Consider the following 48,735-nt stretch of genomic DNA (forward strand, 5'->3'; position numbering starts at 1 on the left):
CCGGGCCAATCAACGCCCGGACTCCGAGCAGCAACCGATCCACGCTAAAGGGTTTTTCCAACGTGCCATGCGCGCCGAAGATCGCCGCAATTTTGAGGATGTCGTAGCCCTGCACCGCCTGCCCGGATATGGCCAGGACCTTCACGGGTATCTGTTGGCTGTGCACGCGGAGAATGGTTTCCAACCCATCCTGGACCGGCAAGTAGACGTCGAGAATGACGAGATCGGGAGACTGGCTCTGAATGGTCCGAAGTGCCTGCCGTCCATCCGCGGCCTCGATGACCTGATACCCTTCCATTTCGAGTACGGTCCGCAGCCACCGACACACTTTCTCATCATCGTCCGCAACTAGAATCAGCGCCACCAACACCTCGCTTCCGCGTCAGGCACAGTCTTCGGCTGAAATCCCCCCGCTCGGCAATGTTCTCGCATAGAGCGTTGCCACCTGCGAACGTCGCGTGATGCCTAACTTGGAATACATGTTGGAGATGTAATTCTTCACCGTCTTATCGGAGAGCGACAGGGCAACGGCGATCTCTTTGTTCGTCTTGCCTTCCGCCACCAGAGGGAACAGACGTCGCTCTTGCGGTGACAGTTCGGCCATGCAGGCTGTCGACAGCCCGCTGGCCATATCCCGCACTTCCATCATGACGGTACCGAGCAACTGCGGCCCCAGCGCCGTCCGGCCACCGGCCACCCGTCGCATCGTCTCCCGCCACATCGCCACCGGCGTATCCTTCAACACGTACCCTTGAGCGCCGGCTGCGACCGCTTCGCGAATGACGGTGGGGTCGTCGTAGACGCTGAGGATGAGCACCCGTGTATCCGGATTCCCAGCCAACAGCCTCCGGCATGCGTGCACCCCCGAGCCATCGGGCAAACTAATATCCAGCAACACCAGATCAGGCGTCAGTTTCTCCACCAATGCGAGGCCCTCTGCCATCAAGCCGGCCTCGCCAACGAGCCGGAACTCCGCCGTACGATTCAGCTGCTCCCTCAGCCCAAGGCGGGCCATGCGGCTATCATCAATCAAAACAATGCGGTACAGGTGCTGCGCGTCCATCACCCTCTCTCCGATCGCCAATCGTTCGGCAATTTTTTCGGATATAGTCTCGGCGGATGACGCGCGTAGGAATATCGGCAGAAGATGGATTCGCCTGTCAGCATTCGGCTGACAGGCAAGAGACAGGCCCCTCAGCCAGACTGAAGGGAGGTGTCGAGACTAGTCGATCAGTCGGGCTTCAATCGCGTAGCGGATCAGCTCACCGGTGCTTTCACACGACAGTTTTTGCAGAATCCTGGCCCGATAGGTACTAATGGTTTTCACGCTGAGGCGAAGCTCCTCCGCGATCATGGAGACCGATTTGCCCTGCCCCAGCAATCGAAGCACCTGCAGTTCACGATCCGACAAGCTGGCGTGTAAGGATTCATCCGCGCCGGTTTCGATCGCGCTCGCCATCTGTTCGGCCAAGGCCGCCGTAATGTACCGACCTCCTTGTAACACCCGCAGAACGGCCGCCAGCAGCTCGGAGGGCGCACTCTGCTTCGTCAAATACCCCGAGGCTCCTGCTTTGATCGCACGCATCGCGAATTCTTTTTCCGGATAGAGACTTAACATGAGCACCGGGAGGCGAGGCTGCAGAAGCTTGGCCTCCTTCAACACCTCCAGCCCGTGCTTGTCAGGAAGAGCGATGTCCAGAATCATCAGATCCCAGGGCAGACGCCGAACGGCATCCAAGGCCTCCTCGCCGGTGCGTACTTCACAGATCTCTGAGCACAGTTGCTCCTCCTCCAACAATTCTCGCACTCCCCTGCGTACGATCGGATGATCATCCGCAATCAGGCATCGACAGCTATTCATGAACCGGTTTCCTCCGTCGTGGAGCCGGAGCTGACGTCACGTCGCTTCCGGCAGATTCGTCGGGCACGGCACCGACTGGAATACACACTTCGACCGTCGTGCCGGAATCCATTCGCGAGTGAATCTCAACCCGGCCCGCAAGAATCTCCACGCGCTCCCGTATGCCCCGTAGCCCGAATCCGGCCATCGGAGACAGACCCTCAACATCAAATCCGACACCATCGTCTGTGACGGTCAACCGCCATTCCCGCCGACTCCGCTGAACCAGGATGGACACGGTCGTGGCATGTGCATGGCGAGTCACATTGGTCAGTAGTTCCTGAACAATCCGATAGAAGGCCGTCTCCAGTGTGGGCAGGCGCCCTGCACGACGGTGCGCCTGCTCAAACACCAGCGAACAGCGCAGGCCGGTCCGCGCCTGCACGTCCGCGATCATCGCTTCCAGACCGGCCTTGAGCCCCAGTTCTTCTAGGACCGGAGGGCGAAGGACCCGAACAATCTGGCGCAGGCGCGCAAACAAAAGATCTGTCGTCTCCAGCGCGCGAGCCAAGCGATCTTGGCCACGCCCGGCCGCCGCAGTCGATCGACCCGCGACGCTGCGCTTGACCGACGCCAGATCGAACTTGAGCGAGGTCAGCAATTGACCGACTTCATCGTGCAATTCGCGTGACAATCGTCGGCGTTCGTTGGACTCCACCATATGCAATTCCTGAGACATGGCCTGGAATCGTCGATACGCCTCTTCCAGGGAGGCATAGGCTCGCCGAGGGGCCGTGACATCGATCATCGCTCCGATCATACGTACGCCGACGCCAGCCTCGTTCCGTACGATATGGGCCCGATCCAGGAAGTTTCCATACGTGCCGTCGGCCAGGAGAAAACGGTATTCAGCAACGAACGTTCTGACATCTGTTTGGATGGCCTGACTCACCATGCCGAGAATCCGTTCTTTGTCTTCCGGGTGCAACCGGTTGCTCCACGCGTCGATGCTTGTCTCCGTTCGCGGATCATACCCGAACTTGTCGCAGGCGTTGGGACTCCACCAATGACCACCCGTGAGCAAATCCCAATCCCACAAGATGTCGTTGGTAGCCTCAGCGACCAGACGGAACCGCTCCTCACTGGACCGGAGCAGGGCTTCGGTCTGCTTTCGGTCGGTGATGTCCCGACCAACCCCGGTAATCCCGACCACCCGGCCGTGTAAATCCGTGAAGGGGGCGCCATTCCAGTGATACAAAATCGCACGGCCGTCTTTGGTGAGCAGATGGCCCTCCAACTCCGCATAGCCGGCCTCGAACGCCTGTTGAATGGCCGCGCTGGTCGGTTCCGCCTCCGACGTGGGCACCATCTCCAATGCCGATTTTCCCAACAACTCCTCATGCGTATACCCGGTGACCGTTTCCAATCGACGGTTCCATTTGCTGAGACGGCCTTCCAGATCCAGCACAAAAATCACATCGGGAACGGTTTCCATAATGGTCTGCAAATTACTCAAGGCTTCCGCCAGTTCCCGCTCCGCCTGTTTGCGCTCAGTGATATCGGCAATGGTACCGACCATGCGCAAGGGCTGCCCGTCAATGTCTCTGGCGACAACTTTGCCTCGGTCGAGATACCATCGATATTCCCCGGACTTGTGGCGTAATCGAACTTCGAGTTCCTTCACGGGCGTGCGGCCATCCAGATGCGCCTGGAGCACCTCTGTCATGCGTGGGGTGTCCTCCGGATGCAGAATCTCGTAGAAGAAAGCCGTCGACCCGGTAACCTCCTCGGGTCGATACCCGAGCAGGCGGATCCACTGAGGACTGAAGTAGACGGCATTGGTCTTGACGTTCCAGTCCCACAGCCCCTCATTGGTCGCCTCGATGGCGAAGTGGAATCGCTCTTCACTGGTGCGTAGTGCACCTTCGGCCCGCTTCCGCTCAGTCACATCACGAACGAAGGCGCAATGGCATTCCCGTCCGTTGTAGTACATGAAATTCACATCGACTTCGATCGGAATGAGCCGGCCGTCCTTGGTGCGATGACGACTCTCAAACGACACGTTCCCCTGAGCCCTGGTTTCTTCCCAATAGCTCGGCCAGGCCTCGGTTGGGAAGTCTGAGTTCAGGTCATGCACCGTCATCCCGAGAAGTTCCTCCCGCGAATACCCCAGCATCACCGTCGCGGCATCGTTGACATCCAACAGCTCAGCGTTTGACCCGACCCAGTAGATCGCCTCCGTCGCATGATCGACAGTGTACTTGGCTAACTGCAGGGCCTCCTCGGTCCGCTTTCGTTCTGTGATGTCCTGCACCATCGCCAATACGTGCAGCGCATGCCCCGCCTCGTCCCGGATGACCGAGAGTCCCACGTGGGCCCAAATGATGCGCCCGTCTTTTCGGATGTACCGTTTTTCAAATACATCACAGGCCAGTTCTCCCGACAAAAGATTCCGCACCCGTTCGAGATTCTGGCCCAAGTCATCCGGATGCGTCAGGGACTGATAGGTACGCGTGAGGAGTTCCTCCTCGGAATAACCGAGAATTGTGCAGAGGGTTTGATTGACCTCCCATAACCGTCCGGTGACATCCGCGATCGACATCCCAATCGTCGCATTCCGATAGGCGGCGCGAAAGCGTTCCTCGCTACGACGGAGCGCATTTTCCACCCGCTTCCGCTCCGTAATATTCAATAAGACGCCGATGGCACGAGTGACCCGCCCCTGGCGGTCCGGAAGCCCTCGCCCCTTCGCCAACACCCATCGTTCCTCCCCCGTGGGAAGCCTGAGCCGATACTCCGCCTCGTAGTCGCGATGCATCCTGAGGCAATCCTCGAATCGTTGTGCCACCCATTCACGGTCTTCCGGGTGAATACGCTCGAGACAGGCCGCATACGACGTAAGATCACCTGGGCGGAAGCCGACAATCTCCATCCCCCTGGGAGAAAAGATGGTGCGATCCTCTGCCACATTCCAATCAAAGGTACCTTCTCCTGCCGCGGCCAGCGCGAGACTGAGGTGCGTCTCCCCTTCCTGCCGCTTCGCCTCCACCTGTTTCAGCTCGGTGAGGTCCTTCACATAGGCGACACGCGAATGGGGCCGTCCATGCGCATCCCTGATGAGCATGGCCTCGACCAAGACCGGAAACACCGAGCCGTCCTTGCGCTGTTGAACGGACTCGAAGAGGAGATGCCCCTCCTGGCCGATGAGCGTGCAATGCTCCTGAACCGCCGCGCGTGCCTCGGGAGCGTAGACTGACAGAACGGGCCGACCGATCAGTTCCTCCACCGTGTATCCGGATTGCCGGGCAAACGCTCGATTGACCGCCAGGAAGGTCTCCGAAACCAAATCGGCATGGGCGAGCCCGAACTCCGCCTGTTCAAACACCTGTTGCCAGCGTCGCGCATCTTCCTCGGCTTGTTTCCGTTCGGTAATGTCGGTCGTCGCCCCGACCATGCGATAGGGACGGCCCTGTTCATCCCACAGCGCCTGCGCACGCGATTGAAGCCATCGATAACTTCCATCCTTGTGACGCACCCGGCATTGCACATCAAAGGGCACCCGACGTTCGAAATGGTTCTGGGTCTCGGTCCGCACGCGCGCCAGGTCATCCGGATGCACCCGATCGAAGAATGAAGACGCGAGATCCGGCAATTCATCCTCAGCAAACCCCAACAAGGCTTTCCAACGGGCGGAATGCACCGCCTCTCCGGTGAGCACATTCCAATCCCAGATCCCGTCGGAGGTGCCTCGCACGGCCAGGGCATAGCGCTCTTCGCTCGCTTTGAGTTGCTGCTCGGCGAGGAATCGCCCCAACTCACTGCCGGCGCGGCCGGCAGCCATGCGCAACAGCGATTCCGCCCAGACGGGATCCTTCAACGGTTTGCTGGCGAGCACGGCAAGCCACCCGATGGGCTCGTCGCTCGGTGAGGGAAGCATCAAGGCCATATAGGACTCGATGGAGAGATGACGAAGCAGATCATCCTGAGGGAATGTGGCTTGCACGTCGGCCGGATAGTGACAGAATCCTTCGGTCAGGACGTGCTCGCACGGTGTCCCCGCCAAGTCATACTCTACCTGTTCCAGCGGCCCATCCGGCCCACGACCGGCAACGGTCCTGGCGCGATCCCGACCGGGAAGGGGTCGAATACAGAACGCATAGTCCGCCTCAATCGCATGCGCCAGCGTTTCCACGAGCTGCCGCAGGAATGCCACGCCTGTCGAGCGGATGGTCCCGGCCATCACGCCCAAGGCTTCTTCACTGCGCTTCTGCGCCGTGAGATCCCGTACCGAAACGATGCCGCCGATCCACTCTCCGTCACGAATGAGCGGCGCCACGGTCCACCTGACCCGCAAGGCTGAGCCATCGCATCCGACAAACACGTCATCCGGACTCTGGCTCTTCACCGGCAGAACACACGCACGCGCGAGCCGACAGGGTTCATCCGAACACGATGCAGCGCTCTGCTCATGACGATGGACACAGTCGTGCAGCAACCGGCCGGCAAGTTCGGAGGAAGTCTGGTTGAGAAGCACTTCCGTCTCATGATTGACGTGTCGCACACGCCCGCTGCAGTCCGTGACGAAGACCGCGTCTGCCATACTCGCGATCATCTCGCTCAGTACATGCTCATCGAGGATCGAACGATCGACTCTCAGCCTTCGCAATTCCAACTGCGCCCCGGCCTGTCGAGCCACTCGCCGCAACGCTTCACCTTGCTCGTCGGTCGTCCTGCGAGGCACCACGTCCATGACGGCGATCGTGCCCACTGCGTATCCGTCGGGGGTCAGAATCGGGGCTCCACAGTAAAATCTGACTCGCGGTTCCGCCATGACCAACGGATGGGTGGAAAAGCGCGGATCGGCCTGTGCATCCTCAATCGTCACCAACTCCGTCTGTTGGATGGTGAACGCACACAGACCGGCGTCACGGACGGTCTCGGTTATAGCCAGGCCGACCGTGGCTTTGAACCACTGCCGGTCCCGGTCGATGAACGTGACGACCGCGATCGGCGCACGGCACAACGCCGCAGCCAGATGCGCCAAGTCATCGAAGGCGGTGTCCGGGGGAGAGTCGAGAATCCGGTAGCGCAACAAGGCAGCTACACGGGCCATGTCGTCGGAAGGCGGGGCGTGCGTCGCCATACGTGCAGTCCCACGCGCAAATACCCGAAGGATTGGTGTACGCTGATTTCGCCCAGAGTCTTACCACAAATACCCCGCATCGAATAGGGCCATCCGGGACAAGGGGAGCCATCTGGCTCTCTCAGTGACCTGTGCGGGGGCAGCGCTATGACCAGGCAGGGAGTGACGTGCCATCGGTCATGCGCCAATGAGGAACCCAAACCAGTGCCACGAGTTTGACGGCGATATTGGATTTGCTGGGCTTGAGCATGATGCGGTCGAGTGTTTCCGTCAGCGGATCAGTCGCAGCCGCCAACGCGGAGGTTTCGGCGTTGAACTGCGATTCAAGATCAGACAACTGTTGTTGCAGGGCCGCGACATTGTCTTCGGCATGGCTCACATCCTTCGATTCCTTCATGGCCCGGCCCGCACCACGGATCGCGGTCGTCGCCTTGCCGATCGTGGTCGCGCTGATCGTCTTCCGTCCCAGGAACGCCCCCAAGATCGTCGCACCGACGGAAATCGCTGCTTGCAACTGACTGCTTCGGGATTCCGCCTGTTGCCGCTCGACCATCTGCTCCGCGCGCCGGATACGATCTTGGAGGGCTGCAATCTTGGGCGAATACTTTTTCCGCAGGGCGTCGCTTTGCTGATCACGTTGCTCACGCCCGGCCTGCTGGAGTCGCACCCGGAAATCGCGTTCCGATTCACCAGGCCGCGACAAGGCATTCGCACTCGGGCTGCGAAAGAGTTCGAGCGTGTGCGTACGATAGATCCAACCTGAGAGCGCACTCTTCCAGACCTCATATTGTTTGGCCTGACTCGCGATACCGGGGAGCGGCTCGAACTTGGTACGGTCGACCGGTTCGCGCTCCAGATCGGCCAAGGCGATCTCCGCGAGGTGCGACTGTTCCCATTCCAGCGGAATCGCGCCGGTCCCGATCGCCGCCAGGCGCGTCAGCTCGTTCGTCGTATCAACCGCCGCTTTAGTATCCACAAACCGCACCTGAACCGCCCCGAGCACCATGGGCTGATAGACGAGTGCGGCCGTGTCAGGCTGCGCGCTCCGCAAGGGTACAAAATATTGCGGCACATCGGGCGGCACGATCGGACGGGCCGCCGCCGCGTGCGTCCCCTCCTGTGCCGATCGCGACACTCCCGCTACCTGCGCGGCGCGACCCGACAGACCGGCAGATGGGTGCGCGCTTCGCATCGGCGCCATCAATTGCTTGATTTGTGTCCGCGTCAGCGGGCCGCGCAGGTACGACAAGGTCCAGCGAGTTTGGAAGACTTCCGGCGCATCCTCGTGGACATTGTTCAGGAGAAACACCCGGTTCCCGAGCCCCGCCAGCGTTTGCTCCATCTGTTGGCGATCAAACCTTTTCCCGCTACTGGCTGCCGCACCCTCCAGCCCCTCGATCACCCGCGCCTTGTCGCGCTCCGTTTGCAGCCGACCAATGAACCAGGTGCCGGTATTGGCCAATCCCTTGTAATCGAGATCGACCGGATTTTGCGTCGCCAATACGACACCCAGCCCGAACGCCCGTGCCTGCTTGAGCAGGGTCAACAGCGGCGCCTTGGAGGGAGGATTGGCCACAGGCGGGAAGTAGCCGAAAATTTCGTCCATGTAGAGAATCGCCCGCAGGCTGGTCGTGCCGGATTGCGAACGAACCCAGCCCAACGTTTGATTCAGCAACAGTGAGACAAAAAACATCCGTTCTGCATCATTCAAATGCGCAATCGAAAAAATGGCGATCCGTGGCTTCCCGGACGCCCCGTACAGCATCTGTCCGACGTCCAGTGGTTCCCCTTCCATCCAAGCGGCAAATCCCGGCGCAGCCAACAAATTGTTCAGTTGCATGGCCAGCGCGAACCGCTCCTTCGACGGAAAGAACGATTCCAGATCCAACACCCCGACCTTCACCAGCGGCGGCGCTTGAATCTGATGAATCAGCGCGGCCAGATCCAAATCTCGCCCCGCCCGCCAGGCGCTGTCGAGAATCGACGACAGGAGAATATGTTCACGGCTCTTGATCGGGTCAGCTTGCAAACCGATCAAACCCAGGAGACTGGTCACCGTCGTGCCGATCCGTTCGCGCAGGAGTTCCGCATCATCCAGCATCTCGGGCGGCGGCGCGGCAAACGACTTCAGAATCGACACCGGCAATCCCGCATTGCTCCCCGGCGTGTAGATGGCGAAGTCGGCGGCATCTCTCAATGTTTGGATACGCGCGGCGCTTTGTCCCCATTCACCCAACCCTTTCTCCCACAGCGCCGCCTGCTGTGCCGCGTAGTCGGCAGGCGCAAGTCCCTTCTTGCGTGCATCGTCTTCATTGATCCAGAGGGCAAAGTCCTCACCTCGAAGTTGCGGAAACGTGAGCAGCAGGTTCGCGAGGTCTCCCTTGGGGTCGATGACAATAGCGGGAATCCCGTCGATCGCGGCTTCTTCCAGCAGCCCGACGCACAGCCCCGTCTTGCCGCTTCCCGTCATGCCGACGCAGACCGCATGAGTCACCAGATCCTTGGAGTCATACAGCAGCCATCCCGGCTTGGCTTTCTTCGCGGCCAGATCGTACGGTCGACCGAGATAGAACACCCCGAGCTTCTCGAAATCAGCGGCCCCTGCGCTCGACGGATCTGGCGCGGACGCACCGAGGATGCTGTCGGTCGTGGCCACGGCTTTGGCCTTCGTCTCTGTCTTTTTCGGCGGCATAGATGATCCCCCAGTGGAGCCAGCAGGAATCGCAGAACGCTGCGGAATGTCGACCGGCATTCTAGTAAGCAGGGGCACGGACTGCAAGCCGTTCACGCATCGGTTTCCGCACGGCAACCGGTCCTCACGTTCACCCCTCGCGTACTAATTCAATTGCGAAATCGGTTGGCTCACTGGCAGGATGCAGCTGACATGCATCGTCACTGGATCATCTCGCTCGCGCTGGCCCTCTTTGGGCTTCCTGGTCTCGCCCTGGCCGAGGCTCCGCCCCAAAGCGTGCACTGGGGCGCCATCGCCTTTCCGGACCATGACCCAACCTTGACCCTGAGCACGGCTGTGCTGGATCGCTTCACGGAATTCGACGGCGCCGGCAAACGCTACAACGATATGCATCAGACGATGGGCTTCAACTTTTTTACGGTGAGTTGGACGAAGCCCCTCTCGCAGTTACCCGGCTGGAATCTCAATCTCACGGCGGGTGGCGGGCCGACCAGGGATGGCCCCAGCCGGTTCCTACAGAATGATGTCGTCCACAAATTACGCGGCTTTGACCCGGTCCCGGTCGGCGAGAAGCGTGACGCCAATGACTTCATGCTGAGCGGCACGATGACGCGCTGGTTCGGCATCCTGGGAACCAGTGACGTCTTCTTTGCCGGAGTGGGCGGCGCCGGCGGCTCACTGTACTACGAACCCTACGTACAAGCCGGCTTTCGACGTCTGGCCATCTTGGGCGTGATCCCGTTCCTCGGCGACTATCTTCGCGTGTCCGCACTGGGGCGCTACGGCCGCCCCTTCAGCGGCGCGGCGTTTCACCAGGTCGCCCCGCAATCCTATCTCGCGCAGGCATCAGTGGGATTGGGCAACTATCAGCACTGGAAGGATTCGACGCCCTGGGAAATCGAACTCGCCGTGACCGTCGATTCCGGACTGTTCGTGGACCATCGAGGAGATGCGCTGGAAGAACGATTCGTCTCACTGGCGCTGCGTTATTCTGCCTTCACCTTCGAAACGTGGAACGATCTCATCAATCAAAAAGACTATGGTCCGACCTTCGGCGCCCGCCTGACACTCGATCTGTTCTATCTGTACGATCGCTGGTTTCACTGAAGGTCAGTGGCGTTCACGCTGACAGGCTCACGTAACCACCTCAGCCTGAACCTACCGCAAAACACCCACGAACCAGAGCAGCACGAGAATGCTGGCCGGGACGCCCAACAACCAGAGGATGAACCCTTTGCCCATCGGTCCCATGGACCCCTCCTTGTGAGCTGTAGCTCACGGTAAGAACGCCGCCGCCGTAAGCTCGCGATTCAAAGCCGCGACCATGTTCAGATGTGCGCGGTAATCTTGTTCAAGATCCGCCACAAATAGGTCGGCATGCTTCCGTTGCAGGACCTGTCCGAATTCGGCTTGCCTACTGACTGGGATGTCATACAGAGCCGCCAAGGCGCTCACATATTGCCCGCCACCTGCTGCCGCTTCCTGCCTGAGATTTTCGTATGCCACCCCTGCAAATAGATTGATCTTCTGTTCCTTCACGATCATGCCATCGGACGTAAAGAGTTCATTCGGGCTCGTGCTGGAGAAAAAATTGACGGTCGTATCGACCGTGGCTTTGGTGGTGTTACAGGCCCCAACCGACAAGCCGACGGCCAGGACCCACAGAGTCACACCCAGGTGGCGCATGGATTGTGTTGATGCCATACGAACCTCCTTCCCGCTCACTCCCGGCAAGTTGAACAGCGCTTCCTGTTCACTTATAGCGGGCGAGCAGGAACAGTGCCCCTGGTGATTACCCTGGAGGAACCGGGAATACGCTCCTGGCGAGAACGCTGTGGGTGAAACACGTCTGGTCTTGAGAGGAAGCTGGAGTGCGAACTATTCAGAAACCGCAAGGGAACGGCCGGTCACAAAATGCCCGACACCGTCACCATTCTTTAAACACGACAAAGACGGCGCCGATCATCATGCCGAACCCAACCAGATAATTCCATTTCAGCTCTTCCTTGAGATAGACGACCGAGAAGACGCAGAACACGATAAGCGTAATCACTTCCTGTATCGTTTTGAGCTGCGCCGCGGTGAATTCATAATGGCCGATACGATTGGCGGGAACCTGGAAGCAGTACTCCACGAACGCGATGCCCCAACTCGCCAGAATCGCCATCCACAACGGCGACTCTTTGTATTTCAGATGCCCATACCAGGCGAAGGTCATGAAGATGTTGGAGATGGTCAGTAAAAGAATGGTGTGCATGGGCCTCCTCTGGGATATGGGGAAACAGCAGCGGGGAAAGAAGTACTTCCTTGGAGACTGAACATCATTGGCGTCTCCTGCCTCCCCACATCTCTCCATTCATAGCGGGGTGGAAGGGTAGAGTCTTCGGAGTCGGCATGGCGGGCGTGGAGAGATGCAGCGGATAAACTTGCCGTTGTGCGACGGCATGCGACCTTCGGTCGCGCCTCACAGTCGCACACGGCAACAGGTAGCGGGTCGTGAGCAGTCCGCGCTCATCGCATCATGCCTATCCCTAACGCGCCACCCCTCAGACCCCCGCTTCTCTTAACACCTGTCCCGTAAACGACCGCTTGGATTTGGCGATCTCCTTCGGCGGTCCTTCGGCCACGATCTCGCCGCCGCGGTCGCCGCCCTCAGGCCCCAGGTCGATCACCCAGTCTGCGTTGCGAATCATGTCGAGATTGTGCTCGATCACCAGGACGGTATTACCGCTTTCAACCAGGCGGTCGAGCACGTCCAGCAGACGTTGCGTATCGGCGAAGTGAAGGCCGGTCGTCGGCTCATCGAGGATGTACATGGTGCGGCCAGTGGGTCGCTTGGAGAGCTCGCGCGAGAGCTTCACCCGCTGGGCTTCGCCGCCGGAGAGCGTGGTGGCCGACTGCCCGAGTTTCACATAGTGGAGCCCGACGTCGTGCAGCGTTTGGAGTTTCGCCTTGATGTAGGGAATGTTCTCGAAAAATTCCAGTGCATCATCGACCGTCATATTCAAAACATCGGCGATGCTGCGCCCCTTGTACTGAATGTCCAAGGTTTCCCGGTTGTAGCGCTGCCCCTTGCACACCTCACAAGTGACATAGACGTCTGGCAAAAAATGCATCTCGATTTTGATGAGCCCATCGCCCTGACAGGCTTCACATCGGCCGCCTTTCACATTGAAGCTGTAGCGGCCTGGCTTGTACCCGCGCACCCGCGACTCCGGCAGGTTCGAAAAGAGATCGCGAATGAAGGTGAACAGTCCGGTGTAGGTGGCCGGATTGGAGCGGGGCGTGCGCCCAATGGGCGACTGGTCGATGTCGATGATCTTATCCAGCGCCTCAACCCCCTTCAGTTCCTTACACCCATCGATCTTCGGCTTCTTCTGATACAGCAGTTGCGAGAGCGAGTGGAACAACACTTCGAGCACGAGCGTGCTCTTTCCCGACCCCGACACACCGGTCACGCAGGTGAGCAAGCCCAACGGCACGTTGAGGGTCACCCCTTTCAAATTGTGTTTCTTGGCGCCGACGACCGTCAGGAACCCTTTGGGCTTTCGCGTGCGCGCCGGCAACGAGACCATCTGCGCGCCGAGCAGATACTGCCCCGTGAGGGAGTCGGGGTTGGCCATCACCTGTTTGGGTGTGCCTTGAGCAATGATTTTTCCGCCATGCGTGCCGGCGCCGGGCCCGAGATCGAGAATGTAATCGGCCGCCTGCATGGTCTCCGCATCGTGCTCGACGACGATGACGGTATTGCCGAGATCGCGAAGACGCAGCAGTGTCTGCAACAGACGCCGATTGTCGCGCTGATGCAGACCGATCGACGGTTCATCCAGGATGTACAACACGCCCACCAGCCCCGAACCGATCTGCGTGGCAAGCCGAATCCGTTGCCCCTCGCCGCCGGACAAGGTGGCCGCCGGACGGTCCAAGGTCAGATAGTCCAGACCGACATTGACGAGAAATCCCAGCCGCTCGCGGATTTCTTTTAAGATCCGATGCGCGATCACCAGTTCGCGTTCGGTGAACGTGAGTCCGGCAAAAAAATCCGCCGCCGCCCGCACCGACAGCTCGGTCACTTCGGCGATGGAGCGCTTGGCGATCTTCACCGCCAGACTCTCCGGCTTGAGACGCGCGCCGTGGCAACGTTCACACCGTTCCAGCAACGTGAAATCTTCGTCTTCAGATGCGCCCGGCGCCATCGCGTAGCCGATACCATCGCAAGCGGGGCATGCCCCATGCGGGCTGTTGAAGGAGAAGACCCGGGGCGTAATCTCGGGATAACTCACTCCACACTTGATACACGCCAGCTTGTCACTATAGACGTGCACTTTGCCCGGCTCCGTGAGCACCCCGACCAATCCCCCAGCCAGCTTCACCGACGTTTCGACGGAATCCGCGATCCGTCGCATCAACGCATCGCCTGGCTTCATCACCAGCCGATCGACGACGATCTCGATGTTGTGCTTTTTCTGCTTGTCGAGGACGATGTCGTCGCCGAGATCAACGATCTCGCCGTTGATTCTCGCCCTGACATACCCGGCCTTCCGCATCTCCAGTAATTCTTTTCGATACTCGCCTTTCCGGCCACGAACGATGGGCGAGAGGATCTGAAACTTCGAGCCTTCCGGCAGTTCACAGATCGCATCCACCATTTGCTGCACCGTCTGCGCGGTAATCTCCTGGCCACATTGAAAACAACAGGGATGGCCGACACGGGCGTACAGCAGGCGGAGATAGTCGTAAATTTCCGTGACCGTCCCAACGGTCGAGCGGGGATTGTGGCTGGTGCTTTTCTGTTCGATGGAAATAGCGGGCGACAACCCCTCGATGGAATCCACATCGGGCTTGCCCATCTGTTCGAGGAACTGCCTGGCATAAGCCGAGAGCGACTCCACGTACCGCCGCTGGCCTTCGGCATAGATGGTATCAAACGCCAGGGAGGACTTCCCCGACCCGCTCAGCCCGGTGATGACGACGAGTTTGTCTCGCGGAATCTCGACATCGAGATTCTTCAGATTGTGCTCACGCGCACCTTTCACGACAATGGTATTGCTCATAAGGGCGGGATTATAACACGCCGCTCCCACACGCTCGTTCGCCTCATCCTCATTGTCCCCACCCCAGGCCGGATCATCCCGGCCTCGATCGGGCCTCGGCCGTGTCGGAAAACGGGCAGTTTAGTTTTTTCCCCGACCTGCCGATAGGGAGGTGTGGGCACTTCCGTATCCCAACCATAACCATCTACGATAGTTCAGCCACTATGCATGACGTGCTGAGCCTCTTTAAGCGCAACATCAATCAACTCTTTGGAATTACGGTCGATATCCTCAACGTCGGCCGCTCCCTCCAACAGCTGTCGCTGTCCATGCAAATTCTTGCGAACAACGGCGTGGTCCAAGCCGCCAAGATTCCCGGCGGAAAAGGCCGGCCCATGCTGGCCCTGGTCGAGATCCTGAACAACACCCCTAAGGAAATCCGCCCGGAGGTGGCCGCGTTAGAGCACCTCTGTGCCGGGTTGGCCAAGGTCACCGCGAGCAGCTCGAACATCATCTGGCGGTATCATCAGTTGATTGCCAGCCTCCTGTCGGCGATGGCGCATGGGGAACGCTCCTCGGCCTCCAACGGTCTGGACTCGTTGTCACATTTGCGCTTCACCACGGCGGCGGATCTCACTCAACTGACTCAGCATCCAGCGTTTATCTCCGCGGAAGCGCTTGAGCGCGAAAATCGTCAATTTGTGGTCAACCTTTGCCAGGCCAATCTCACCGAGTTGCATGAGCGGCTCAAAGAGGCGCTGCGCTGTTTGGGAGAGACCCAACAGGCCCTGGGCGGGCTTAAATCGATCGGACTCACCGCTCGCTACATGGCATTTTGCATCGCTTCCGAAGCGGCCGGGCTGGCGGAGGCAGAGGCCAACTTCAAGAACCTGGCGACCGAAATCACCCGTGTCGTGGATGACCTGGACGGAAAGACGCTTGCCATGAAAAAGGCCATCGAACATGGGCAGGAGCTGTTAGACCTGCTGTTGAAGGGATATACCTATGCAAAGTAAAGTCTTGTTCCACAAAGACGACCATCAGTGGGTCGTGATCGGCCGGGACCCGGAAAAGGACGATCATGTCATCGACACCAATGAATATGTGATCATCCATCGCGGCCACGCCATGCTGTTGGACCCAGGAGGCATTCAGATTTTCCCCCAGGTGCTGGCTGAACTGGCGAAATATGTCCGCATGCAGGATATCAAGGTGATCTTCGCCAGCCACCAGGACCCGGACATTTGCTCGTCGCTTGCCATGTGGCTCGACTTGAACCCATCAATCAAGACTTACTGCTCTTGGCTCTGGACCGGCTTTGTCAGCCATTTCAGCACCGGCGCCGTTATCATGTTAAACCCGATCCCCGACGACGGCATGCGCATCAAAATCGGCGAGGAAGGCCCGGAAGTGGAAGCTGTTCCAGCCCATTACTGCCACTCTTCGGGAAACTTTTCCTTGTACGACCCGACGGCGGGAATCCTCTTTTCCGGCGACATCGGGTCGGCCCTGGTGCCCAATCACGAGGCCAGTCTCGTGGTCACCGACTTTGATCAACATATCCAGTACATGCGCGGCTTTCATCTCCGTTGGATGCCGTCGACCACCGCGCTCCGCGGATGGGTCCAACGGGTTCGTGCGATCAAGCCGAAGATGATCTGCCCGCAGCACGGGTCGATTTTCCAGGGGGAGCACGTCGGCAAACTGCTCGATTGGCTGGAAAGCCTCGAAGTCGGTCAGTGGAAAGGGGCTACGCCCAAGTCCGACACCCGCGCCGCCGCCTGAGTTCATTGCCCGGCAACCAACATCGGCCCGCCACCAGCGTTTCACCAGCCCCCCCGCGATCTTGACAACAGGCAAAAGCGGGTGCTACCACCCTCCCATGGTGCGGGCAGAACAATCTCCGATAACCGAACCAACAGAAGGGGCGGCGAAAGCCGTCTCGACGTGGTCCGGTCAGGCTCGTGAACAGGCCGTTCAGCGCATGTTCACCGCGATCGCAGGCGTCTACGATCTCAACAATACCCTGCTCAGCTTCGGCCTCCATCACCATTGGAAACGCCTCACGGCCTCCTACGTGCCCACCGTGACGAACGGCCGCGCGCTCGACATCGGCGCCGGAACAGCGGACCTCGCACTGTTGATCGAACCGAAAATGGGCGAAGAGGGCCATGTCGTGGCGTCCGATTTGAATCATGCCATGTTGGCTGAAGGACTTCGCAAAGTTGCGGGTCGCGGACTCCTCGACCGAATCACCTGCCTGCAAGCGAATGCCGAACATCTGGGATTTCCCGATGACACGTTCCACGCCGTCACAACAGGATTCTGCATGCGGAATGTCGGCAACCTGACGCAGGCGTTCACGGAAATCCGGCGGGTATTACGGCCGGGCGGCCGCTTCGTCTGCCTGGAATTCTCCCGACCGGCCTATGGCTGGTTACGTGCACTCTATGATTGGTATTCCTTCCGTCTGCTGCCATGGATTGGCACGAAGGTCGCGCGGGACCGAACCGGGGTGTACGAATATCTTCCGGCGTCGATCCGCACGTTTCCCGACCAGGAACGCCTGGCAGCACTCTTGCGCGACGCGGGATTCCGCCAGGTCGAGTACCGCAACCTTACCGGCGGCATCGTCGCGATCCATGTGGCCACTAAATAACAACACGCGATCAGCTTTCAGCTCTCAGCGCAGGCTGATGGCTATGAGCTGACGGCTGATGGCTGATGAATTCCATCCTCTACATTTTTCTGCCCTGTAAGAAGGTCTATCCGATCGGCGTGACCTACCTGGCGGACTTCATCCATCGCCGGAAGCCGGAGGTACGGCAGCGCATTCTCGACCTGTCCTTGTTTCCTGAGTCGCAGCGCACACAGGCGATCCGGGATGTTGCGCTCGACTTCAAGCCGGACCTGGTCTGTTTTTCGTGGCGGGATATTCAGATTTTTTCCCCTCACGAAGGTGATGCGTCACTGGAGCACGCCTTCAATTTTTACTTCGCCAGCAATCCGATCAAACGGGTCGCCGCGTCATTCGCCGGCTTGAAGCAGCTGTATCGGTATTACAGCCACATTCGCGCGAACCTCTCGTACCCCTGGTTGATCCGAAAGGAATTCCCCAAGAGCCAGATCATGATCGGCGGCGGCGCGTTTACGGCGTTTGCCGATCAACTGATCGAAAAACTTCCGGAAGGCACCATTGGAATTCTGGGTGAGGGGGAAGACGCGATTCTCAAGGTGGTCAACGGTGAATCGCTGGAACACGAACGCTATATCATTCGAGAAGGAAACCAGACGCGCAAAGGCCAGCAGGGCTCACCGGCACTACTCGACGCGTTGACCGTCGATTTGCCCTATCTCACCTCCATTTTCCCTCAGCATGCCTCGTATATGGATGAGTCGATCGGCGTCCAGACGAAACGCGGGTGCCCCTACGATTGCGCGTTCTGCCTCTATCCCTACATTGAAGGCAAACGGGTACGGTATCGGCCGCCTGAAATGGTCGTCAAAGACATCTCTCAGCACTATCATCAGTGGGGTGCGCGCAGATTCTGGTTTACCGATGCCCAGTTCATCACAGGGAAGGAAGCCTATCCGCAGTGCACGGAGATTCTCGAACGAATCCTGAGTGAGAAGCTGGAGATTGAGTGGTCGGGCTATATTCGCACCTCGTTGATCACACCGGAGCTGGCCAAGCTGATGGTGCGATCGGGTGTGGGAGATTTGGAAGTCGCCATTACGTCCGGATCGCAGGAGGTGCTGAACAACCTGCACATGGGCTTCAAGCTCGAACGCCTGTACGATGGATGTCGTTACCTGGCCGAAGCCGGGTTCAAGGGGAAGGTCATCCTCAATTATTCACTAAACTCCCCGAAGGAGACCGAAGACAGCCTGCTTCAAAGCGTCGAGTCCTACAAGAAGGTCGCGGCGATCCTGGGAGAGGAGCGTGTCTTCCCCTTGATGTTCTTTCTTGGAATCCAACCGAATACGGACTTGGAACATCGATTGCTGGAGGAAGGGTACCTGTCTGCAGGATACAATCCGCTCATGCTCACGCCGACGAGCATTCGCAAACTGCTGTATAACCCGGCCCCCCTCAACAAGCTCATCGCGAAAGCCTGCCTCACGGCCTGGCAACAGAAAGAAGGCAGCCGCGACCCACGAGCCTGGTCCGGCTCGCTCTCACAAACCGCGCCGACTGAGGGGAAACCGGACCACACGCACTATGCCGACGCGAATCTGATTCGAGGAGTGCACAACAACTCCGGACGGGACGCACTCCTGACCTTGGAAGAGATCCTCCGGTCTCGCCGCCCCACTCACCCGACTGCGGCTCAGGCGGAAAAGACTGCTGTGAGTCCAACGAGTTAGCTGTTATCCACAGGCCATGCGCTTGCCGTGGGTTTGCTTGCATTCCCCGAGAGCACGGTGCTATCATGCCGCTTCTTTTGGGGTAAAGTTCCATTCAACCGTTTGAATTCTTGGCGGTTCTCTGATCTCTTCCCCCTATAGAGTGTTTGCCTAGGAGGCGTTTCGATGTACAAGACCATCTATATCCCGGTCGACAATTCCGACCATTCTAATACAGCCGTTGATGTCGGAGTTGAACTGGCGAAAACCTACGGCTCCAAGATTGTGGGCAGCCACGTCTATGCCGCCAAGATGCACGATAAACGATTCAAGCAGATGGAGGCCGGGCTTCCGGAGGAATATCACGACGAGAAGGAACTCGACCGGCAGCGCCAGATCCACGACTCGCTGATCACGCGCGGACTCCAGATCATCACCGACTCCTACCTTGATTACGTCGATAAAAAATGTAACGAAGCCAACCTACCGGTGGAGCGTCGCTCGTTGGAGGGCCGGAACTGGAAGGTCTTGGCTGAGGATATCAACACCAACGCCTACGATCTTGTCATCATGGGCGCCTTGGGAGTCGGTGCCGTCAAGGACAGCGTGATCGGCAGCAACACTGAACGAGTACTTCGGCGTGTGCGGAACTCCGACATGCTGATCATCAAGCAACCTCAACCGATGGGCACGGGCAAAATCGTCGTCGCCGTCGACGGCAGTCCCTATTCATTCGGCGGACTCATGACCGGCTTGGCACTCGGCAAGGCGTTCAACGTCCCGGTCGAAGTCATTTCCGCCTTTGACCCCTACTTCCACTATGCCGCATTCCACAGCATCTCCGGCGTGTTGAACGAAGAAGCCGGCAAGGTGTTCCGCTTCAAGGAGCAGGAAAAGCTGCACGAAGAGGTCATCGACAGCGGGTTGGCGAAGATCTACCAGTCACATCTCGACATTTCCCGTGAAATCGCCCAAGCCGAGCAGACCGACGTCAAAACGACGTTGCTGGACGGCAAGGCCTTCGAGAAGATCATTCAATATGTGCGTAAAGAGAACCCGTGGCTGCTCATCGTCGGCCGAATCGGCGTCCACAGCGACGAAGACATGGACATCGGCAGCAACACGGAAAACCTACTGCGCTCCGCCGCCTGCAATATTCTGGTGTCGAATCGTAAGTATGTTCCACCCATCGATACGCAGGCAGAGTACACCATCGCCTGGACGGAAGAAGCGTTGCGACGCATGGAGCGGATTCCTGTATTTGCCCGAGGGGTCGCCAAGACCGCCATCCACCGCTATGCCATCGAGAAGGGACACACGATCATCAGCAACACGGTCGTCGACGCAGCGGTCGGACACATCCTTCCGAAAGGCGCGATGGACGCGATGCGGGCGCTCGGCGGAAACCTCGATGCCGCCGGGATTGATCGCGACAAGATGCAAGCCGACGATTCGGTCGCGCAGGATCTGATGGGCTCGACGCTGAGCGGCATGATGACCCAGGTCGTCGAAGAAAAGCCGGTTCACAGCCCCGGGACACAGGCGTATCTGGATCGTATGAGCCAGAACTACTTTGTCTGCGACGGTTGCGGATACATCGGCAAGGGCGATACCCCCGTGAAGTGCCCCGTATGCAGCGCCGATGGCGATCGATTCAAGCAGGTCGACAAGTCGATCTTCGAAGCGGCGGCCAAGGCAGAGGGTGGACTCGAAACCGATGTCGCCTATGACGATATTCCGATGCAATGGACGAAGGATGCCAAAGAGGCCATTCGCGCCGTGCCGGCTGGATTCCAGCGTCGTCGGGCAAAGGCCAAGATTGAAAAGAGCGCCCGCAAGCTCGGCATGACGACCATTACGCTCGAATACGCCGCTCCCATGATTCAGGAAGCAGCGGCCGAAGATTACACCCCGATTTTCGCCAACAAAGGGACCGGAACCGCACCCGAGCCGGCAGTCGCGGAAACCAACGGAACCAGTGCCCCTACGCCCAACGGCAATGGAACATCGGAGCCCGAAACGGCTGCTTCTCCCTACACCTGGACGCCTGATGCTCAGGGCCGTCTGGACCGTGCACCGGAAGGGTTCATGCGGGAATGCACCAAGGCCTTGATCGAGAAACACGCCGATAAAATCGGAACCACCGTCATTACATTAGAAGTTGCAACCGAGGGAATTGAACAGGCGAAGGGTTACATGGCCGACGCCATGAAAACCGGCAATCTCAAAGACATGATTGCCAACCTGACTGGCTCCTCCAAGACCGGGGCAAACCGGTGATGGGTAAGTCGTTGCCGGTTATCAATATTCCCTTTCTCGGCGATAAGCTGGAATCGCTTCAGCAGCAGATCTCCAAGTTCATCTCCCCGACGTCTCCATTGCCGGGACCGAACGATGGTCGCACCGTTGACGATTTCAAGCCGTACCTCGTGGCACTGAATCTCACCAAGCGATGCAACCTCAAATGCGATCACTGCTACCTTGACGCCACCACCAAAGCCGGTGGAGGATCCGACGAACTCAGCACGGAAGAGTGCTTCCGCCTCATCGATCAAATTGCCGAAGTGAACAAGGGATGCCTGTTGGTGATCACCGGCGGCGAGCCGCTCGTACGGCCGGACATTCTGGACATTGCCCGCCATGCGGTTGGACTCGGCTTTATCGTCGTGTTCGGCACCAATGGCATGTTGATCAACGATCGCATGGCCAAAACATTGGTGGAAATCGGCGTCATGGGCGTCGGTATCAGCATCGATTCCCTTGATCCAGCCAAACACGATCAATTTCGAGGCGTCCCCGGTGCCTTCGCGAGCGCACTGGCCGGTATCGAGGCGTGCAAACGCAACGGCCTTCAATTCCAAGTGCACTTTAGCGCCCAACCCATGAACTACCAGGAGTTGCCGCAGGTGGTGGAATGGGCCCATACGCTCGGGGCGCGGGTCTTGAATGTGTTCTTTATGGTCTGCACGGGGCGCGGAGAAGAACTGACCGATATCAGCCCGCAGCAATACGAAGAAGTGCTGGGCTACTTAGTGGATTGCCAAGATCAATACAAAGACATGCTGGTCCGGGCCCGTTGTGCCCCGCATTTCAAACGGCTGGCCTATGAAAAAGATCCCAATTCTCCACTCACCAAGGCGACGGGCTACATGGGCGGCGGTTGCCTGGCCGGAACCAATTATGCGCGCGTCACGCCGAACGGAGAGCTGACTCCCTGTCCGTATATGCCGCTGTCGGCCGGCAATGTGCGCGAGGCAAGCTTCGTCGATCTGTGGGAACGCTCCGACGTCTTCAATTCCTTCCGCTACCCGCAGCTGAAGGGGAAGTGCGGAGATTGCGAATACACCGATATTTGCGGAGGCTGCCGCGCCCGTCCCTATGTCGACCACGGCGACTGGCTAGATGAGGATCAGTGGTGCCTCTACACCCCCAAGGGTGGCGAAAAAATTAAGGTCGCCTTTAATACTCCCGAAGAGACTGCCGTCGCATGGGACGAAGCGTCCGAACTTCGTCTGAGCCGGATTCCCTACTTCCTCCGCGCCATGGTCAAGAAAGGCGTCGAACGGCATGCCCGGGAAAATGGCATTGCTCTGATCACCATTGAACTCATGGAAGAGCTGCGCAAGAAGCGGTTCGGAAACGACGCCCCGGTCTTCAACTTTGACATGCGAGGGAAGGAGTAGGGACCGGCCTGCGCAGCGACTGTAGCCACCTGACTGCCATCGTCGCCCGCTCCCCTCCAATTGACCATGGATTCCGTACAAAGCATTTTCCTTGATCTCAATCAGCTCATTCCCATCGTCAATCATTGGTTTCATCTGCTCTCTGCCGTCATTTGGATCGGCGGCCTCGCATTTCTTGTGATGGCCGTGGCTCCGGGGCTGCGTGAGGGCGGGCTCCCGAAAGAATACATCCGTCCAATCACCGACGCATTCTATCGCCACTACAAACGGGTGGCAGGTATTCTCCTGGTCGTCCTGCTGTTTACCGGCGGCATCAACTTACACTACGTCAACCAGATCTTCGTCTCGCAGACCGGCCAAGGGTTGCAGAACCATCCGAAGTACCTCTGGATCTTCTGCATCAAGCTGATCCTGGTCCTGTGCCTCCTGACGCTGTTCCTGTATACCGTCATCTTCAAGTCCGATGAGGATGAAGAGGAGGAGGGTGAAACCTACGAATCGATTCCCTTTCAACGTGCCGCCCTCTGGATGGGCTTCTTTATCATCCTCTGCGCTGCTGCAATGAAGCACTTGCATCAGTAGGCACGCGCGCAATCCCTCATCCCCTTTCCCCGACATCGACTCTCGCCCCCTAAGAACCCCCTGTTGCTCGGCCAGCTGGCTCAGCGACATCCCCGACCCCATTTCATGCTTCCTTCCACCATCGGCTCAAAATCTGTTGGCATTCGTAGGCCGATCCAGGTACCCTGCGACCGCGCACATGGCATGTGTGTTGCTTACTATGGCTGAGACCGCGCGATTCATCGCTCCACACTCGCGGTCCCTTGCTGATTGATCCAGACTGGCGCCGCCTCGGTTGCCCGAAAACCGGACCGACCATGCATGCACTATTTCCCTAATCTCGCCCAGCATGAGGAGATACGCCATGCCTATCCGCCTACACCGTGCCTTGCTCCTGACCGCCCTCTTCCTCATCTTTTCGCCCTTGCACTGTCGGGCAATCGATCCCGTCCCATCCCAGAATCCAGCCACCCCTCTTAACCACGGGCTGTCGGATCTGGAACTGCAGCAGTGGTACCACTTGTCAGCCGGAACTCAGCTGATTCCGTATGATTGGCTGGTGGCGCTAGTGGATGACTCCCTCACGAAAATATTCGCGGTGACGGGGCTCGTCGCAGACCCAGGGCACTCCGACAAACTCCCGGTCGGATTTGCCAAGACCGAAGGGCCGAATATCCCTGTGCCACAAGCCGGTTTCACCTGTTCGTTTTGTCACACGACTCAGTTCAGCTATAAAGGTCACGCGATCAAGATCGACGGCGGCCCCTCACTCCAATACAATTCGCGCTTCCTCAACGCCCTCATCCAACGACTGGGTATGCTGCTTCCTCCGGATCAGCCCGCATTCCTCAAGAGCCTAAAAGAACAGACTCCCCCCGAGCCCTTCAAGACCTTTGCCACTCGTGTCCTCGCCAGTCGTGGAGAAGCCGTGACCGCCTACACACTCACCAAACTGGCGCAGGATGTGAGAATGCACACCCAGGGATTGATTTCCCGCAGCGGGAGAGATCTTTCTCCTGAGCAGTGGGGGCCAGGCCGGTTTGATGCGCTCGGCCGCGGCGGGAATATGGTGTTTACCGCGCTCAATCCTGACAATCTCCGGCCCGCAAACGCCCCGGTCAGCATTCCTCCCCTGTGGGGCGTATGGGAGTATGATTGGGTCCAGTGGGCCGGGTCGATTCAACATCCGCTGGCAAGGAATATCGGCCAGGTGATTGGCGTCAACGCCGGACTCTTCAATTGGGTACAGCCCGGTGTCGACATTCCATCGGAGAAAGACAAGGTCTTCCGCTCGTCTGTCGATATTGAATCGCTCAAAACCCTCGAAAACCTGGCACGCCGCCTGAGTCCACCGCAGTGGCCGTCCGTCTTCCCGCCCATCAATCGAGAATTGGCGGCCCGCGGCAAAGACCTCTACCACGGCAATAAAGCCAAAGGGATTCAGAACCTCTGTGCCCATTGTCACGTTCCTGCAAAAATCTCCAACGCGTCCGACAACGCCCCAAGTCTCCAGATCACGATGGTGCCCCTCCAAGAAATTGGAACCGATTCTCTCTATCTGGAGAATTTTTCCCGACGCACCGTGGACACGAGTTTCTTAGGCCGCGGACGGATTTCTGCAAGAGAAGCTTCGGAATATGTCACAACCGAATTACTGGCCGTGAACAATGCCTCGAACGAACCTGAGTATCAAGGCCGGCCAAATATCTGGCGAGACAAGGCGCAATATATCGCTCGTCCTCATGTAGCCGTGTGGGCCACCGCTCCGTACCTCCACAATGGATCGATCCCAAACCTCTATGAACTGCTCTCGCCGACCAGAGAACGGAGCACCTGTTTCGCCCTCAACCCGAACATGGAGTTTGACCCTGTGAAGGTGGGTTTCGTCACGGAAGACTGCACCGGACTCCCCCCGTCGCCGACACAACCCGCACGCTTCGAATTCAAAACGATGTTGCCGGGCAACAGCAACCGAGGCCACGAATTTGCCGACACAACCGATTGTGACAATGCACGAAGCAATGGGATCTTGGGATGTGCACTGCCGGTAGACGACCGCTGGGCCATCATCGAATACTTAAAGACCTGTGATATTGCGAGGCAACTCCTGCCGATGGCTCTGGTCTGCCGAGATCCCGACTAGCAGGGATGTCCAAACCCTCAGGTGCCGCTCGTGCACACCAGGGAAGCATCACACAAGGCCGCTCACGCATGACCGATCTCCTCTCCAAAGAACATTCGATCCTTGAACGCCCGTTCATGGAATTCCGCCCCTTCGGCCTAAACGCCCAGGGAGAGAAAATCTGCGACATCAGTGGGGTCGTCGTCCAGTCGAACGTGGACTACATGTGCGACTACCTCTCGCGCACCGCCGGCGAGGAAGTGGCCACACACGCGCTGGATGAACTCTGTCGCCTCCTGAATGCGCGCCTCCCCGATCGGTCCTATCACGTCACCCCAGACTTTCTCCGCAACATTTGGAATAGTTATTCGTATGAGTTCGTCTGCTACCTGCGGGAATTCTGCGAACAGCTCTCCGGCGATCCAGACTTCCACGTCAATGTGGGCACGCACCGCAAGGTTCCACCACTGATCCAAATCCTCTGCCGTCCGTTTTCAACGCCACAGCTCTACAAGATGTGGCCTCACCTCGGCAGGAAATATGTCCGCAACGTACTGGAGTTTGAGGTCGGTCGAGTGACTCGACGCTCAGCCGTCCTGCGCATGACGTTTACCGATCAGGCGCTGGCCCAATTCGGTCCCTACCGCAAGCGTTGCGTCGACGTGATCTGCCTCTCCTGCAAGACCAGCATTGCTCGGGTACAAACCCAATTACACGGCATACCACCGGCCACGGTCCGGGATCTTTCCTGTACCGCCAACGGCGATCCCTATTGCGAATGGGAATTCACCTGGACGCCGCAGGTCCGCAGCTCCATGCCGCTGGCCGTGTGGCTGCTCGTGGCAGGAGGAATGTTTGCGTACCTGCACCTGCGCTGGCCGACCGTGCCGACCATCGAGTCCCTAGGGCTTGCGGCGATTCCCGCATCGCTGTTGTGGTGGATGATGACCAGTCAGATGCGACGGGCCGCCAAACCGTTGCAGCGACTCATCCAGGATCAGGAGCAGGTCGTCGATGCTCGCCATGAAGAATTGCGCGAAGCCTATCTGGAGCAACAGAGCACGGCCGTCACCTTGCGTCGGAAGGTCAATGAGCTCACCACCTTGCATCGTGCAGGGCTACTGTTCAGTTCGACCTTTGATCGGGACGAGCTGCTGACCAAGGTCTTGGATACCATTGTCCACGACCTACACTACGACCGCGCCCTCATCGCCCAATTCGATCGCGAGCGGCGGGTCCTGCACAATTTTCGCGTGCGAGGGCTGCCGCCGGAGGTCGCGGAGTTCCTGCGCACCCAAGAAGTGGCCGTCACCGACCCCAATGGCATTGAGGCCGCCATCCTCCTGCGCGGCGAACCGGTCCTGACCAACAACGTCCAAGACATTTGGGACCGCCTGAACCCGTTCGATCAGCAATTGATCAAGATGATCAATGTGCAATCCTTCATGACCGTCCCGCTCAAGACACATCATGCCGTCTTGGGGGCACTCTCCGTCGATCGCACGCACCAACACGCGTTGACCCAGGACGACCTTGACATGCTGATGACCCTCGCCAGCCAAGTCGCCATTGCCCTGGATAATGCCCACGCCTATCGACAGATCGAATCGCTCAATGCCGGTCTGGAAGCCCGCGTACGGGAGCGCACCGCGGAGTTGGAAGCCGTCAACGCGCAGCTCAAGCAAATGGATCGACTGAAATCCAAATTCCTCGCCCACGTCTCCCATGAGCTGCGTACGCCCCTTACCAGTATCGTCGGATTTGCAGACAACATGCTCGAAGGATTGGTCGGCTCCCTGAACGTGAAGCAGGAGCAATATCTCGCCCGTATCAAAGCCAATGGCACCAGACTGGCGCGCATGATCACCGATCTGCTCGACCTCTCTCGCGTCGAGGCCGGCAAACTGGTGCTGTCCTTCGACCATATTGCTCTGCAAACGGTGGTGAGCGATGTCATCGAGCAACTCCTTCCCCTCGCCATCACCAAACATCTCCAGATTGAAATCCAGAGCCCCGACCCCACCTTGCTGGTCTGGGCCGATCCGGATCGACTCAGCCAAATTTTGACGAATCTCTTGGATAATGCTATCAAGTACACGCCGGACGGGGGGCACATATCGGTGGAGCTCTCGGTCGCAGACCAGGAGATGGCTCGGATCGTCGTCCGCGACAACGGTCAAGGCATTCCCCCCGACGCCCTGCCCAAGCTCTTCGATCCATTTTTCCGCGTGCACCATCAGGAGCGGAGTCAAACGAAAGGGCTTGGTCTTGGACTCGCGATCGTCAAAGATCTAGTCGAGTTGCACGGCGGCACCATTGCAGTGCACAGCGCGTTGAATCAGGGGACAGCATTTACCTTCACGATTCCGCTGCATTCTCGTGCCTCGACTCCAGCCGGCCCTCTGCCATCTGTGCGCCGCAGACTATTGGTGGTGGATGACGATCCTGACATTTGCGACCTCCTGCGGGATCGTCTCGAATCGGAAGGCTTTCAGGTCGAGAGTGCCTCAGATGGAAAGACCGCCCTGCGAGTGTTGGCAGACACACCGGTGGATGGAGTGCTCTTGGACATCGCGCTCCCGGAACTCGATGGGTTCGATGTTCTCCGTCAACTACGGCCTAGCCATCCCACCCTCCCGGTGGTCATGATGACGGCCGTGGAAGCACTGGATCGCGCCATGGCGGCCGTGGAGGCCGGAGCCCAGGGCTACCTGCTGAAGCCGTTTGATGCTAGTCGGCTTCGCCACATCATTGATCGTTGGTTTCAACACCAGCCGACTCACCCCGACTCACCAAGAGGACAATAACTCGATGTTGCTCACGCAGCGCCTCCGCCAATCCCTCGTACTGGTCCTCATGCTGGTGTTTTCCGGTGGACTGCTGTTCCCGACACAGGCTCACGCTCAAACCCCGCGTCTCCAAGGACAGTCGGCTTCCGCGGCCGCCATGGGGAACGCCTTCGTCGCGCAGGCCGATGACCCCTCCGCATTGCATTACAACCCCGCCGGCATGACACAGTTGCATGGGTTCCAGACCCTCTTCGGGACGTCGCTGATCGGCGGGACCACCCAATTCACCAGTCCGACCGGCGCTCAAGTGACAGGAGATCGAAACGGGAGCCTGGCTTGGCCGCCTCCGGGTCATGTATACCTCGTCGCCAATCTGAAGGATCTCGGACTGTCGGCACTCGGAAACTTCAGCGCGGGAATTGGGTTCAACAATCCTTTCGGCTCGCTCACCAGGTACCCGATTGATGGTCCCTTCCGCAGTGCCCTCACCTTTACCACCTTGCCGCTCCTGGACATCAAACCGACCATCGCCTACAAGCTCAATGACCAGTTGTCATTCGGTTTGGGCGCCGACATCTACACCTTTTCGGGTTTGTTCGGAGAGGGCCACCTCGAGCAAAAATCCATCTGGCCAGGAGGACAGGGGATTGCACCCGGCTCACTGGTCGAGATCAACGGGGGTGATACCACAGCGGGGTTTAACGTCAGCCTGCTGTATACACCGTTCCGTAACAGCGATGGCAAACCCCTCGTGAACATCGGGCTGGTTTATCGGAGTCAAGCCACGTTCCATCTCACCGGAACGCTATTAGCCAATGGCGCCTTAGTGGCCAACACCGCAGCCACCTTCGTGCTCCCGCAAGTATTCTCCGGCGGCATGGCGGTCTGGCCGGTCCGTACCGCCGATCGTGAGTGGAAACTGGAGTTCGACGTCGACTATGTCGGCTGGAAGTCGAACCGAACCCTCGATATTCACCTTTCCAACGGCGCGCTGCTGCCCTTTCCACAAAACTGGCAAAGCGGCTATACCACCATGGTCGGCACCGAATATCGCTGGCTGAATATGCCGGCCATGCCCGACTGGGATGTGGCTCTACGAGCCGGGTATATGAATCAACAGACTCAAATCCCAGATCGTACATTCAATCCAGGAGTTCCCTCCGCCAACTCCCACATCCCCTCGGTGGGAATCGGGCTGGCCTGCCACGCGAACGGGTCTTTCCTGGGATTGCTGCGCTGCGGCGAATTGGGTATCGGTCCCCTCAAACCACAATTATTCGCCATCGATTTGGCCTATCAGGCCGCCTTCTATGAAGTTCGAACCGTGACCGGCAACCAGAACCCGAGCGTCAATGGCCGCTACGACACACTCATTCACGCCGGCTCACTTTCCCTGCGGTTCAACTATTAACTCCGCCTCCTCATCGAATCGCAGTGCTCAATGGCCTCCTCTTCGTTGGACCTGGGGCACAGCGGTTGCTTCTCCCTTGTCACAGAGAGACCGCTGAGATCCATCGCCAGCCAGGGCATTGATTGAGGCGTAGGGCACAGCCGGACGATCGTGGCCAGTTGTCGATGTTCAACCGGCCACCTGTCATGGCCTCTGGATCATGCCCATCCAGCACTGAGTCGTCTGCCTCTGCCCACGCCATCTGCCGCGTCTCCGTCCCCAACGGAGACGCGGCACTCTCTCCGCAGCCTCACATTCACTCATGAGTTCCGATCCGCCTGACACGAGAGAGGGAAGACTGTTCCGTGACAGCCGCGTATCGAATTCGATACGCGGCAGAATCCATTCCGATACCATCTCACGCATAGTCCTCCGAAATAGAGGGCTACGCTTCGCGATGACGCACCGCTACACCTCAACTAGACCTGACACTCCCGCATCATCTCGATTCTTCGGTCTCACCAAACCAAAGTGGCATAGCTGTTGCTGCTACGAAGAGAACATTACAACAGGACGCTACTTCCTGCATGCAGGACAGACTATCGGAATAGAAAGGAGCCTGACATGGAACTCGTCATGGGGGGTCTCCTCGTAGGCATCAGCGGTATGTTGGCCTTGTTGATTGTGGCCGTCTGGAAGGACAACGCGTCTCATAGACGTGAGACGAATCCTACACATCGAGGCGTCTAGCCATATCGCCATGAGGTTTGTACAAAGAGCCGTGCCGCCTGACGAAGGAACAAGCCAAATTGAAGAGGCGCCCTCCGCGCCTCTTGCGCAAAGGAGTTGCACGATGAATCGCTTCATCTATCTGAGACCACACAAACGCCAGCGGATGACCGTCAGCCTGCCGGCCGAATTGCTCGAGCGCATGCGTGATGCCGCCTACTGGACATCCGGCACCACCATGGCAGGATTGATCTCTTCAGCGATGGAAGATCTGCTTCACAATTTAGAGACTCAAAATGGCCGCCCCTTCTCCCCTCGACTGCAAGACCTGAAGCCTGGGCGACCTCGGACGAATAAAGCCATACACACGCCTGTATCTGAAAGCATACAATCCGTATCCGGTTAGATACGCGGCTCCGCTCGCTGCACCCCACCTCGCGAAGCCCGCATCCCGCACCGAGAGCCCTCTCGCATCTGGAGGACCGGGTCTGTACGGCTGTGGGCCAACAAGCATGCCTTTTGCCTGAAGATCATGTGATCCAGCTCAGGTTCGTTTTTTTCTTCCACGTGACAACGCTTGACATATTCGACCAGAGCCTCCCGGGATGCTATGCACCGTAGAATTCAGCTGGCCTGCTCAGCATCTCTCCCCTCGTCGCCAACGGCAGACGCTCATCGACTGCCCCTGCCCCCCCAACCTAGTGCGACGCAGAGGCGACGACTGTGGCTGTCCCTCTTCGGGACACTCGTGAGCCTCTGGTGCATTGCCCTCGGCCAGGCGCAGGAAACACCTGCTTCCGATGCGAGCCGCACCACGCTCGCACGAACCGGCGAAGAGCTGGAATTTCTAAGGGAGGAGGAAACCGTCAGCATTGCTACCCGCCACGAACAGCCGATTTCGCAAGCACCTTCTAACGTATATGTGATTACCGACGAAGACATTCGCCATTCCGGTGCCACCGACATTCCGACCATTCTCCGGCGCGTACCAGGCCTGGATGTCATGCAGGTCACAGGAGCGGACTTCAACGTGAGCACACGAGGCGACAACCAACTCTTCGCCAACAAACTCCTCGTCATGGTCGACGGTCGATCGATGTACATCGACGGGCAGGGTCTGGTGTTCTGGAAATCGCTCCCGGTCACCTTGCCGGAAATCAAACGCATCGAAGTCCTCAAAGGGCCGGCTTCCGTCGTGTACGGATTTAATGCGTTCGACGGGGTCATCAACATCATCACCAAATCGGCCCAGGAGATGAACGGGACAACACTCCAATTCGGTGGCGGCGAACTCGGCACAATTTCGAGTGCGGCCGTCCACGCCGGCTCCGCCGGAAAGCTCGACTATCGCCTCTCCATCGGGCGGGATCAGAATCAGCAATGGCGAAACACGGACGCGCTGGCGTTCCGGTCGAATAAGTTTAATGTCCAGACACAATATAACTTTTCGGGAGACGCCACGTTGCGCGTGGCCGGTGGATTCATCGATACGAATCGGTTCGATGGGCCGGTTTCAAACGTGCAGATTCCCCAATCCCAGTTCAACCAGGGCTATACGGACGTTCACTATCAATACCGGAATTTCTCGCTTCGTGGCTGGTGGCAGGGCAACGATATTCCCGTCGACTCCGCCACTCATCCGCTGCTCTCCCGGTTCGTCAGACAGACCAATGCCACCGGCGGCTCGAATGTCTCCTTCACCACACAGACATATAACCTCGAAGCACAGCACAGTCTCGAACTGAGCTCGTCCAATCGCCTGAGTTATGGCATCAACTACCGATACAACGTGGTCGACGGCGCGGCCGTCTCAGAGTTGGGACGCGAGGATCGCCTTGGTTTTCATCTGCAGGATGAATGGAAACTTCTATCACCACTCACCCTGGTAGCGGGTATCCGTTATGACCTCCATACTCGCATCAATGGTACCTGGAGCCCGCGAGTGGCCCTGATTTACAGCCTGACTCCTGAGCATACGTTTCGCATCAGCGGATCAGTCGCCTATCGTCCGCCGACGTTGTTCGAGTCGAATCTTGACCTGCGGATCTCGCCGACCACTCCGCCCTTGTTCGCCCCCATTCCGCTCTTCGGTTCGCAGAAACTCAACCCCGAGCAGATTATCTCTTATGAGGCCGGCTATCAGGGCTGGTGGCTGAAACACCGGCTTCGGACCAGACTCGACGTGTTCTTCAATCACCTCTCTGATTTGATCAATTTCCAAACCATCGGCACCACCCGGACGCTCGTCAACGGCGGAGAGGCCGACATCTATGGCACCGAGGCGGGATTCGAATTCCTGGTCACCCGATGGCTGAGCGGGTTTGCCAATGCGTCCTATCAGAAAATCGGGCAGACCTTCACCGGAGTGTCCCGACGAGGAGGGCCGGATTGGAAGGCCAACGTTGGAATGCGCGGCGAGTGGGACAGTGGGCTCAACGGAGAGATCGCGGTGCACTACGTGGCCAGCGCCACCTATCCGCTGATCGAATTGTTTTCCGCCCTTGCGCCGGTGCTTCCCACGCCGACTAGTTCAACCGTTGATAGCTATACCTTGTTGAATCTGCGCGGCGGGTATCGATTCTGGCACGACAAAGCCGAGGTGGCCGTCTCGGTCTTTAATGCGCTCAACGATCGCCACAAGGAACATCCTCTGGGCGACACACTCGGCAGCCGAGTCATGGGCTGGTTCACGATCAGACTTTGAGTGATCACTGATGCTCGCGCGCTCACAGCACAGCTGGGCTCCCCTCTTCGCAGCGATCCTGACCATCGCGCTCTGGAATGTCGCCTTAGCGGAACAGACTCCGGGGATCTTCCAGGACGCGCGATCCCTTCCAGTCAGCAATGACCTGGAACTGCTCAAGGAAGAGGAAACCGTAAGTATCGCGTCGCGATACGAGCAACCCATTTCACAAGCGCCGTCGAACGTGTACGTCGTCACCGACGAGGACATTCGACAGTCAGGAGCGACCGATCTTCCCACCGTGCTCCGCCGTATCCCTGGGCTGGAAGTCATGCAGATGACCGGAGCCGATTTCAATGTCAGCGCGCGGGGAGACAATCAACCGTTCGCGAACAAGATGCTGATCATGGTCGACGGACGTTCGATCTATCTCGATGTGCAGGGAAACGAGTTTTGGAAATCCCTCCCGGTCACGCTCCCCGAGATTAAGCGGATCGAAGTGCTCAAGGGGCCCGCATCCGCCATGTATGGATTTAATGCCTTCGACGGGGTGATCAACATCATCACCAAGTCACCCGAAGAAATGAAGGGGACCACCCTGCAATTCGGCGGAGGGGAACAAGGAACCATCAGCAGCGCAGCCGTCCAGGCGGGAACCATCGGAAAGTTCGGCTATCGATTGGCGATCGGCCGCGACCAGTCGCAACAATGGCGGGATCGGGACGCCCTGGGATTCCGCTCTCACAAATTCAACGCACAGACGGAATATGCGGTCTCATCCAACGGCAAACTCATTCTTTCCGGAGGAGTGACGGAAACCAACCGCTACGACGGGCAGGTCGGCGAAGTGACCAGCAATTCTACCCGCCCTTCTTTCAGCTATGCCAACGCCATCTACGAAGAGGGTGCCTTTCTGATTCGAGCATGGTGGTCCGGGTATACGGACCATGCCACCATCAATCCACTCCCCCAATTGGCCAACATTCTCAGCGTGACAGATCGAAACGGCGTGTCGACGAATCCGTTTTCCGGCAACACGTACAATGTGGATGTGCAACATGCGTTCACCCTTGGTTCGACGAATCACCTGCTCTATGGCGCGAATTACCGGCACAATTCGCTTTCCAGTCCGACAATCGATCAATTCAGTCGCGAAAACCGGTTAGGCCTGTTTCTTCAGGATGAATGGCGGGCAACTGCGGCCATCACGATCGTTGCAGGCCTTCGCTACGATCTGCATACGCAGATCAACGGCACATGGAGCCCACGCCTAGCCATTCTGTATCAACCGGTCGAAGGACATACCTTCCATCTCTCGGGCTCTGCCGCCTATCGGCCACCGACGCTGTTTGAGTCTCATCAAGACCAGCGAGTCACCACGACCATCCCCACCGGACTCCCGTTTCCTTCGTCGATCTCTTCGACCGTTCCGGTAACCGGCGCGACCGGGCTCGCCCCGGAACAGATCTCCTCCTACGAGGCCGGATACCAAGGCTGGTACTGGAAACATCGCCTCCGCATCCGCGCCGATCTCTTCTATAACCATATCTCCGACCTCATCGGCAGCCGGCCCCTCGCCAACGGCGCCTCCGCATTCGTCAACGATCCGGGGGCAGCCGATATTTACGGAGGCGAAGCCGGCATCGAGTTCCTGGCGAGTCGTTGGCTGAGCGGATTCGCGAACTATGCCTATGAGGAAATCGGGCAGTCGTTCAGCGGCACGGTCAGACGTGGCGCCCCCCGATCAAAAGTCAGCGCCGGAGTCAGAACGGAATGGGAAAACGGACTCAGCGGAGAAATCAGCTACTACTACGTCGGAGCCGCCACCTATCCGATCGCACAGAGCTTTACGCTCCTGGCAAATATTCCCACGACCGGAGTCACGACACCGGGTGATCGTGTCGGCAGCTACAACCTGCTCAACCTGCGTGCTGGGTACCGGTTCTGGCAACAAAAGGCGGCTGCAGGCTATATGCGCGACGCCGAGGTGGCGGTTTCGGTCTTCAACGCACTCAATGATGAGCACAAGGAACACCCGCTGGGAGATCTCATCGGCCGGCGGGTCATGGGTTGGTTAACCCTTCGATTTTAATCACTGGCTCGATGAGATTCAGGAGGATGTGATGGCACCGGCAACACTCACTCATTCCATCCTCGTCGTCGACGACGATCCGGACATTGCACTCGGGTTGCAAGATTTGCTCGATCATGACGGGTACCAGGTGAACGTCGCCATGACCTGTGCGGACGCGCTGGCACAAGCCGGTGCCCATCAGTACAACGCCGTACTGCTGGACCTGGGGTTGCCCGACGGAGACGGCTCCTCGGTCCTGCTCACGTTACACGAACAACAACCGCAGCTTCCCGTCATCATTCTGACCGCGTATACCAGCACCGACCGCACGGTCGGCTCGCTGACCCAGGGAGCTTTCGCGTACCTCACCAAGCCGTACAATCGTGATGAACTCCGTGCTGTCTTGCAACGGGCAGTCGGAGTTCAAGCCCTGGCTGCCAAAGTCGAACATGCCGAGCATGCCCTGCACGAGAGCGAGGCGCGATTTCAATCGCTGGTCGAAGCCGCAACTGACTCCATTGTGCTGGCCGATCACCAAGGGCATATCCTTTCGTGGAATCGCGCCGCCGCACATCTCTTCGGATACACGGACGATGAGGTCCGCGGACAATCTCTCAGCATGTTGATGCCGGCCCGGTATCGCGCCGCCCACGAGCGTGGCCTGGCGCGGGTCAGAGAGACGGGACAAGCCCGTCTCATCGGGCGTCTCGTCGAACTGGAAGGATTACGCAAGGACGGCACGGAGTTTCCGCTCGAGCTTTCGCTGGCCATGTGGAACACGGACGAGGCCATCTTCTACAGCGGTATCATTCGTGACATTACCCAACGCCGTCGGGCGGAAGACATTCTCGATCGCCTCCGCCATCTGCACGAAGTCATCCTCACGCAAGCAGGGGAAGGCATCTACGGTCTGGACGAGGCAGGTAGAACGACGTTCATTAACCCGACGGCCGCCCAATTGCTCGGCTACGAACCCTCCGAACTGATCGATCAACCGATGCATGTGCTGTTGCATCACTCGCACCCTGACGGCCGTCCCTACCCGCTCAACCACTGTCCGATTTACGCAGCCCTTCGTGACGGGCTCGTGCACCGGGTCTCTACCGATGTGTTCTGGCGCAAAGACGGCAGCCCCATGCCGGTGGAATATGTCAGTACCCCGATCGTCGAAAAGGGCCGCATGGCCGGTGCGGTGGTGGTCTTCCGCGATATTTCTGAGCGGAAAGAAGCCGAGCGCGCCGTCGAGGAAAGCCAGGAACGGTTCCGGCAACTCGCGGAACATATTCGAGAGGTGTTCTGGATCACCAATCCGGAGAAATCGCGTGTGATCTACATCAGTCCCGGGTATGAAGAAATCTGGGGGCGCAGCTGCGACAGTCTCTACGCCCATCCGACATCCTGGCTCGATGCACTTCATCCCGAGGATCGCCCACGCATCCAAGAGGCGGCCATGAACCGGCAGACCTTGGATGTGTATGACGAAGAGTATCGCATCCTTCGCCCGGATGGCTCCCTGCGCTGGATCTGGGATCGGGCGTATCCGATCCGGGATGCATCTGGCCAGGCATACCGTATCGTGGGGATCGCGGAAGATATCACCGAGTCCAAACGCGTCGAAGCGGAACTGATCGACAGCGAGCGACGCTATCGAGCGCTGTTCGACGATAATCCCACCATGTATTTCATGGTGGATGCCGACGGAATCGTGCTGTCCGTGAATCGCTTCGGCGCGGACCGTCTCGGGTACGACCCACAGGAGTTGATCGGGTCCTCCGTCGTGGCCGTCTTCCACCCGGCTGATCAGGACGCCGTCCGCCGGAACCTTGCATCCTGTCTCTCAGACATGGGACAGCCCAAGCGCTGGGAACTGCGCAAAGTCCGGAAGGACGGAGACGTGATCTGGGTGCGGGAAACCGCACAGGCCGTGCGCAACGAACACCAGATCCCGGTGGTGCTCATCGTGTGCGAAGACATCAGCGCCATGAAAGAGGCTGAGATGGCCCTTCATGACAGCGAGGAGCTGAAAAATCAGATCCTGCGCAGCAGCGCCGACTGCATCAAGGTTCTGGATCTGGACGGGCGGTTACAATACATGAACGACGCGGGACAGGAACTCCTGCAAATCGAACATGTTGCGGCATACACCGGCAAGCCCTGGTCGGAGTTTTGGGAGGGGGACGACCGCGATGCCGCCATGGCGGCGCTCGAAGCGGCCAGGTCCGGTGATATCGGGAAATTCGTCGGGTTCTGCCCCACCACCAACGGGCAGCCGAAGTGGTGGGATGTACAGGTGACCCCCATGGTTGATACCCAGGGGTATTCCCGGCGTCTCCTGGCTATTTCGCGCGATATTACGGCCTACAAGCAGGCTCAAGAATCGCTGCACGCCAGCGAGGAACGGTTGGAACATGTTATTCGCGGCTCGCACGATGGGTTCTGGGATGGCCACGTACTTCCCGGTCATCCGTGGCACTCGCCGATCACCCCTGTCTGGTGGTCCCCGCGCGTGCGAGAAATGTTGGGGTACACAGAAGAGGAATTTCCCGACATTCTCGACAGCTGGATCTCCCGATTGCATCCCGACGACCGTGAAGGCGTCTTCCAGCGGCTGAATGCCTGCATGGAACAGGGCGTGTCCCACTATGATGTCGAATACCGGCTGCTCAACAAGCAGCAGGAGTACCAATGGTTCCACGCGCGAGCCGAGGTCGTTCAGCGAGATGCGCAAGGACGCGCCATCCGCATGGCCGGCGCATTACAAGACATCACCGACCGCAAACGAACCGAGGCCAGCCTGTTTCTCAGCGAAGAACGGCTACGCATGGCGCTCGCCGCCTCGGATCTCGGCATTTGGGATTGGGATGTCCCCTCGAACCGTCTTTATTGGTCGGATGGCGTCGAGGCGCTGTTCGGACTGTCCCCCGGTTCGTTTGCCGGCACCTACCCTGCGTATATCGGCCTGATTTACTTATTGGATCGCGGTTCCACTCTGACCCGCATCGAACTCAGCCTGCGCGACCACACGTCCATCACCATCCGGCATCGCGTGGTGTGGCCTGATGGCACGATACATTGGTTGGCATGGACGGGGCGCATCTACAGAAATGCCGACGGAGCGGCCACGCGCGTGCTCGGCATTATTCACGACACGAAGGGGCCCACCAACGACTAGACGGGAGACACTCGGCACCCCACGTGTGGCCGGCTGATTCGATGAGGATGCAGACTGTGACGTTCGCACGCCGACAGGTACGCTGTGCACGACCCTCCGCCTGGGAGCGGCGACTCGCATTCCATCACATCCTGGGCATGCTCGTGTGGCTGCTGTTCGGAACGTCCTTCGCCTCCGCAACTGAGATCATCATCCTCAAGTCCTCGGATATCGCCGCGTATAATCAAGCCATCAACGGATTCAAAGCCGCCCTCCCAAGCGGAATGATCCTATCCGAGTTCGATCTGCAGGGAGACCTGGAGAAGGGACGAAAGCTCGCACGAAAGATCCGCGCCTCTGATCCGGCTCTCGTGTTCGCCGTAGGCCTGAAAGCAGCAAAGGCCGCTCAGTTGGAGATCGTCGACATCCCGGTGGTCTACTCCATGGTCCTGGACCCGGCGAAATACGGGCTCACGACCCCGAACATGACCGGGATTCTTCTGGAGGTTCCTGTTGAGCGGCAACTGGCCATGATTCGTACTCTATTGCCCAACCTCAAGCATATCGGCACCCTCTACGACCCGACGAAAACCACCTCGCTCATCGACGAAGCCAGACGCCTGTTGAAACCCAACGGGATGGAATTGATTCCGCTTCAGATCAACAATGAACGGGATGTCCCCGGAGGCCTGCGAGCATTACTGCCCTCGGTCGACGCCCTCTGGCTCGTCCCTGACTCCACGGTCCTGAACGACGAATCGCTCCGCTTTATCCTCAATACGGCGCTGGAAGAGCGGGTCCCGGTCATCGGATTTTCGAGAGAATTCGCGCGAAGCGGAGCCCTCTTGTGCCTCTCCGTCAATTACGGCGACATCGGGAGACAAGCCGGCCAACTCAGCCGCAAACTCCTGGACGGCCAACTGTCACTTCCCATGAAACCCTGGCACCCTGAACGCATCGAAACCAGCTTGAATCTCAAGACGGCCAAATTCCTCGGCATCGAGATCTCTCGAGAGCTTGAGCAAAAGGCCGACGAGCTGTATTGATGAAAGGACCCCTCGTGAACACGCCTACGCTGCCCCCCATCGCCCCCCCGTATCTCCCGAGCGGTCCAGGACGCTTTATCAGCCTCCGAACCAAGTTCGTCGTGTTTTTCAGTTTGATTCTCGTGCTCACGTGCGCCGGCATGAGCTGGTATTTCATTCACAGCAAACGACTCGCCATGACCGAGCAGGTACGCAACCTTGGTGTCATCCTGGTCAAAAATCTCGCCCACAACGTCCGCTACGGCATCATCATCGAGGAACGAGTGATGCTTGAGCAATTCATTGCCGGCGTCCTAGGTGTGGAGGAAGTGGTCTATGTCCGGATCACCGGTGCCGACGGCCAAGTACTCGCCGAAAAGAGCAAAGGAACATTGACGAGTCCGCTTGGGGCCTTGCGTTCATCGGAACGCCCCTTCTACCCAAGCCCTGACACGGCGACGTCACTCATCCGGGCCCCCGGTTCCGAGCCCACCGTCACACACCTTCGCCTCACCGCCACTGGAACCGTCCGCTTGCAAGAAGACCATTCGACGTTGCTCGTGTCCACCTCCGGGCTACAAGAGGAGACGTTTTATGATTTTGCCCTTCCGGTGTTGAGACGGTCGGAGCCTCGCCTCGAATCGCTGGCGCTGCAGGCAGAGGAGACCCACGGCACACGTGCCGCCCAGACTACGCCGCAAGCGTTCGGCGTAGTCCAAGTCGGACTAACCGAAGTCCCGATGCAACGGGAACTCGCACAGGCCTTGCGAGCGTTTTTCCTCCTCACCTTGGGCATCATCACCACCGGCATTCTCTGCACGAACCTTCTCGCCCGCCGCATCATCACTCCGTTGCGCAATCTGGCCGCCGGTGCACGGAACGTCGGAGAGGGAGACCTCTCCACCTTCGTAGTTCCCACGACGCAGGACGAGGTCGGCCAGCTCACCGCACTGTTTAATCTCATGACGAAATCGCTGCAGGAACGCGATCACGCCATCTCCACGAACCTCGACACCATTCGTCGCCACATGGCGCAACTGACCACCTTGAACCAATCCAGTGCGGCGATCACCTCGACGCTGGACCTAGACCGGCTCCTGTCCACCGTCCTCCAATTGCTCAGCGAGAACTTGGGGTTCGCTCGAATGGTGCTGTTCCTCTGGGACAGTGAACGGGGCGTTGCAACGGTGGGGCAAATGCTCGGCATGCCTCCCGAAATCGAACACGCTGCGCGCCGTCTGACTATCCCGGTCCACCCCGACGGTGGCGTGGCAGCCGACCTGCTGATTCATGGGAAACCTGTACTGATCCCAAATGTGGACGACGTCGCTGACCGCATTTCCCCTGCAGTACTCCCGATGCTGCGACAGGTGGGCATCTTCTCGTTTGTTGCCGCGCCCCTCCGCAGTCAGCAACGGATCTTGGGATACTTGGGAGCCGACCGAGGAAGCGTCCCCTGCAGCAATGAGGACCTGGAGCTCTTGATGACGATTGCGAGTCACGTGGCGGTGGCGGTGGACAATGCACGAGCCTATACCGAACTGGCGACCCTCACCGAGCATCTCGAACGGCGTGTCCAGGAACGCACGCACGAACTACAAACGGTGAACGAACGACTGCAGGAACACGATCAGCGACGGTCAAAATTCGTGTCGGTCGCCTCGCACGAATTACGCACGCCAATGACCTCCATCAAGGGATTTGTGGAGAACATGCTTGACGGGCTGACGGGACAACTTTCCGAACGACAAGCGCACTATCTGCAACGGGTCAAACACAATGTGGATCGATTGACCAGGATCATCAATCAACTACTGGACTGGTCTCGACTCGATGTCGGCCGCGTCGACATCAAACCCGAACCGCTGGCGATCGATGCGTTTGTCCGCGATGTCGTCGAAAGCTTTCAGACACTCGCGGCCGAAAAGTCCATCACCTTGGAGGTCCTACCAGGTACGGATGCGCTCACGGTACGAGCCGACCGCGACAAGCTGGAGCAGGTGCTGTGGAATCTCGTCGGCAATGCCATCAAGTTCACACCCCAGTCAGGCCGCGTCACCGTGCAATGCGGAACCTATGACGAGCATTTTGCCCAGATCATCGTGGCGGATACGGGTTGCGGCATTGCGGCAGACGAGTTACCCCTCGTCTTCAACGAGTTCTCAAAAGTGGAATCGGCGATGCCCGCCTCGCAAGGGGCGCAACTTGGGCTGTTCATTACCAAGAGTCTGGTCACGCTGCACGGTGGACAGATGTGGGTGGACAGTCAACTAGGCGTCGGAACCCGATTCCATGTCACCCTTCCTCTCGAAACCACGCCGACTACGTAACTGTCGGCGCATTCCTACTGCTGAGCTGCGGAGCGTCATGCTTCGCTGTATCCGATTCGATAATGGCCGCATTGTTTTGAGCAGACATTGCCGACAGTCCGCACCAGCTCCATCTGCACGCCCTACCGAAAACCCACAGAATCAACACATTGCTTATGCGTGGCACCGACGCGCGCACCGCATGTGCGGCACAGGTATTGCGCCATGCGGTTTCATGGCGAATACGTTTCACAAGCCAGCGTGGCCCCATCGTGCACACCGCCATTCTCATTGTCGATGATGATCCGGATATCCGAGAATCTCTCGGAGACATGCTGCTTCACGAAGGCTACATCGTGGAGAGCGCGGCCTCCGGAGAAGAGGCGTTGCACCAGGCGAACCAGAAACGTTTCCAGGCCGCGATCTTAGACATTCAGCTGCCCGATCTGAACGGACTCTCCGTCCTCAAAGTGCTGACGGAATTAGATGCGTCTCTTCCCGTCATTGTGCTGACCGGGAACGTCACCGCGGAAAACACCATCGGGTCGCTCGCCAAAGGCGCATTCGCCTACCTCACCAAACCATACAACTCCCTGGAACTCAAAACCGTCCTTCGTCGAGCCGTCTCGATCAAAGGGCTTGCGGTTCGAGCCGAACATGTCGAGCAAGCCCTCCTTGCCAGCGAAGAACGATTTCGTACGCTGGTCGAATCGGCCACCGACGCCATTGTGCTCGCCGATCAAGAGGGCCGGATCATGTGGTGGAACGGCGCGGCAGAGCGCATGTTCGGATACAGCAAGCAGGAAGCGCTCGGTTCCCCTCTCACCCTGGTGATGCCGGAACGCTTTCGCTCCAGTCACCAGAACGGCATCACGAGGCTCGCACAGGGCGGATCGCCCGTGCTCATCGGCAAGACCATTGAGTTGGTGGGCATGACCAAAACCGGAGACGAGTTTCCGGTCGAGTTGTCCCTGGCTTCATGGACCACCCACGATGGTGTCTTTTTCAGCGGGATCATCCGCAACATTCGCAGACGCAAACAGGCCGAGGAGGCCGTCGTTCGACTCAGCCATCAGAACGCCTTGATTCTGGACAGCGCCGGCGATGGGATCTTTGGGTTGGATGTGCATGGATGTGCCACGTTCGTCAACGCCACCGCTGCACGCATGTTGGGGTGGAATGCTGCCGAGTTAATCGGTAACGCCCTCGCCCCGCTGGTGTGTGCGACGTCGGGCAATCCCTCCGCTGGCCCCCGGGATCCGTTTTGCCTCCAGGCCGCAGTCCGTGACGGCGCCGTACACCGCATGGAAAACGATACCTTTGCGAGAAAAGACGGCTCGCTGTTTCCGGTTCAATACGTCACCAGCCCCATCCGCGAACAGGAACACCTCGTCGGGGCGGTGGTGGTCTTTCAAGACATCACCATACGAAAGCAATTGGAGAACCTGCACCAGGCCCAACTTTCCATCAGTCATATCCTGGCGCAAGTCGGAACCCTTGAGGAAGCAATCCCGCAATTGCTTCGAGTGACTGGTGAGATGGGGCCCTGGGATATGGCACTCTTCTGGAAAAGAGGCGCAACCGGCGACACCCTCACCTGCCAGGGAACATGGAAGCGGACCTCATCACGGTGGGACGAATTCATCACCCTCTGCCGCAACAGTGCATTTCCTCCTGGCCTGGATTTTCCGGGACTGACCTGGAGCACCAAACTGCCGCTCTGGATTCCTGATGCCTTGAACGACTCGCGCTTCACGCGGGCCCCGACGGCCTCACGACTCGGCATCCGCGGAGCCTGCATCATTCCCATTCGCACCGGCACAACGATCCATGGGGTCATGGAATTGTTTTCCAGTTCGCCCCGCGCGGCAGACCATCAGTTGCTCCAAGTCCTGACCGATAACGGCATGAAGATCGGACAATTTATCGATCGGCAGCAGGCCGGAGCGGCCCTGCGGTCGACTCACCAGATGACACAGAATCTGCTGGCCAGTCTGCCTGGTGCCATTCTTCTTTGCGGACGCGACTTGCACATTCAGTATGCCAATACCTTGGCCCATCGCTATTTTTCCCGAACCGGCGAATCCCTGGTCGGCCACTCGCTTGCCGAATGCCTCACTCTGACCGATGCCACCACCCAGCACCTGGTACGGGAATGGGCGGCCCTGTCGACAGAATCGCTTCGTGAACCTCCTGAGCGTGAATGCGAAGTCGCCCAACGGCTGTATCGATACCGGGTTTTCCCGGTGGCACCTTCGGTGTCGGCTCCCTACCAGATCGGCATGGTGTTGTGGGATATCACCGAGGACAAACACCTGCAGGATCAACTGATTCAGTCCGAGAAACTGACAAGTCTGGGAACCATGGTATCCGGCATGGCCCATGAGATTAACAATCCCGCTCAGGCCATCCTCAGCATGGCTGAATTGATCCAGGAAGAAACCGACCCGAAGATGGTCAGGGAGTTTGCCGCCGATATCGTCGGCTATGCCCGCCACGTGTCCCACGTCGTTCGGGATTTTGCCGGATACGCCCGTTCGACAGGGATGGAGAGCGAAACCGACATCGATGTAGCAGAACGTCTCTTGGAAGCCGTCAAGATGGCTCGGCGAGGGCCTTATTTTGGCGACGTCGACATCGTGACCCGGTTTGGCACGCCCGCATTCCTGCGCGCCCACAAAGCGGAAATCGATCAGGTCTTCATCAACCTGATCAACAATGCGGTACAGGCCATGAACGGGATGGGCTGCTTGACGCTGGGAGCAACCCAGGATGACACATGGGTCGATGTGACCATTGCCGACACCGGTCCCGGCATTCCGGCTGCGGTGCGCCCGCGAATTTTTGATCCGTTTTTCACCACCAAGCCGGCGGGAAAAGGAACAGGGCTCGGTCTCAGCATCGTGCACAAGATCGTGACGCGACATGCAGGCACGATTGCGGTAGACAGCACCGAAGGGCAGGGCACGACGTTTCGCCTGCGTTTTCCCTCTCTGTCGCAATGACGAAAAGGACCCGCAAGCGGTCGAAGAAGCAGGTACGGGAGCGTTACGCGCGGGAACGAGAGGAATAGGCTCGCTTAAAGACCGATCGCAAACCAAAGTAGGCGAAGGAGTCTTTCAAATTGGAATAGAGCCGCTTGAACGCGCCCATATCGGGATTGGTCACATACTCCAGAGTCAGAACAATCCGCTCTTCTTGATGGCCGAGCGGCGTCACAGCGTGCCAGAGCTTGTCGCCGTTGAAGATCACCAGATCGCCGGGCGCCGTGGCCAATTCCATATGTACCGGCTGTTTCCCCGGCACATCTTTGAAAAGATCGCAGACTAGGCGGCATTGTTTCGACTGATCGAGCAATCCCAACAGAATCGTGTAGCGGGCGCCTTTATAGTAGGACGTATCGTAGTGGTACCCGATGTGGTCGCCTGCTTCGGTGTAATAGTACAAGGCGCAGGAATGCGGATCGTTGTCGGGGCAGAGGAGGAGATTGACCTTGGTCAACCGGTTGAGCATAGCCCGGAAGGCGTCAGAGCGATAGAGGACAATGAACTGCGGGGCCTGCTCCCTCACCGCATAATAGCTGACGCTGCCGCCCTTCTTATGTCCCGGAATGTAGTTGCGGTTCAATCCGGATTTAAGCGCCTGCGCCTGTGACGTCAGCTCGGCCTCGACAAACTCACGCGGCAAAAACTGAGGGATGTACAGAAACTCGTTCTGCTCCCAGTAGTCGTGTTCCAACCGGTCGAGATCCAGCGCCGAAATCGCCCGCTCTACCGCTTCGGTCACGCTGCTTGCACAGGCCTGTGTCATACGCCCCTCGCTGAGTCCGGATTCACGCTTCACCAGTCATCACTGTGTCTTGTTTGTTTCTTGGCCTACTGAAAAACCTTTTGTTCGCAGGATGGTCAAAAAGGCCATCCAGCAAGGCCGCAGCGAGCAGAGAATCGAGGCGTACCGTTGTGGTACGTTGAGGTTCTCTGCGATGCGAGAACGAAGCTGGTGGACTTTTTCACCATCCTGCTAGGGTCGGCTTAGCACCGGCGCCCTCACGATTTCTACATCGGCCGGGGCCTTGAAATCAAATAGCTCGTCTTTCAAGCCGCTGTTCGGCTTCAATTCGGAAAACTCAAACGTCGCCACATTGCCGCTGACCTCGTGGAGCGCGATGGTCTTGAGGAAATACGTCTTGGGCTGCACCTCGATGACAATTTTCTGAATCGCCCGCTCCGGTTCGGCACGTCCTTGCTTCGGCGTCAGTGATACCAGGAGAATGCCTCCCGCTCCCCGCTCCTTGTTCGGCATCGGCTCGATGTCGAATTCCTCATCCAACTTAGCCACCCCCTGCAGCAGTTGCAGCGGCGCCTGCGAAGCCGCCATATAGGTCAGCTTGCCGACCAACACCTGCTTATGCTCCGGCACATACATCTTCACATCGTCTTTATTGACGTAGATTTCTTCCGTGGCCGGTTCGATATAATCCCACCGCAACTTGCCGGGCTTCTTGATATAAAAGTGACCGGTCGAAATCACCGGCGTGGAAAATCCTTCGATACGGGTCTTCTGCGTGAACGAGGCCTGCAGGTCCTTGGTCTTTTCGTATCGCGACTGAATATTCTTCACCACGTCCTGCACTTCATGCAGCGCTTGGAGATCGACCGCCGGCTCATCCGGCTTGACCGATTGCGCCGCAGCCGGAATGGCGATCACCAACAACACTGCAACGAGTAGTAGTTCCCGCATCATGCCTCATCTCCACCGACAGACCCTCGACGCCCCAACACTTCCCTGCGTCCGTCACGACCGGCCGCGCCCACCACGCCTTCCGCCTCCATCTGTTCGATCATGCGTGCCGCCCTCGGATACCCCACGCGCAAGCGCCGCTGAATCAACGAGGCGGAGGCTTGGCCCGTCGATAAGACCAAGTCCTTCGCCTGCTCATATACTTCGTCTTTCGCCTGCTCCTCTTCCGCCTCTTCGATTTTGAGCGATTGCAATTCGCGGCAATACGAAGGCAACGCCTGCTTCTTCACGAATTCAACCACGCGCCGCACATCGTCATCCGACACAAACGATCCGTGAATGCGCATCAACTTCCCGGTCCCCGAAGCAAGGTACAGCATGTCTCCGCGGCCAAGCAGCGCCTCCGCGCCGTTGGCATCGAGAATCGTGCGGGAATCGGTTTTGGATGACACCTGAAATGCGATCCGTGCCGGAAAGTTGGCCTTGATGAGACCGGTCAACACATCGACCGACGGCCGTTGGGTTGCGAGCACCAGGTGAATGCCTGAAGCGCGCGCCATTTGAGCGAGGCGGGCGATTTTGTCTTCCACATCTTTCGGGGCCACCATCATAAGATCGGCCAACTCATCGATCATGACCATGATGTATGGCAAGGGCTCAGGCGGGCTCGGCTTGACCGAATCAGTCGGGCCGTTATCCCCGGCCGGCTCTGCATCTTCCCCCTTGGACAGCCGCTCTTCCTCGGAGAGAAACGTCAGTTCCACCTGTTCGGCCTTGCCGGATTGCCAGACGTCGGACACCGCGCCCTGCACCTCGGAAATGCGCCGATTGTAGGCATCGATGCTGCGCACCCCGGCTTCAGCCAGCAGCTTGTACCGCCGTTCCATTTCCTGAACGACCCAGCCCAGCCCGCGCGCTGCAGACTTAGGGTCTGTAATCACGGGGCGCAGCAGGTGTGGGATGCCGTCGTAACTTTGAAACTCGAGCATCTTGGGATCGATGAGGAGCAGCTTCACTTCATCCGGTCTCGCGCTGAACAGAATGCTCAGCAACATCGTATTGAGGCCGACGCTCTTGCCGGCCCCGGTGGCACCAGCGACCAACAGATGCGGCATGGTCTTCAGATCGGCGCAGACCGCGCCGCCGAAAATGTCTTTCCCGAGCGCCAGACTCAATTTGGAACGTGAGCGTGAAAAGGCGTCACTGGTGACAACTTCCTTCATGGACACCATTTCCCGGTGGGGATTCGGCACTTCGATGCCCACGACGGATTTTCCTGGTAAGGGAGCCACGATGCGCAAACTGATGGCCTTGAGCGCCAGAGCCAGATCATCGGCCAGGTTCACAATGCGCGCGACTTTTGTGCCGGGCGCGGGCTCGAATTCATACATGGTGACGACCGGCCCAGGACGCACTTCCGTGACACGCCCGTCGATCGCAAAGCTTTTTAAGGCCTTGGTCAGAATTTCAGACTGCAACTTCAGTTCATCATCACTGAGACGGGCGATAGGACCGGAGGGGTCACTGAGTAATTCCTGCGGGTCAGGCAGGACATAGCCATCTGAAACGGACGGGCTCGTGGCCACCGCTGCAGCCGGTTCGTCATCGGGCGTGGCACGTTTTTCCACTTTCATCGGCGGCTGAATTTTGGGGGGGATCATGGGGACCGCGATCTGTTCAACCGCCTCGGCCACCACCTGCACCTCGCGGTCGAGCTCCGGCTCTTCCGTCTCACGTACCGGCCGCGATACCTTCAGTCGAGCCCGCTTGGGCTGAATGGTCGGCTCTTCCTGCTTTGCCGGCCATTCCGGCACGAGTCCGACCAGGCGTGCACGGACTGCGACCCACCAGTCAGGCACCCGCTGCAGCAAGGCTGTTAAAGATACAGGCACCGTAAACAGGAGAGCCACCATCAGCCCGGTGAGAACCACAATGTGCGCCCCGGTCGTGGCGAAGTACCCGCGTATACCATCGGCCAACACCTGGCCGATGATGCCACCGGCCAATCCGCGATTGACCCATCCGCTGGAAATGGTCGGGACAGCCGTGACTTCCAAATGCAAGAGCGCGCTCAAAAACACCATGGCGACCAGGCCGCTCCCGGCATTTCTGAGTCGCATGGTGAGCGGGATGGGGGTAAAACAGCGCGCGCCGAGGAGTCCGAGCAGAATTGGAAAGAGATAGGCGGCCCCACCGACCAGAAAAAAACATGCGGCCGCCGACAGCGCTCCGACCGACCCGATCATGTTTTTGGGCTGATTGCCGGCAGCTCCGGATGCCGCGATCGATTTGGCGTCGCCGGGAACAAACGACACCAGACTGAGCAGGATCAAGAGACCGACTGCGATCAGGAGAACCCCGATCACTTCGCGCTTCACATGAGAGGAACGGGAAGGGGCTGAGCGGGCGTCACCGCGCTTTGCC

General features: G+C 58.6%; 29 protein-coding genes (1 of these 29 running past the window's edge). 18 read left to right on the forward strand and 11 right to left on the reverse strand.

The features are described from left to right. The 5 genes from JNL86_18250 to JNL86_18270 all read right to left on the reverse strand — a co-directional run. A protein-coding gene (locus tag JNL86_18250; protein MBL8044856.1) for a response regulator crosses the window boundary here: on the reverse strand, nucleotides 1–364 show its 5' portion. The gene continues 20 nt to the left of window position 1, outside the view; 364 of the gene's 384 nt are visible here — the first part of the coding sequence; it begins with the start codon at nucleotides 362–364; its stop codon lies off the left edge, out of view. A gap of 18 nt (nucleotides 365–382) precedes the next feature. Then, on the reverse strand, nucleotides 383–1,063 hold the full coding sequence (locus JNL86_18255) for a response regulator transcription factor (protein ID MBL8044857.1): 681 nt from the start codon (nucleotides 1,061–1,063) through the stop codon (nucleotides 383–385). A 159-nt stretch (nucleotides 1,064–1,222) separates the two neighbouring features. Further along, nucleotides 1,223–1,861 carry a response regulator transcription factor gene (locus JNL86_18260; GenBank protein MBL8044858.1) on the reverse strand — a complete coding sequence of 213 codons (639 nt, stop codon included), beginning with the start codon at nucleotides 1,859–1,861 and terminating at the stop codon, nucleotides 1,223–1,225. Next, on the reverse strand, nucleotides 1,854–6,983 hold the full coding sequence (locus JNL86_18265) for a PAS domain S-box protein (GenBank protein MBL8044859.1): 5,130 nt from the start codon (nucleotides 6,981–6,983) through the stop codon (nucleotides 1,854–1,856). The genes JNL86_18260 and JNL86_18265 overlap by 8 nt, the downstream gene beginning before the upstream one ends. A gap of 145 nt (nucleotides 6,984–7,128) precedes the next feature. Beyond that, on the reverse strand, nucleotides 7,129–9,621 hold the full coding sequence (locus JNL86_18270; protein MBL8044860.1) for an ATP-binding protein: 2,493 nt from the start codon (nucleotides 9,619–9,621) through the stop codon (nucleotides 7,129–7,131). Nucleotides 9,622–9,867: 246 nt separating this feature from the next. On the opposite strand from JNL86_18270, the gene JNL86_18275 reads away from it, so the two are divergent. Then, the gene (locus tag JNL86_18275) at nucleotides 9,868–10,782 is read left to right on the forward strand and encodes a hypothetical protein (GenBank protein ID MBL8044861.1); all 915 of its coding nucleotides are present in this window, start codon (nucleotides 9,868–9,870) and stop codon (nucleotides 10,780–10,782) included. A gap of 168 nt (nucleotides 10,783–10,950) precedes the next feature. On the opposite strand, the gene JNL86_18280 is transcribed toward JNL86_18275, so the two are convergent. The 3 genes from JNL86_18280 to uvrA form a co-directional block, all read right to left on the reverse strand. After that, a complete protein-coding gene (locus JNL86_18280) occupies nucleotides 10,951–11,379 on the reverse strand; it encodes a DUF3015 family protein (GenBank protein MBL8044862.1) in 429 nt (142 codons plus the stop codon). 223 nt (nucleotides 11,380–11,602) lie between these two features. Continuing rightward, nucleotides 11,603–11,932 carry a DMT family protein gene (locus JNL86_18285; GenBank protein ID MBL8044863.1) on the reverse strand — a complete coding sequence of 110 codons (330 nt, stop codon included), beginning with the start codon at nucleotides 11,930–11,932 and terminating at the stop codon, nucleotides 11,603–11,605. Nucleotides 11,933–12,221: 289 nt separating this feature from the next. Next, a complete protein-coding gene (uvrA, locus tag JNL86_18290; GenBank protein MBL8044864.1) occupies nucleotides 12,222–14,729 on the reverse strand; it encodes an excinuclease ABC subunit UvrA in 2,508 nt (835 codons plus the stop codon). Between the two features lie 203 nt (nucleotides 14,730–14,932). On the opposite strand from uvrA, the gene JNL86_18295 reads away from it, so the two are divergent. The 17 genes from JNL86_18295 (at nucleotide 14,933) to JNL86_18375 (ending at nucleotide 44,576) form a co-directional block, all read left to right on the forward strand. Continuing rightward, nucleotides 14,933–15,724: a hypothetical protein gene (locus JNL86_18295; GenBank protein ID MBL8044865.1), complete on the forward strand. Its 792-nt coding sequence runs from the start codon at nucleotides 14,933–14,935 to the stop codon at nucleotides 15,722–15,724. After that, a complete protein-coding gene (locus tag JNL86_18300; GenBank protein MBL8044866.1) occupies nucleotides 15,714–16,493 on the forward strand; it encodes an MBL fold metallo-hydrolase in 780 nt (259 codons plus the stop codon). Before JNL86_18295 ends, JNL86_18300 begins: the two co-directional genes overlap by 11 nt. 97 nt (nucleotides 16,494–16,590) lie before the next feature. Then, nucleotides 16,591–17,367: a class I SAM-dependent methyltransferase gene (locus JNL86_18305; GenBank protein MBL8044867.1), complete on the forward strand. Its 777-nt coding sequence runs from the start codon at nucleotides 16,591–16,593 to the stop codon at nucleotides 17,365–17,367. Between the two features lie 65 nt (nucleotides 17,368–17,432). Continuing rightward, nucleotides 17,433–19,076 carry a radical SAM protein gene (locus tag JNL86_18310; GenBank protein ID MBL8044868.1) on the forward strand — a complete coding sequence of 548 codons (1,644 nt, stop codon included), beginning with the start codon at nucleotides 17,433–17,435 and terminating at the stop codon, nucleotides 19,074–19,076. Between the two features lie 165 nt (nucleotides 19,077–19,241). Then, nucleotides 19,242–21,335: a universal stress protein gene (locus JNL86_18315; protein ID MBL8044869.1), complete on the forward strand. Its 2,094-nt coding sequence runs from the start codon at nucleotides 19,242–19,244 to the stop codon at nucleotides 21,333–21,335. Then, nucleotides 21,335–22,738, forward strand: a complete 1,404-nt coding sequence (locus JNL86_18320) for a radical SAM protein (protein ID MBL8044870.1) — start codon at nucleotides 21,335–21,337, stop codon at nucleotides 22,736–22,738. Before JNL86_18315 ends, JNL86_18320 begins: the two co-directional genes overlap by 1 nt. Nucleotides 22,739–22,804: 66 nt before the next feature. After that, nucleotides 22,805–23,320, forward strand: coding sequence for a hypothetical protein (locus JNL86_18325; protein MBL8044871.1), 516 nt, complete (start codon nucleotides 22,805–22,807; stop codon nucleotides 23,318–23,320). Between the two features lie 343 nt (nucleotides 23,321–23,663). After that, on the forward strand, nucleotides 23,664–25,442 hold the full coding sequence (locus tag JNL86_18330; GenBank protein ID MBL8044872.1) for a hypothetical protein: 1,779 nt from the start codon (nucleotides 23,664–23,666) through the stop codon (nucleotides 25,440–25,442). Nucleotides 25,443–25,510: 68 nt separating this feature from the next. After that, a complete protein-coding gene (locus tag JNL86_18335) occupies nucleotides 25,511–28,228 on the forward strand; it encodes a response regulator (GenBank protein MBL8044873.1) in 2,718 nt (905 codons plus the stop codon). 4 nt (nucleotides 28,229–28,232) lie between these two features. Then, on the forward strand, nucleotides 28,233–29,621 hold the full coding sequence (locus JNL86_18340; protein MBL8044874.1) for an outer membrane protein transport protein: 1,389 nt from the start codon (nucleotides 28,233–28,235) through the stop codon (nucleotides 29,619–29,621). An 832-nt stretch (nucleotides 29,622–30,453) separates the two neighbouring features. Next, nucleotides 30,454–30,735 (forward strand): hypothetical protein, encoded by a 282-nt coding sequence (locus tag JNL86_18345; protein MBL8044875.1) that lies wholly within the window; start codon nucleotides 30,454–30,456, stop codon nucleotides 30,733–30,735. Nucleotides 30,736–30,939: 204 nt separating this feature from the next. Next, nucleotides 30,940–33,033, forward strand: coding sequence for a TonB-dependent receptor (locus JNL86_18350; GenBank protein ID MBL8044876.1), 2,094 nt, complete (start codon nucleotides 30,940–30,942; stop codon nucleotides 33,031–33,033). 10 nt (nucleotides 33,034–33,043) lie between these two features. Next, entirely contained in the window at nucleotides 33,044–35,104 is a 2,061-nt protein-coding gene (locus JNL86_18355) for a TonB-dependent receptor (protein MBL8044877.1), read from the forward strand. Nucleotides 35,105–35,135: 31 nt separating this feature from the next. Further along, on the forward strand, nucleotides 35,136–38,258 hold the full coding sequence (locus JNL86_18360; GenBank protein ID MBL8044878.1) for a PAS domain S-box protein: 3,123 nt from the start codon (nucleotides 35,136–35,138) through the stop codon (nucleotides 38,256–38,258). 56 nt (nucleotides 38,259–38,314) lie between these two features. After that, a complete protein-coding gene (locus tag JNL86_18365; GenBank protein ID MBL8044879.1) occupies nucleotides 38,315–39,283 on the forward strand; it encodes an ABC transporter substrate-binding protein in 969 nt (322 codons plus the stop codon). Further along, nucleotides 39,283–41,592 carry a GAF domain-containing protein gene (locus JNL86_18370; protein ID MBL8044880.1) on the forward strand — a complete coding sequence of 770 codons (2,310 nt, stop codon included), beginning with the start codon at nucleotides 39,283–39,285 and terminating at the stop codon, nucleotides 41,590–41,592. Before JNL86_18365 ends, JNL86_18370 begins: the two co-directional genes overlap by 1 nt. A gap of 251 nt (nucleotides 41,593–41,843) precedes the next feature. Continuing rightward, nucleotides 41,844–44,576, forward strand: coding sequence for a PAS domain S-box protein (locus JNL86_18375; protein ID MBL8044881.1), 2,733 nt, complete (start codon nucleotides 41,844–41,846; stop codon nucleotides 44,574–44,576). Nucleotides 44,577–44,619: 43 nt separating this feature from the next. On the opposite strand, the gene JNL86_18380 is transcribed toward JNL86_18375, so the two are convergent. The 3 genes from JNL86_18380 to JNL86_18390 all read right to left on the reverse strand — a co-directional run. Next, nucleotides 44,620–45,381 (reverse strand): 2OG-Fe(II) oxygenase, encoded by a 762-nt coding sequence (locus JNL86_18380; GenBank protein ID MBL8044882.1) that lies wholly within the window; start codon nucleotides 45,379–45,381, stop codon nucleotides 44,620–44,622. Between the two features lie 210 nt (nucleotides 45,382–45,591). Next, a complete protein-coding gene (locus tag JNL86_18385; protein ID MBL8044883.1) occupies nucleotides 45,592–46,314 on the reverse strand; it encodes an outer membrane lipoprotein carrier protein LolA in 723 nt (240 codons plus the stop codon). Next, nucleotides 46,311–48,735, reverse strand: a 2,425-nt coding sequence (locus tag JNL86_18390) for a DNA translocase FtsK (GenBank protein MBL8044884.1), incomplete at its 5' end; no start/stop codon positions are given. The genes JNL86_18390 and JNL86_18385, both read right to left, overlap by 4 nt.

The sequence above is a fragment of the Nitrospira sp. genome (assembly GCA_016788885.1).
Classification (GTDB): Bacteria; Nitrospirota; Nitrospiria; order Nitrospirales; family Nitrospiraceae; genus Nitrospira_A.

Bases quoted from the DNA above. Each gene is read 5' to 3' on its own strand.
- JNL86_18255 (MBL8044857.1), bottom strand. From the start codon at position 1,063: ATGGACGCGCAGCACCTGTACCGCATTGTTTTGATTGATGATAGCCGC.
- JNL86_18260 (MBL8044858.1), bottom strand. From the start codon at position 1,861: ATGAATAGCTGTCGATGCCTGATTGCGGATGATCATCCGATCGTACGC.
- JNL86_18265 (MBL8044859.1), bottom strand. From the start codon at position 6,983: ATGGCGACGCACGCCCCGCCTTCCGACGACATGGCCCGTGTAGCTGCC.
- JNL86_18275 (MBL8044861.1), top strand. From the start codon at position 9,868: ATGCATCGTCACTGGATCATCTCGCTCGCGCTGGCCCTCTTTGGGCTT.
- JNL86_18280 (MBL8044862.1), bottom strand. From the start codon at position 11,379: ATGGCATCAACACAATCCATGCGCCACCTGGGTGTGACTCTGTGGGTC.
- JNL86_18285 (MBL8044863.1), bottom strand. From the start codon at position 11,932: ATGCACACCATTCTTTTACTGACCATCTCCAACATCTTCATGACCTTC.
- uvrA (MBL8044864.1), bottom strand. From the start codon at position 14,729: ATGAGCAATACCATTGTCGTGAAAGGTGCGCGTGAGCACAATCTGAAG.
- JNL86_18295 (MBL8044865.1), top strand. From the start codon at position 14,933: ATGCATGACGTGCTGAGCCTCTTTAAGCGCAACATCAATCAACTCTTT.
- JNL86_18300 (MBL8044866.1), top strand. From the start codon at position 15,714: ATGCAAAGTAAAGTCTTGTTCCACAAAGACGACCATCAGTGGGTCGTG.
- JNL86_18305 (MBL8044867.1), top strand. From the start codon at position 16,591: ATGGTGCGGGCAGAACAATCTCCGATAACCGAACCAACAGAAGGGGCG.
- JNL86_18310 (MBL8044868.1), top strand. From the start codon at position 17,433: ATGAATTCCATCCTCTACATTTTTCTGCCCTGTAAGAAGGTCTATCCG.
- JNL86_18315 (MBL8044869.1), top strand. From the start codon at position 19,242: ATGTACAAGACCATCTATATCCCGGTCGACAATTCCGACCATTCTAAT.
- JNL86_18320 (MBL8044870.1), top strand. From the start codon at position 21,335: ATGGGTAAGTCGTTGCCGGTTATCAATATTCCCTTTCTCGGCGATAAG.
- JNL86_18325 (MBL8044871.1), top strand. From the start codon at position 22,805: ATGGATTCCGTACAAAGCATTTTCCTTGATCTCAATCAGCTCATTCCC.
- JNL86_18330 (MBL8044872.1), top strand. From the start codon at position 23,664: ATGCCTATCCGCCTACACCGTGCCTTGCTCCTGACCGCCCTCTTCCTC.
- JNL86_18335 (MBL8044873.1), top strand. From the start codon at position 25,511: ATGACCGATCTCCTCTCCAAAGAACATTCGATCCTTGAACGCCCGTTC.
- JNL86_18340 (MBL8044874.1), top strand. From the start codon at position 28,233: ATGTTGCTCACGCAGCGCCTCCGCCAATCCCTCGTACTGGTCCTCATG.
- JNL86_18345 (MBL8044875.1), top strand. From the start codon at position 30,454: ATGAATCGCTTCATCTATCTGAGACCACACAAACGCCAGCGGATGACC.
- JNL86_18350 (MBL8044876.1), top strand. From the start codon at position 30,940: ATGCACCGTAGAATTCAGCTGGCCTGCTCAGCATCTCTCCCCTCGTCG.
- JNL86_18355 (MBL8044877.1), top strand. From the start codon at position 33,044: ATGCTCGCGCGCTCACAGCACAGCTGGGCTCCCCTCTTCGCAGCGATC.
- JNL86_18360 (MBL8044878.1), top strand. From the start codon at position 35,136: ATGGCACCGGCAACACTCACTCATTCCATCCTCGTCGTCGACGACGAT.
- JNL86_18370 (MBL8044880.1), top strand. From the start codon at position 39,283: ATGAAAGGACCCCTCGTGAACACGCCTACGCTGCCCCCCATCGCCCCC.
- JNL86_18380 (MBL8044882.1), bottom strand. From the start codon at position 45,381: ATGACACAGGCCTGTGCAAGCAGCGTGACCGAAGCGGTAGAGCGGGCG.
- JNL86_18385 (MBL8044883.1), bottom strand. From the start codon at position 46,314: ATGATGCGGGAACTACTACTCGTTGCAGTGTTGTTGGTGATCGCCATT.